The sequence below is a fragment of the Sphingomonas phyllosphaerae genome, from assembly GCF_036946485.1.
In the GTDB taxonomy this organism is placed as follows: Bacteria; Pseudomonadota; Alphaproteobacteria; order Sphingomonadales; family Sphingomonadaceae; genus Sphingomonas; species Sphingomonas phyllosphaerae_E.
The window spans coordinates 1,485,777-1,533,255 of the sequence record NZ_JAQIJA010000005.1; the positions used below are offsets into that span (position 1 = coordinate 1,485,777).

Sequence of the window (47,479 nt, forward strand, 5' to 3'; positions counted from 1 at the left end):
GATCGTGTCGGCCATCAGGTAACCGAACACCTCCGCATCGCCGAGCACGCGCGCGTCGATCCATACCGACGCCCCCGCACCATCGGTGATCCAGATCCGCGCGACCTCCGCCGACCGGTCGGTCAGCACGTCGCCATGCTCCAGCGAGATCGCGCCCTTGGGTTCGTCGGTCATGGCACGTCCTTCCAGCGTTTGTCGGCCGGGAAGGTCTCGTCCCAGCCGCTGCCGAGCCCGGTGCCGTAGACCGGGTTGGGCAGCACGAACCAGCCATTCCCCCAGCGCGCCTCGATCGGCGCGACCGCGGTCAGCATCCGCCGCCCGACCGCGGGGGCAGGGCCGGGCGGGTTGAACAGGTCCGCGAAGTCGCCGAGCTGGTCACCGGCCAGCGCGACGACGCAATATTTCGCCGCGATCGCCGCACGCCGCCCGTCCTTCCCCGACTTGCCGTCCGCGTCGCCCTTCAGGAACAGGGTCTCGCCATGCCGGAATTCGCCGAGCCCGGCGTTCGCCAGCGCCTGCGCGGTCGCCTCGGCATTGGTGATCGAGCGGTTGGTGTTGATGACCATCGTCACCCCCATCGCGCGCAGCGCGTGGAACGCCGCCACCGCGCCCGGCACCGCCGTCACGCGCGTCGCGCCGGCTTTCTCCCAACGCTCCCAGCGCTGCTGGTCGAAGCCGCGCGCGGTTTGCGCATCGTCATATTCATAGCCGAGGTTGAGCACCGCGGTCTCGTCCATGTCGAGCACCACCGCCGGCGGCAGCGTCCCGCACGGCACCGTCTCGGCACTCGCCGCGGTCGCGCCCGGCGCGAGCACCACCGACGCCGGCCAGCGCGGCAGCGTCCCCGCGGCGCGCTGCGACGGCAGCCGCCCGCGCCGGTCGCGCGCCGCGGTCAACACCTCGCGGACATAGCGGACCATGCCGTTATACGCCTGTTCCGACAGCGCCGCCGCCTCGCCCGAGCCGTAGAGCCACGCCATCGCCGGCGGCACCCCCGGCGGCGCGGGCGCGTCGACCGCCAGCGGCGACAGGGTCGGCCGCCCGAGCAGCACCTGCCGCTGCGCCGCGCATCCGCCGAGCGTCGCGGCGAGCGCCAGCAGGACGCCCGCGCGCTTCACGCCGCTTGCACGCGCGGGCGGGTGGTGCGGAACTCGATCTTCTTCTCGTAGGGCGCGCCGACGATCATCCGCTTCACATAGATGCCGGGCAGATGGATGTGATCGGGGTCGAGCGTGCCGACCGGCACCACTTCCTCGACCTCGGCGACGCAGATCTTGCCCGCGGTCGCCATCGGCTGGTTGAAGTTGCGCGCGGTCTTGCGGAAGATCAGGTTGCCGCTCTCGTCGGCCTTCCAGCCCTTGATGATCGACAGATCGGCGCGGATGCCGCGCTCGAGGATATATTCCTCGCCGTCGAAGACCTTCACTTCCTTGCCCTCGGCCACCTGCGTGCCGACGCCGGTCTTGGTGTAGAAGCCGGGGATGCCCGCGCCGCCCGCGCGGCACCGCTCCGCCAGCGTGCCCTGCGGGCAGAATTCCACCTCCAGCTCACCGGCGAGGAATTGGCGCTCGAACTCCTTGTTCTCGCCGACATAGGAAGAGATCATCTTCTTCACCTGCCGCGTGCGCAGCAGCTTGCCGAGCCCTTCGCCATCGACCCCGGCGTTGTTGCTCGCGATCGTCAGGTCCTTGGTGCCGGCGTCGCGGATCGCGTCGATCAGCCGCTCGGGGATGCCGCACAGCCCGAACCCGCCCGCGCAGATCGTCATCCCGTCGAACAGCAGCCCGTCCAGCGCGGCGGCGGCATCGTCATACACCTTGTTGACCACGGCTTGCCCACTCCCGTCCGGCCCTTAGATCGCGCGCGTCCACGGTGCCCCGTGTCGCACACCCTCGCTCCTTAGCGTCGCGCTTGGCGAAGGCAACGGCCGCGCGCGCCGCGTCCGTCATCCCGGACTTGATCCGGGATCCCGCTTCTTCCGCCCGGCCGCCGGCAAAAGAGCGGGGCCCCGGATCAAGTCCGGGGCGACGAGGTGAGGAGCGACAAGGTGAAGGGCGTCAGGTCGAGAGCCGCGGGGCGACGGCGTGGAAGGGCTAGACCACAACCCCCTTGCGAGTCATTCGCTACACGATAGGCTGCGCTTCCATGACAAGCCTCAGAACCGGCGGCCGCATCCTGGTCGACCAGCTCGTCGCACAAGGCTGCGACCGCGTGTTCACCGTGCCGGGGGAGAGCTTCCTCGCGGTGCTCGACGCGCTTCACGACACGCCCGCGATCGACGTGGTGACGTGCCGGCAGGAGGGCGGGGCGGCGTTCATGGCCTGTGCCGACGGCACGCTGACGCACCGCCCCGGTGTCGCCTTCGTCACGCGCGGGCCGGGCGCGACCAACGCCGCGATCGGCGTCCATGTCGCGCATCAGGATTCGCAGCCGCTGATCCTGTTCATCGGCGACGTCGACCGCGGCACCCGCGACCGCGAGGCGTTTCAGGAGATCGACTTCGCGGCGATGTTCGCGCCCATGTGCAAATGGGCGGCGCGGATCGACGATGCGCGCCGCATCCCGGAATATGTCGCGCGCGCCTATGCCACCGCGGTCAGCGGCCGGCCCGGGCCGGTGGTGCTGGCGCTCCCCGAGGACATGCTGCTCGATACGGTGGAGGCGACCGACCGCGCGCGCGTCGATCGCGTGTCGCAGGACGTCGACGCCGACACGCTCGACCGGCTGCGCGACCTGCTCGCAACCGCCGAGCGCCCGCTCGCGATCGTCGGCGGGGCGGGGTGGGACACCGCCGCGGCGGCCGCCTTCGCCGATTGGGCGACGCGCGCCGGCGTGCCGGTCGCCGCCGCCTTCCGCCGGCAGGACGCGATCGCCAACGACTGCCCGGCCTATGCCGGCAATCTCGGCTATGGCCCGAACCCGGCGCTGGTCGCACGCGTCCGCGACGCCGACCTGCTGCTGGTCGTCGGCGCGCGGCTCGGCGAGGCGACCACCGACGGCTATGCGCTCGTCACCCCCCGATCACCCCGGCCAGCGGCTGGTGCACGTCCACCCCGACCCGCAGGAGCTGCACCGCGTCTATGCCACCGATCTCGCGATCTGCGCCGGCATGGCGGAATTCGCCGAGGCGCTGGTCCCGCTCGACGGCGGCGCGCACCCGCACGCCGCCGAGGCGCGCCGCGATTACGAGGCCTGGACGGTGCCGCAGCCGCGCGACGGCGTCGCGCTCGATCTCGGCCCGTGCGTCGCGGCGATGCGCGACGCGCTGCCCGCCGATACGATCATCTGCAACGGCGCGGGCAATTTCTCGGGCTGGTGGCATCGCTACTGGCGCTATGCCGCGCCGGGGACGCAGCTCGCGCCGACCGCGGGCGCGATGGGCTATGGCCTGCCCGCGGCGGTCGCCGCAGCGCTGCGCCGGCCGGGGCGCAGCGTCGTCGCGGTCGCGGGCGACGGCGACTTCCTGATGAACGGGCAGGAACTGGCGACCGCGGTCCAGCATGACGCCGATTTGCTCGTGATCGTCGTCGACAACGGCACCTATGGCACGATCCGGATGCACCAGGAGCGCGAATATCCCGACCGCCCCGCCGCGACCCGGCTCCACAACCCCGATTTCGCCGCGCTCGCCCGTGCCTATGGCGCGACCGCCGAGACGGTCGAGCGCACCGCCGACTTCGCGCCCGCGCTCGACCGGCTGCGCGGCGCGTCGGGCGTGCGGCTGCTCCACTGCCGCACCGACATCGAACAGATCACCCCCGCGACCACGCTGACCGCGATCAAGCAGCGCAAGCTGTAAGAATAATCCCGCTCGCCAGCTATTGACTACAACCGTAATCGATATGATTACAGCTGTAGTCAATAGGCGTGACGAGGGAGCGAGTCGTGGTCGAACGGATCAGCGATGCCGAACATGCGGTCATGGAGGTGCTGTGGGACGAAAGCCCGCTCACCGCGCAGGACGTGGCCGAACGGGTGGACCCGGAGCGGGGCTGGAGCGCCGCCACCGTCAAGACGCTGCTCGGGCGGCTGCTCGGCAAGGAGGCGGTCCGCCACGAGGTCGATGGCCGGCGCTATCTCTACAGCCCGGCGGTGCGCCGCGAAGATTATGTCGCGCGTGAATCCGACCGGCTGATCGACCGGCTGTTCGGCGGCCGGCTGACCCCGCTGGTCGCGCACCTCGCGGAGCGCGACGCGCTCAGCGATCAGGACATCAACGAGATCGAAGCCTTGCTCAAGGCGCTCAAGCAATGATCGGCTGGGCAATCGAGGCGATGCTGGCATCGGCGCTGCTGATGCTGGCCGTCATGGTCCTGCGCCGACCGGTCCGCAATGCGTTCGGGGCGCGCGTCGCCTATGCGCTGTGGGCGCTGCCCGCGCTGCGGATGGTGATGCCGCCGCTGCCAGAGGGCTGGCGCGGCGAGGCGCTGCCGGTGCTGCCGACGCCCGAGCCGATCGTGATCATGCTCGGCGATCCGGTCGCGACGCTGCCGGTCGAGACGACCCACACCGCGCTTGGCTGGCCGCCGGTCGCGCTGGGGCTGTGGCTGGGCGGGGCGGCGGTGCTGCTCGCGTGGCAGGCGATAGGCTACCTCCGCTTCCGCTATAACGTGCTGCGGCTCGGGATCGCGGTCGACCGCGTCGGTTCGATCACCGTCGTGCAGAGCGCCGCCACCGACGGCCCGCTCGCCTTTGGCGTCTTCGACCGCGTCGTCGCCTTCCCGCGCGATTTCGCCGCGCGCTTCGACCCCGAGGAACGCGCGCTCGCGCTCGAACACGAGCTGGGCCACCACGCACGCGGCGATCTGGTCGCCAACTGGGTCGCGCTGGCGGTGCTCGCGCTGCACTGGTTCAACCCGCTGGCGTGGGTCGCTTTCCGCAAGTTCCGCGCCGATCAGGAAATGGCCAATGACGCGCGCGTACTGGCGCGCACCGGCGGCGCGGCGCGCCACGCTTATGGCTGCGCGATCGTCAAGGCCGCGCATGGCCGCGCGGTATCGCCGGCCTGCCACCTCAACACCGTGAAGGATCTGAAGGGGAGACTGAAGATGCTCGGCAAGAAGAAGGCCACGCGCACGCAGACCGCGGCCGGCAGCATGGCGATCGTGGCGCTGGCGCTCGGCGGCCTCGCCTTCACCGCCTCGGGCACGCAGGCCGCCGAGCGCGTCCGCGCCGGGATGGAGGATGCGACCGGCATCGAGATCCCGGAGATCCCCGAAATGCCGGAAACGCCCGAAATGCCGGACGTGCCTGCGATGCCGGATGCCCTTCCCGTGCCGGGAACCCGTCACATCGTCGTCCAGAAGCACAAGGACCGCGACACGACCGTCACCGTAACGGCCGACGGCCGCACTACCACCTACACCGGCGCGGCGGCCGAGCGGTATCTGGCCGCCCATCCGGCACCGGTGCCCCCGGCACCGCCCGCGCCGCCAGCTCCGCCCGTGCCTGCCACCGGGCCGGTCCCGCCGATGCCACCGGTCCCGCCGGTGCCCGGCGACGCCGACATCGCCGAGCTGAACGCGCACGCCGCCGAACTGGGCCGCAACGCCGCCCGGCTGGCCTCGATCGACGCCGCCCGCCTGCAACGGCAGGCCGCGCAGCTCCAGCGTCACGCCGCGCGCGACTCGGCCCGGCTCCAGCGTCAGGCCGCGGCGATGGCGCGCGAGGCGGCGCGGATCGACACCGCGCAACTGCGCCGCGACGCGCTGGAGACGCAGCGCCAGGCGCTCCGCGCCGCGCTGACCGGGCTGGAGCAGGCCCGCGCCGGGCTGACCGCCAACCGCAACCTGACCGACGCGCAACGCGCCGAGGCGATGGCGGCGATCGACGGCCAGCTCGCCAAATTGCGCCGCCGCGTCGCCGACCGCGACTGACCCTCTCCCCCCCAACGTCATCCCGGCCTTGAGCCGGGATCCCGCTTCTTTTTCCGGCTGCCAAGAAGAAGCGGGGCCCCGGCTGAACGCCGGGGCGACAATGAGTGGGGGAACCGCCCAACCCTTGCACCGGTCGCCTTCTGCCGCCATGTGAAGCACAGATGGCAGACGACCTCCCCACCGGCGTGGCGATGACGCTGGAACCGTTGGTGACGCGCGTTCTCGCCCCCAATGCCTCGGCCTACACCTATACCGGCACGCAGACGCACCTCGTCGGCACCACCGACCTCGCGATCATCGACCCCGGCCCCGCCGACGACGCGCACCACGCCGCGCTGCTCCGCGCGATCGCCGGCCGCCCGGTCCGCGCGATCCTCATCACGCACCACCACCGCGACCATTCTCCCGCCGCGCGCCGCCTCGCCACCGAAACCGGTGCGCCGATCGTCGGCTGCGCGCCGCTGGTGGTGCGCGACGCAGGCGAGCAGGCCGACGCCGCCTTCGACGCCGACTACGCCCCCGATCGCGTGCTGACCGACGGCGAGCAGGTCGCCGGCGATGGCTGGACGCTCAGCGCGCTCGCGACTCCCGGCCACACCGCCAACCATCTCGCCTTCGCCCTCGCCGAAACCAACGCGCTCTTTTCGGGTGATCATGTGATGGGCTGGGCGACCAGCGTCGTCTCGCCCCCGGATGGCGACATGGGCGACTATCTGGCCAGCCTCGAAAAGCTGCTGCTGCGCGACGACCGCATCTATTATCCCGGCCATGGCGAGGCGGTCGAGCGCCCGCAGCGGTTGGTGCGCGGGATGCTCGGCCACCGCAAGCAGCGCGAGGGGCAGATCCTCCGCCTGTTGCGGGAAGGGCCGCAGCCGATCGCGGCGATGGTCGCGCGCATGTATGTCGGGCTCGACGCGCGGTTAATGGGCGCGGCGTCGCGCTCGGTGCTCGCGCATCTGCTCGATCTCGCACGGCGCGGGCTGGTGACGGAGGAGGGGGATCTATGGCGGAGCATCTGACCGGGCTCGGCAAGCTGCTGGTATCGCTGGCGATCGCCACCGCGATCCTCGTCGCGACCTTCGTCGGCTATCGCTATGTCACCGAGAAATACACCGTCGCCACCGACGACAGCGGCGTTGCGGTCGCACGCGTCGTCGCCGGGCGGTTGTACGGCAGCAACGAGCTGCGCGTCAGCCATCTCTCCGGCACCGTCCAGTCGACCGCCTCGGCGTCAAGGATGTGGGGCTGGCTGAAATACGTCCGCGTCATCAAGGCGCCGTATGACGTCGACTATTTTGTCCCGCTCGGCAGCCTGCGCCCGCGCGACTTCCGCTATGACGAGCGCCGCCGCCGCCTGCTGGTCGAGGTGCCCGACGTGACGGTGGGCGCGCCCAACATCGACGAGAGCCGCGTGACGGTCGACACCACCACCGGCGTCCTGCCCCCGCGCGGCGCGATGGCCGAGCTGCAGAAGAAGGTGTCCGCGAAAGCGACCGACGTCGTCGCCGCCAAGGCGCGCGAGCCCGAGAACATGCGCAAGGCGCGCGAGAACGCCCGCGCCGCGCTGGAGCGCCTGTTCGAGGGGACGCTGGAGGCGGCCAATCTGCCGGTCAACGTCGAGGTGCGCTTCGCCGGCGAACCGCGCCCCGACAATCGCGACCAATGGGACCTGACGCGCTCGCTGGAGGAAGTGCTCGGCAACGCGCGGTAGGGCTGGGCGGCACGACCGGCCACTTGCCTCAACCCGTCATCCCGGACTTGATCCGGGATCCCGCTTCTTCTTCGGTGGACGACGGCCGAGAAGCGGGGCCCCGGATCAAGTCCCGGGCGACGAACGAGACGACATATATCCTGATCTGCGCGCTCGTGATCTGTGAGCGGTGTTCGACGTATCGCTCCGCTCCCCCATCGTTCCGCTTGATTGCGCCCCGCACACGGGCCATCTGCGCGCACATGGAACAGCCGACGAACCTGACGGGCCTCGACCTGCGCGCCGAGATCGACCGCCTCCGCAAGGAGCGCAACGCCGTGATCCTCGCGCATTATTACCAAAAGCCCGAGATCCAGGACCTCGCGGATTTCGTCGGCGACAGCCTCGACCTCAGCCGCAAGGCGCAGGCGACCGATGCCGACGTCATCGCCTTCTGCGGCGTGCGCTTCATGGCCGAGACGGCCAAAATCCTCTCTCCGCAGAAAACCGTGATCCTCCCCGACATGGACGCCGGGTGCAGTCTCGAAGACAGCTGCCCGCCCGAGCAGTTCGCGGCGTTCCGCGCGCAGCACCCCGATGCGATCGCGCTCACCTATATCAATTGCTCGGCGGCGGTGAAGGCGCTGAGCGACGTGATTGTCACCTCGTCCTCGGCCGAGACGATCCTCGCCAAGATCCCGCCCGAGCAGAAGATCATCTTCGGCCCCGACCGCAACCTCGGGGGCTATCTCGCGCGCAAGACCGGACGCGACCTGATCCTGTGGCCGGGCGTGTGCATCGTCCACGAGGCGTTCAGCGAAACCGAATTGCTCAAGCTGCGCGCGCAGCACCCGAATGCGCCGATCGCCGCGCACCCGGAATGTCCGGCGGTGATCCTCGACCACGCCGATTACGTCGGCTCGACGCGCGGCATTCTCGACTATGCGATGGCCATGCCGGGCGACACGCTGATCGTCGCCACCGAGCCGCACATCATCCACCAAATGGAAAAGGCGCTGCCGGGCAAGACCTTCATCGGCGCGCCGGGCGCGGACGGCAACTGCAACTGCAACATTTGCCCGTATATGGCGCTCAATACGATGGAGAAGCTCTACGTCGCGCTGCGTGACCTGACCCCGCGCATCGAAATGGACGAGGGGCTGCGCGTGCAGGCCAAGAAGAGCCTCGACGCGATGCTGGAAATGGCGAGCACCACGATCGGGCAAGGCGACCTCGGCCGCGCAAAGGTAACCGGCGACTGACCACGCGCCGTCGCCCCTGCGCAGGCAGGGGCCCATGTCTGTCTCGTGCCGCGCAACGCCGACCCGACAACCGGCGCGCCTGTGTCGACCCGCCCACCCGGACGACCCAGCCATAGGCCCCTGCCTCCGCAGGGGCGACGGCGTGAGGGCTAAGGTCTCCCGCCCCAACCCCGTCATCCCGGGCTCGACCCGGGATCCCGCTTTTTCCCTGCGCAACCGCGACAAACCGCATACCTCGCCGCAAACATCGACAAGGCTTTCCAAACCCCGGCAGCCAAGATTGACGCACCTTGTCAGTGCGTTTCGAACTGCACCCCGCCACCTCGGCTTCCGCTCTGCGCAACCATCGCCAACATCCGTGCCCCGCTTCCTATCCCCGACGCGCGCCGCTACGTTGGTCACCGATGAAACGTCTGATCCCGCTCGCGCTCGCCCCGATCGTCCTCGCCGCCGCCCCCGCCGCCGATCCGTACCTCTGGCTGGAGGACATCGAGGGCGCCCGCGCGCTCCAGCAGGTCAAGGCATGGAACGCCGAAACCGAGGCGCAACTCACCAAAAGCCTGCGCTACGAACAGGATCGCGCCCGTGCCAAGGCGATCCTCGACGACGAGGCGCAGATCGCCGACGCCGATGCGGTGCTCGGCAACCGCGTCACAAACCTCTGGCGCGACGCGAAAAATCCGCGCGGCCTGTGGCGCATCACGACGCTCGCCGACTATCAATCCGGCAAGCCGAAATGGCGCACGCTGATCGACGTCGACGCGCTCGGCAAGGCGGAGGGCAAGAGCTGGGTCTGGCACGGCGCGACCTGCCTCGAACCCGATTACGCACGTTGCCTCGTCCGGCTCAGCCCCGGCGGCACCGACGCGCAAGTCGTCCGTGAATTCGACCTGACCACCGGCCGCTTCGTCGACGACGGCTTCACGCTGCCCGAGGCAAAGAGCGACGTGGCCTGGGTGAACCGCGACACCTTGCTGGTCGCGACCGACTGGGGCGCAGGGTCGCTCACCACCTCCGGCTATCCGCGCATCGCAAAATTATGGAAGCGCGGCACGCCTTTAGCGGCAGCGACTACCGTCCACGAGTCTCCCGCGAGTGCGGTGCAGGTCGGCGCGGCGGCGTTCGTCGACGCCACGCGGCGCTGGCCGATGATCAGCGTCGGCCACACCTTCTTCGAGCGCGAGCTGCTGGTGCAGGGGGCCGATGGCGGGTTCATCCCGCTCGGGCTCCCGAAGGGCGCAGATGTCACCGACGTGATCGGCGGGCGCGTCATCGCGAAATTGAACAAGCCCGCGGAGGGCTTCCCGGCCGGTGCGCTGGTCGCCTGGTCGCTCCCCGACATCGTCGCCGGTCGCCGCCCCCAGGGCGAGCTGGTGATGGCGCCGGGCGCGACGCAGGCGATCGAGGAAGTTTCCGCCAGCGACAACGTCTTGTGGGTCAAATTGCTCGACGACGTGTCGGGCCGGCTGGTCGCGCTGCGCCGGCAGCCGGACGGGCGCTGGACGCCGACGCCGGTCGCGCTGCCCGGCAACAGCACGCTCCACCTCGGCGCGACCACCGGCAAGACCGACGAGGCGTTCGTAACGGTGGAGGGGATGCTCACCCCGCCGACGCTCTATGCTGTGCGGGTCGACGCGGCACCGCGCGCGGTGCAGGCGCTCCCGGCGCGGTTCGACGCGACGAAATACCAAGTGGTGCAGCGCTTTGCGACCTCGCGGGACGGGACGCGCGTGCCCTATTTCCTCGTCACCAAGAAGGGCGCGACCGCTCCGGCTCCGGCGCTGATCCATGCTTATGGCGGGTTCCGCAACGCGCAGACGCCCACGTACCTCACCGAACAGCCGTATCGCGCCGGGCCGCTTGCGCTGTTCTGGGTCGAGCAGGGCGGGGCCTATGTGCTCGCCAACCTGCGCGGCGGCGGCGAATACGGGCCGCGCTGGCATCAGGCCGGGCTGCGCGAGAAGCGCCAGAACGTGTTCGACGACCTCCATGCGGTCGGCGACGATCTGGTCCGCACCGGGGTGTCGACCAAAGGAAAGATCGCGATTTCAGGGCGTTCGAACGGCGGATTGCTGGTCGGGGTGGCGATGCAGCAGCGGCCGGACCTGTATGGCGCGGTGATCGCGGGGTCGCCGCTGGAGGATATGCAGCGTTATTCGCATCTATCCGCGGGGGCGTCGTGGATCGACGAATATGGCGATCCCGACAAGCCCGCCGACTGGGCGTTCATCCGCCGCTACTCACCCTATCAGAACGTCAGGGCCGGCGTCCGCTATCCGCCTGTGTTCTTTTATCTTTCGACCAAGGATGACCGGGTGCACCCCGGCCATGCGCGCAAGCTGGCGGCGTTGCTCAAGCAGAACGGGAACACCGTTTACTTCCATGAATATCTGGAGGGCGGCCATTCAGTCGGCGCCGACCACGCCGAGGATGCGCGGCGTGCGGCGCTGCTGGATGCGTTCCTGGGACGCGAGCTGATGCAGAAATAGCCTAGACGGTGCGCTCGTCGGCGAGCGTACAGGCGGTGCCGGTCTCGATCTGTACCGTCGTATGGCCGATCCCGAAGCGTTCGTGCAGCATCGCCTGCACGTCCGCGAGGAAAGGATCGCCCGGATGCCCGGTCGGGATCCGCAGATGCGCGGTCAGGCTCGGTTCGGTGGTCGACATCGGCCAGATGTGGAGGTCGTGCACCGCCTCGACGCCGGGCAGCGCGGCGAGCGCCTGCTTGACCCGGTCATAGTCGATCCCGCGCGGCACCGCCGACAGCGACATCTCCACCGTCTCGCGCAGCAGCCCCCACGTCTGCCAGAAGATCACCACCGCGATGACGAGGCTGACGAGCGGGTCGATCCACCCCGCGCCGGTCAGCCAGATCGCCACCCCCGCGGCGACCACGCCCGCCGAGACCAGCGCGTCGGCGAGCATGTGGAGATAGGCGCCGCGGACGTTGACGTCGCCCTTGCGCCCGCGCGCGAACAGCCAGGCGGTGACCGCGTTGACGACGATCCCGATCGCGGCGATCCCCGAGACGGTCAGGCCCGGCACGGCGGGTGCGGTGCCGAAGCGCTGCACCGCTTCGAGCGCGATCGCACCGATTGCGACCAGCAGCAGTAGTGCGTTGGCCAGCGCGGCGAGGATCGTCGATCCCTTCAGCCCGTAGGTGAAGCGCTTGGACGGGGCCGTCCGCGCCAAAGCCGCGCCGCCCCACGCCACCGCCAGCCCGAGCACGTCGGACAGGTTGTGCCCGGCATCGGCGAGCAGCGCGACCGAGTCGAACAGCCAGCCTGCGACGCCCTCCGCGACGACATAGACGAGGTTTAGCGCGATCCCGATCGCGAAGACATTGTCCCAGCGCTCGGGCGGGGTGGCATGTGCGTGGGAATGGCCGTGATCGTGGTCATGCCCGTGATCGTGGCCGTGGTGGTGATGGTGGTGCCCGTGACCCATGCGCGGCCTCTACCATCAGGTCGGGGCGGGTAACAGCACTAGAGCCGATCGACATGCACCGCGCTCCCCCCTCCTTCGTCATCCCGGACCCTTCGACAAGCTCAGGAGAGCCTTGATCCGGGATCCCGCTTTTGCTGCGGCTGCCGAGGAAGCGGGGCCCCGGATCAAGTCCGGGGCGACGAAGGAAGGAGGCTGACGATCAATCAATTGGCCGGTCAGCCATGAGATACTGAATGTCGATCGACCCTAGGTGACGTATGTCGGCGAAGGTCGGGGGACGGTCGCGAGGCGCAAGTGATATGCGTTGCGCCTCAACGGATAGGCTTTCCCAACTGGGCCCCGGCCTTCGCCGGGGTGACCGGTGTGCTTCGGGACACCTGCTGCCCCTCATCGTCATTGCGAGCGTAGCGAAGCAATCCAGGGCGTCCTGATCCGGCTCTGGATTGCTTCGCTGCGCTCGCAATGACGGATCTAGTTGACGCTGCCATCGCTAGAACAAGCGGGGCCTCGGGTCAGGTCGGGGGCGGCGACCGGAGCTAGCGCCGCGTGCCGAACCAGATGACGTGGGTCGCGCCCTTGCCGTTCTCGCGCGCACGGACCTTGACCTCGTCGACCGCGAAGCCGCTGTCGGCGAAGCGGCGCGCGAAGCGCGGGTCGGGCGCGGCCGACCAGACCGCCAGCACGCCGCCCGGCCGCAGGGCGGCACGCGCCACGGCCAGCCCGCGCGGGCCGTAAAGGCCATCGTTGGCGGGGCGGGTCAGTCCGTCGGGGCCGTTGTCGACGTCGAGCAGGATCGCGTCATAGCGCCCGCTGCCGGCTGCGATCGCCGCGCCGACATCGCCCATCTGAAGCGTGACGCGCGGATCGTCGAGGCAGCCGTCGGTCAGCGCCGCCATCGGCCCGCGCGCCCATTCGATGATGCCGGGGACCAGCTCGGCAACCGTGACCTGCGCCGCCGCACCCAGCCGGGCGAGCACTGCGCGGAGCGTGAAGCCCATGCCATAGCCGCCGATCAGCAGGTGCGGGGCGGGACGGTCGGCCAGCCGGTCGCACGTCATCGTGCCGAGCGCGACTTCCGAGCCGCTCATCCGCGTGCTCATCAGTTCGTTGCGCTCGAGCACGATCATGAAGTCGGCACCGCGACGGAACAGCCGCAACGGCGGCCCGTCCGGCACATCCGCCACCCCGAGCAGTTCGGGGCGGATCACTTCTTCTGGCGGGCCTTGCGCGCGGCGTAGCGGGCATCGCGCGCCGCTTTGAGTTCGGCGGCGGTCGGCAGCACCGGCGGGCGCTTGGCGGCAGCAGCAGCCTCTGCGGCGGCAGCGGCTTCGGCGGCGGCCTGCGCGCGCGCCTCTTCCTTGGCGGCCTTTTCGGCGGCGATCGCGGCCTTGCGCTGCTCGCGCTTCTCGGCCTCCGCCGCTTCCTTGGCCTCGCGCGCGGCGAGACGGGCGGCGACCTCTGCAGGATCGGGGGCGGCCTTGTTCTTCAACGCCTCGAGCGCGCGTGCCTTGGCGTCGCGGGCGGCGGCGGCGCGCTGGTTGAAGTCCGGGGCCTTGTAACCTGCCATGCTGCGAAATTCTCCTTGGGGACGATAACGCCGAAACCGGCGAAAAGCACAACGGCCCCGCATCGCTGCGGAGCCGTCGGGAAAGCCGATGAAGCGAAAGGCTACACCAGCCGCATCCGACTATACGAGCCGGGCGGCATGTGCGCAACCGCTTTATCCCGCGCTGTCCACCGCCCGCCGCCCGAGCGCGGGATCGTCGGTGAAGAACGAGTCGACGCCGAGCGCGATGTAGCGGCGCATTTCGGCCACGGATCCGGCGTCATGGCGCGCATCCGGCCCGGCGTTGCTGCGGAAGTCGGCGGCGAGGAAGCGGTTCTCGGGCCGGAAGGTCCAGGGGCAGACCTCCAGCCCGGCGGCGTGCGCGTCGGCGACCAGCGTCGTCGGCGTGCCGAGCCGTCCGTCGGCGGCGAGCGGGATCAGCATCCGCGTGTTCGGCGCGACGATGTCCGCATATCGGGCCATCTCGCGCAGCCCGGCGGGCGACACCATCGTGCGATAGTCGAGCGCACCGCCGGCCTTCATCACGTCGGCCGGCTTTTGCGCCGGATCGCCGATCAGCTGGACGAGCCGGAGGTTGCCGCCCTTCGGCCGCTTGCCGCGGACATACCGCAGGTTCGCGACCTCGAACGACTGCAACTGCACCGGCGCTCGGCGGGTATAGGCATGCGCGGCGAGCACTGCGAGGAAGCGGTCCTCGACGGGCAGGCCGATCCCGGCGAAATAGGTCGAGTGCTTCAACTCGGGCACCAGCCCGATCGTCCGCCCGCGCGCCGCCGCCTCGGCCGCGGCGAAGTCGATGACCTCGTCGAGGGAGACGATCTGGAACTGGCCGTCATAGCTGCGGCTTTCGGGGCGCACCGCGCCGAGCCGTTCCTTCGCGCGCAACGTCTTCAGTTCGGCGAGCGTGAAATCCTCGGTAAACCAGCCGGTCTGTTGCTCGCCGTCGATCGTCTTCGTCGTGCGGCGCGATGCGAATTCGGGATGATCGGCGACATCGGTCGTCTCGACGATGTTGTTCTCGTGCCGGGCGACCAGCACGCCGTCCTTCGTCGGGACCAGATCGGGCTCGATGAAGTCCGCGCCGTCCGCGATCGCCTTGGCATAGGCGCCGAGCGTATGTTCGGGGCGCGATGCCGAGGCGCCGCGGTGCGCGAACACCAGCGGCTTCTTGGCGGGCGACGCCGCGCCGGCGGTGGTGGCCACCCCCAGCGCGATCGCGGAGCCGAGCGCGGCGCGGCGCGTCATCACGCTCAGAAGCCTGCGCTGAGCGTGACGAACGCCTGACGCGGCGCGAGCGGGAAGAAATTGTACGTCCCCGATGCCGCGCCGACGCTGATCGTCGAATAGGCCTTCTTGTCGGTGATGTTGGTGACGTTGAGGCTGACGTTCAGCTTCTTCGCCAGCCCCTCGCCCGACAGCGGCATGTCGAAGCCGATCCGGCCCGACAGGGTGAAATAGCCCGGCACCTTCAGATCGTTCGTGAACGTGGCATAGCGACGACCGATATAGTCGCCGATCAATTGCAGCTCCACCCCGTCGCCGCTGAGCGTCGCCACGGTCTTGTTGAGCCAGTCGGGCGAGCCGGGGACCTTCTTGCCGGCGGTCGGCACGACGGTCTGCGCGGCGCCGACGGTGTAGTTATCGGCGTAGCGCGAGTTGTTGTACGACAGCGCATTGTAGAGCGAGAAACGGTCGCCGAAGCGCAAGGTCGCCGCCGCGTCGACGCCGTCGGTCTTCACGCTGCCGACGTTGGCGATGATCGGTGCGCCGCTGATGATCGCGGTGATCGTCGTGGTCGGGCTGATCGCGAGCAGCCGGTTCGAGAAGTCGACGTGATAGTAACTGATCTGGCCCTCGAACCCGGTCAGCGGCCCGAGATCGAGCGCGCGGCGGGTGCGGAGGCCGGCTTCGTAGGTCCAGCTCGTCTCCGGCTTGGTATTGTCCTTGAAGAATTCGAACAGCGTCTGGCTGCCGAGCGCGAACGGCGAGAGGCCGGCGGCGGCGCTGGTCTGGAACTGGCGAATGTTCTTCTGCGCGTTGACGAACAGCTGTTCGTGATCGGTCGCGTCCCACAGCACGCCGACCTGCGGCAGGAACCATTCGTCGGTGTTGATCCGCCCGACCGGCAGCTCGCGCGAGCCGGTGAACGAGCCGGGGATCGGCTGCACCGGCACGCGCTGGCGCGCATGCTGGAAGGTGCTCTTGAACCCGGCCTGAAGCGTCAGCGTGGGGAGGATCTTCCATGCGTCCTGGATGTGCGCCTGGATCTCGGTGACGCGGATCTCGCTGCCATATTGCGTGATGAGCGGGTTCGCGAGATCGAGCGGGCGCTCATAGGGCGAGGACGGATTGTTGACGTCGAGCGCATACCAGCGGCGATAGGCGGCCGAGCTTTGATGCTCGTACCAGCCGCCCAGCTCGATGGTGTGGTTGCCGAGTTCGGCGCGCAGCGTCGAGATGCCGCCGACGCGGTCGATGCGATATTCGGTGGTGCGCGTCGCGAGGCCGGAGCCGCCGAAGATCGTCGACAGCCGTGCGAGGTTCGCGGTCGAGGTTGGGCTGCTGCCCGCGACGCCGGGATAATAGAAGGAGAAGAGCTGCGGCAGCCCGGCGACGGTGATCGGGCCGGCGACGATCCCGACACCGTCATTGTGGTGGAAATACGCCTGGTTGGAGAAGGTCACGCGATCGGTGACGTTCCAGTCGTATTTGAGATAGCCGAGATAGTCGGTGCGGAGCGCGGCGCTGTAGTAATTGCTGTAGTTCGCGCCCGACGCCGCATAGCTGGCGGCGTTGTTGTACGGCAGCTGGTTGGCGAGATACGCCTGCATGCCCGCGAAGTTCGGGTAAAGGAACGGGCGGATGTACGGCTGGTACGTCTGCGTCGCGGAGACGACGGTCGCGTCCTCGTTGGGCTCGGCCTTGTCGGAATAGGCGAAATAGGCGGTCAGCTTGCCGATCGCGTCGTCGTGGACGAGCTTGGCATTGCCCTGCCAGCCCTTCTGATAGCCCTCGAAGTCCCAGGCGCGCGCGCGCTGGCGCACGCCCGAGATGTAGAAGCGGGTGTTCTGGCCGATGTCGCCGCTGTCGAGGCGGACGTAGCTGCGCGTCGCCTCGTAGCTGCCGACGGTCTGCGCCGCGGTGATGCCGAACGTCGGCTTGGGATCGCTGGTGAAGGTGTCGATCGTGCCGCCGAGGTTGCTGGTCGAGGCGGTGCCGAGATCGCCCGCGCCCGAGGCGAGGACGACGCGCCCGACATTCTCCGAGATCGTCGCGCGTTGCGGACTGAGGCCGTTGTAATTGCCGTATTGCTGGTCGCCGAGCGGGACGCCGTCGAGCGTATAGCCGAGCTGCTGCGCGTTGAAGCCGTGGACGAACAGCGAGATGTTCTGCTCGTTGTTGCCCCACGGATCGGCGGTCAGATAGGTGACGCCGGGCAATGTCTGGAGCGCCTTGAGCGGGCTGATGCCGGGCAGCACCTTCTGGATTTCGACGTTGGTGATCTGCGCCACCGCGCGCGTGGCGGTGCCGGTGACGATGATGTCGTCGCCCGTCTGCTCGGCCGTGGCGTCGTCGGTGGGGGCGGGGGTGGTTGCGCCGCTTTGCGCAGCGGCCGGCAGCGAGAGGACGAGCGCGAGCGGAGCGACGCCCGCCGTCAGGAGAGAACGCATCTGTTTATACTTTCGTGAAGGAAGGGGTCAGAGGCCGGTGCGCAGCGAGACGAAGAACTGGCGCGGTGCGCCCGCGAGCAGCGTCTGGTTGTCGCCGCTGCCGGTGAAGCCGTTCGAGCCGATCGTCGAGACGTAGCGCTTGTCGAGCAGGTTGGTGGCGCTGCCCTCGATGCGGACGCCGTGCAGCCCGCCGAGGTCGCCGATCGTGTAGCCGATCGTCGCATCGACCAGCACGCGGTCGCCGACCGACCGGTCGTTGGTGTAGGTGAAGTAGCGCTTGCTCATGTAATCGGCGCCGACGCGCACGAGGAAGCGGTCGTCGTCATAGACGATCTCGCCCTTGGCCATGTGGCGCGGGCTGTCGACGACGGTCTTGCCGCGCGTCGCGGTGATGAGCGCGCCGTTTGCGCCGAGCACATTGTCCTTATATTCGGAGTGATTGTACGAAAAGGAGGCGAAGATCGAGAGCGGGGGCGCGATCTTGTAGAGCGCGGTCGCCTCCGCGCCGTAATTCTCGACCCCGCCGACGTTCTGGAGCGTCACCGGATTGCCGACGATCCCGGCGCCGTTGGTATAGGCGAGCAGCCGGTTCGAGAAATCGACGTAATAGCCCGCGATCGAACCCTGGAACCCGCCGGCGCGGAAGCGAACGCCGGCCTCGGCGGTCTTCGATTTCTCCGGGCGCAACCGGCCGCGGATCGCGTCGAAGCCCTGCTGCGTGGTCGCGAACGGCGAGGCGCCGACCGCGGCGGAGACGAAGGCGCGCATGTTCTCGGTATAGGTGACGAACGCCTCGGCCGGGCCGAAGCCGTAGACCGCGCCGAGCTGCGGCAGGAACCAGTCGCGTGCCTCGATCTGGCCGCTGGCCAGCGCGCCCGTGGCGGTCAGCACGATCGGGGTCGCCTTGTTGGTGACCTCATAACCCTTCCACCCGCCGGTCAGCGTCAGCTGGCCGAGCGTCAGGCGGTCGCTGACATAATAGAGCTTGGTGTCGGTCTGGAAATCGACGTCGAATTGCGTCGCGAACGGGTTTTTCTGGAACGACAGCACGTTGCCGGAGAAGGTCGAGCCGGCCGCGACGCCGTAGAAGCGCCGCGCGTTGCGGAAGCTGTTCGATTCGTACCAGCCGCCGAGTTCGAGCGTGTTGGCACCGGTCTCCACCTTCAGCCGCACGATCGTGCCGCCACGGTTGATGTCATATTCGGTGGTGCGGATCGACAGCGGCGCGCCGCCGGGGGTGGCGAGGTACGGCGTCACCCACACGCCCTGTCCGTGGTTGTCGTGATAATAGCCGGTCACCGACAGCGTCACCGCCTCGGTGAGCGGGGCGTCGAGCGTGATCCCGGTCAGATAGTCGCGGCGCAGGCCGGCGGCGTCGTAATAAGCGTCGTCGACCGACGTGTAGGGCGACGGGAAGGTCAGCCCGGCATTCGGATAGGGCAGCGCCGCGGTCGCCGAGCCGGCGCGGGTCACCTGATTGTTGTAGATCTGCGCGAATTGCAGCGCCCGCGCATAATCTGGCGCGAGATTGTCGGCATCATAGCCCAGCCGCCGGATCATATCGAGGCTGAGGTCCTGATAGTCGTTTTCGCGTCGGTCCGAGAAATTGAAGAAGGCGCTGATCGACCCGCGCGCGCCGATGTCCTGCACCAGCTTGGCGTTCGCCTGATGCTGGCGCTGGACGCCGTCGCCCTTCCACTTGCCGGCCTCGAGATAGCCGTAGCTGAGATAGCCGCGCAGCCCGTTGCCGGTCAGGTCGCCGCTGTCGACGCGCACGAAGCCGCGGTACGTGTCGTTCGAGCCGTAGGTGCCCGACGCCGCGATCCCGAACGCGTCCGACGGGCGGCGCGAGGTGAATTGCAGCGTGCCGCCGAGGTTGGAGGTCGACGCCTCACCCAGCGCGCCCGCGCCCTGCGCGACGGTGGTGGTGCCGACGTTCTCCGAGATGATCGCGCGGCTGATGTGCAGGCCGTTGGCGTTGCCGTAGCTCATGTCACCGAGCGGGATGCCGTCGAGCGTGAAGCCGAGCTGGTTCTGGTTGAAGCCGCGCAGCGAGATGCGGCTCGACCATTCATAGGCCCCGAACGCGTCGGCGGACTGGAAATTGACGCCGGGCAGCTTGGCGAGCGCCTTGAGCGGAGTGGTGCCGGGGGTCTGGCGTTCGATGTCGACGGCGGTGATCGTCTGCACCTGCCGCGCCTGCCCGAAGCCGAGCACGACGACTTCGCTGCCCTGCGTGTCGGCGGGGGTGTCGATGGCAGGATCGGCGGCGGTCGCGGCGGGCGGCGTGTCGGCGGCGAGGGCCGGAGTGGCGGTCACGGCGAAGAGCGCACTGCCGGCAAGCAGCATCGAACGGAACATGGTCTTTCCCCTTGGTCGCCTGCGCCTTGGCGGCGCGGCGTTGAGGGTCCCTGCGCGCAAGTCGTTGCGAGCGCGTGACTATATGGTTGCCGATTCATTACCGTCGGCGGGCTTGCGACAATGCGGCCTGCCTCACCTCGTCATCCCGGACTTGATCCGGGATCCCGCTTCTTGCTTCCGTCGCGAAGAAGCGGGGCCCCGGATCAAGTCCGGGGCGACGAGCAATAGGCGCGGCGCTACGCCATGACGTTGCGGCCGCGCGCGACGGTGGCGGTGTGGCCGATCGTCCCGGCGGTGCTGCGCTTCGTGATCGTGTCGACCATGATCCAGTCGTTGCGGACGCGCTCGGCCTCGATCGTCAGCGCCATATAGCCGCGGCGCGACGTGTCGCACCATTTCAGCTCCGGGTTGGTGCGGACCAGATCGGCGGCGATGCGGCGCGGATCGTAGCCGGTGCCGCTCTCGAACCCCGGCGAGGTGACGCTGTGGCCGGCGAATTCGACCGCAGCGGCGTGGCCGTCCTGCGCGAGGTCATAGGCCCAGGCATTGTGGCTGTCGCCCGAGATCAACACCGTGTTGGCGCCGAGCTGCTGTGCCTTGCGCAGGAAGCGCGCGCGGGCGGCGGGGTAGCCGCCCCAATTGTCGAAGTTGAACGGCAGCCCCGCCTTCGCAGCGGCAATGCCCGCGGTAACGTAGCTGTTCTGCTTGCCGTTCATCCACGTCTCGGCATCGGCGGGCATCATCGTCTGCCCCATGATCGTGCCGAAGCCGACCACCTGCCAGCGCCGACCGCTGCGTACCGACGCGGCGAGCGCGTGGTCGAGCCAGCTTTCCTGCTGCCAGCCCATCATCGTCGCGCCGGGATCCTGCCACGCGCCGTCGCGGAACGCGCGCAGCGCGGCGGCGGGGTCGGCGGCCTTGAACAAGGCGTCGAGATCGGGCTGCTGCGTGCGCCCGAGCAGGCGAGTTTCGGTGCGGAACAAGGTGGCGAGCGCGCCGATGTCGTAGCTCTTCCACGGCTCGTCCGAGACCGGCATCCATTCGCGATACGCCTGGATCGAGGCGGCACGGCGCTGGTTCCAGTCGCCCTCGGTCGCAGGATCGTGGTTCTGCGCGCCGCCTTCCCAACTGTCGTTAACGCTTTCGTGATCGTCCCATTGCGCGATCATCGGCAGCCGAGCGTGGAGTGCCTGAAGATCGGCGTCGGCGCGATAGCTGGCGAAACGCTGGCGATAGTCGGCGAGGTGGACGGTTTCGCCGAGCGGCTGCGGCAGGCGGCCAGCGATCAACTCGGCGGTCTTTGGATAATGATCGGGCGCATATTCGTAGAAATAGTCGCCGAGGTGGATCGCGCAGTCGAGATCGTCGCGCGCGGCGGCATGGCCATAGGCGTTGAACCAGCCGTAGCCGAGGTTCGAGCAAGAGAAGATCGCCGCCCGCCATGGCCGCACGCCGTCGGCGGGCAGCGTGCGGGTGCGGCCGATCGCCGAGCGCGTGCCGTCGGGCGCGACGAAGCGGAACCAGTACCAGCGATCGGGGGCAAGGCCGTCGGCGGTGAGCTTGACGGTCCAGTCGCGCCACGGGCCGGTGATCTGCGCGCCGACGACGCGCGCGCCGGTCATGTCGGCCTGTTCGGCGATCTCGGCGGTGACCTCGCCCGCGCCCGCCATCACGCAGCGCGTCCAGAGCAGCACCGAGTCCGGCCCCGGTTCGCCGCTGGCCACCGAATGGGTGAAGCCGCGTGCGGCGTCGGCGTCGGCGGCGAACAGGGGTGCGGCGGTCAGCGCACCAACGCCGGCGAGCAGGGAGCGACGGGAGACGAGCACGGGCGAACCTCTTTTCTGTGCAGTCGGATCGCGGCGCGGATGGGCGCGGTTTGTGGAGGCTTGATGACAAACGGTGTCGCGCCGACCTTTTCGCGACCGGGCAGGGGCTTGGCGGCGATGCGGTGCGTTGCGCCACTTCCCGACATGACCCGAGGTGAACCGGCGTGCCCCGATTTCTGATCGCGCAGAGCGAAACTCCCGAGGAGCGTGAGGCGCGGCGCGCCCATACCGGGCAAAGCTCGGGCGAGAGTTATGCCGATACTCTGGCGCAGATGGTGCCCGATGCCGAGATCGCGATCTGCCAACCGGCCGACGACGACGCACCGGCGTTCGCGCCCGCGCAACTGGCGGCGTATGACGCAGTGTTCCTGACCGGATCGCCGCTCCACGTCTACGACGACACGCCCGAGGTACGCCGCCAACTCGCATTCATGCGCGCGGTGTTCGCGTCGGGCACGCCCTCGTTCGGATCGTGCGCCGGGCTACAGGTGGCGGTGGCGGCGGCGGGCGGCACCGTGCGCAAGATGCCCGAGCGGATGGAGGCCGGCTTCTCGCGCCGGATCGTCGCCACCGCGGAGGGACGAGACCACCCGCTGCTCGCCGGACGGCCTGCTACCTGGGATGCGCCCGCGGTGCATGGCGACGAGGTCGAGAGTTTGCCGCCGGGCGCGACGCGGCTGGCGGGCAATGCGGTGACGCACGTGCAGGCCGCCGAGATCCGCCACGACAAGGGCGTGTTCTGGGGCGTGCAATATCATCCCGAACTGTCGCTGGACGAGATCGCGATCGCGCTGCGGCGGCAGGCGGACGGGCTGGTCGAGGCGGGGCTGGCGGAGACCCAAGCCGAGGTCAAGGAGCGCGCCGACGTGATCGCGGCGCTGCACGAGACGCCGGAGCGGCGCTCGCTGCGGTGGCGGCTGGGGGTGGACGGCGAACTGGCGGACACCGACGCGCGGCGGCGGGAGATCGCGAACTTCCTTGCGGCACTGCCGACGATCGATCGGCGCGGCGCGCGGTGAAGGTTGCGAAGTTGGCGCCAAAGCGGGGTGGCGACGCAGGCGGACCGGCCGCTCGCTAGGCTGCGGGGCGCTCGCCGATGCCGCGGCAGCGGTCGGAGCAATATTTGACCTGTTCCCAGTCGCGCGCCCACTTCTTCCGCCACGCGAAGGGACGGTGACAGCTCGCGCAGACCTTCTCGGGCAGTTGCGGTTTCTTGTGCGCCATCGCCGCTGAACCCGTTTGGCGCCTACTGCGATCCGTGCCAGCGTGCTGGCCGAGTGGATTTGCGAGAGGATGCAGGATGATAGCCATGGATGCGATGCGGCCGGGGCGGCGCGCGGTGCTGGCGGGGATCGCGGGGGCGGGGCTGTGCGGCTTCGCCGATCCGGCGCCCGCGGTGACGCTGCGGCGGATGACGCCCGCCTTCGACCGGATCATCGCGCCGGGCACGCGCGTCGAGGTGATCGCGCGCGATATCCAATGGGCCGAGGGGCCGGTGTGGGTGCCGGATGGCGGCGGTTATCTGCTGTTCTCCGATCCGCCCGCCAACATCGTGCGGCGCTGGTCGCGCGGCGGCGGGGTGGCGACGTTCCTGTCGCCGTCGGGCGCGCCCGATCCCGACCGCACGGTCCTGCGCGAGCCGGGCGCGAACGGGCTGGCGCTCGATCGCGGCGGGCGGTTGCTGATCGCGAACAGCGGCGGGCGGTCGATCGATCGGGTCGACCTGAAATCCCGCCGTCGGACGGTGCTGGTCGATCGCTACAAGGGGAAGCGCTTCAACAGCCCCAACGACATGCACGTCGCGCGCGACGGCGCGATCTGGTTCACCGACCCGCCCTATGGCTTGGCGGGTGATGATCGCTCGCCGGCCAAGGAGCTGACGATCAACGGCGTCTATCGCTGGCGCGAGGGTGGGGAGGCGGTGTTGGTCGACGGTTCGCTGACCCGCCCGAACGGCATCGCGCTCTCGCCCGACGAGCGGCGGCTGTACGTCGCGGTCTCCGATCCCGACGATCCGCGCGTCATCGCCTACGACCTCGGACGCGATGGAATGCCGACCGCATCGCGCGTGCTGGTGTCGGCGAAGGCGGGACACGCGCAGGGCAAGCCGGGGCTGCCCGACGGGATGAAGGTCGCGCGCGACGGAACCCTGGTCTGTTCGATGCCGGGCGGGATCATGTTCCTGACCCCGGACGGCGAGCCGATCGGGCTGATCGAGACGACGACGCCGGCCGCCAATGCGGCGTTCGGAGAGGGCGGGGCAGCGCTGTACGTCACCAACAACCACGAGGTTCTGCGCATCGCGTTGCGGCCCGGATGGCAGCGTTGACAGACTGGGGTTGATCTCCCACTGAATCGGTGTACTTTGAGCGGGACGATGGCGCTCTGCCATCGACCATGAAGGGGATGTGCGTTGATGAAGAAGATCGTTGCGGGCATGTCCGCGGTGGCGCTGGCGCTCTCGCTGGCGGCGTGCGGATCGAAGACCGACACCGCCAATGACACCGCGCTGAATGCCGAGGTCGGCAACGACGTGGCGCTGAACGAGACGCTGCCGGCCGACGAGAACCTGTCGGATGCGGGCGCGCTGCCGCTCAACGCCACCGACGGCAACGTTGCGGGCGCCGCGACCACCAACGCGCTCTGATGAAATCGCGGGCGACCCGCCAAGGGGTCGCCCGCCACCTGTCACCGTCTGGAGTTGCTCCCTAGACGAAACTGGTCCGGTGTCCCCCAGCGGCGCCGGGCCTTTTGTCTGTCTTTGTCATCCCGGACGCTTCGACAGGCTCAGTAGAGCCTTGATCCGGGATCCCGCTTCTTTCTTTTTCCGAGCGTAGTGAAGAAGCGGGGCCCCGGATCAAGTCCGGGGCGACGGATCATGCATCTGGCGAGCGATCAGGCGGATGCGGATGCCGTGAGCAGCGCGTCTTCGCCGGGCGCGAGCGCCGGCTCGGTTTCCGCGATCCAGCCGCCGCCCAGCACCCGGTCGCCCGCGTACAGCACTGCCGCCTGCCCGGGGGCGACGCCATATTCCGGTGCGTCGAACACCAGCCGATCGCCCGCCATCCGTGCCGGTACCGGCCTGGCCATCGACCGCACCTTGGCGGTCAGTGGGCCGTCGAGCGGACCGAGGACGTTGAGGCGCTCGAGTCGGGCCGCCGCGACCGCCAGCGCGGCGCGCGGTCCGACCACCACGCGTCGCGCTTCCGCGTCCAGCCGGACGACATAGAGCGGTTCGGCGGTGCCGCCGATCTCCAGCCCGCGCCGCTGCCCGACCGTATAATGGACGAGTCCGCGATGCTCGCCGAGCTTGCGACCGGCGAGGTCGACGATGTCGCCGCCGGTCGCCGCCTCAGGGCGCAGCTTCTTGACCAACGACGCGTAATCGCCGTCGGGGACGAAGCAGATGTCCTGGCTGTCGGGCTTGTCGGCGACCAGCAGCGCGAGTTCGGCGGCGAGTTCGCGCACGCGCGGCTTCGGCAGGCCGCCGAGCGGGAAGCGCAGGAAATCGAGCTGTTCCTGCGTGGTGGCGAACAGGAAGTAGCTCTGATCGCGTGCCGGATCGGCGGCGCGGTGTAGCTCGGCCCCGGCCGCGCCCTCGACCCGGCGCACGTAATGGCCGGTGGCAAGGCAATCGGCGCCGAGATCGCGGGCCAGCGCGAGCAGATCGGTGAACTTCGGCCCCATGTTGCACTGGACGCACGGGATCGGAGTGCGGCCGGCGAGATATTCGTCGGCGAAGGCGTCGACCACGTTCGCGCGGAAGCTGCTCTCGTGATCGAAGACGTAGTGCGCGATCCCCAGCTTGTCGCAGACCGCGCGCGCGTCGCGAATGTCGCGCCCCGCGCAGCACGCGCCGGCGCGCTTCGTCGCCTCGCCATGATCGTAGAGCTGGAGCGTGACGCCGATCACCTCCGCGCCCGGTTGACGCGCGGCGAGCGCCGCCACCACCGAACTGTCGACCCCGCCCGACATCGCCACGACGATGCGGCGCGCACCGGGCGCGAGCTGGAATTCACCGCTGTCCATGATGGCGGGCATCATACAGCCACGGACCGTCCGGCGTAAACCGAAATGAACGAACCGTTTCTCTTGGCTTTACCGGGCTTTCAGACCGGTGCGGCTATGTCGGGGGTATGACAGCCGAAACTCCCCCCGCCGACGTGCCGCTGCTGTGCAGTCTGCGCGCGCGCCAGCTTTCCTCGCGGACCGCGCAGGTCGCGCGCGCTCTCGACGATCCGGCCCGCCCGACCGGGGGGGCCTTCAACGCCCATGCGGCGGCGGCGCTCAACAATTGGAAGCAGCCGTGAAGAGCTCGTTTACCGCACCGCTTTAGGGGCCGTTCAATCCATCGCCGTTACGCGAAAGTCACGACATGGAGATGGGGTCGCGGCCCCGAACCGAGGTTTGGAATGATCGAACAACAGAACACAAGTCGCCCTGCCAAGGTCATCGGTCCGCTGGGGGAACCGTTGACGCTCGACACGCTGCCGCCGTCGAACACCACCCGCTGGGTCGTGCGCCGGAAGGCCGAGGTGGTCGCAGCGGTCAACGGTGGATTGCTGAGCGTCGACGACGTCTGCACGCGCTACGGCCTGACGGTGGAGGAATTCGCCGGCTGGCAGCGGGCGATCGATCGTTCGGGGATGCCGGGGCTGCGGGTGACCCGCATCCAGCATTACAAGTCGCTGTACGAACGACAGCAGAAGTTCTGAGCCACGACGGCGCGTCCCGCCCCGGCACAGGCGAGCGGGACCCCGGAGAAAAACCTTGCGACAATATGGATTACGCGGCCGGAACAATGTGACGGTCTCGTGAGTAATTCCCGCCAGAGCAGCCACTCCGGGCGCATCTGAGGGGAGTTCTATCATGGGTATCATTCTCTGGCTTATCATCGGCGGTGTCATTGGCTGGCTGGCCAGCATGATCATGCGCACCGACGCACAGCAGGGTATCTTTCTGAACATCGTCGTCGGCGTGGTCGGCGCCTTCATCGGCGGCCTTATCTTCTCTGGCGGTTCGATCAACAACGCGCCGCTGACGATCTATTCCTTCCTCGTCTCGCTGCTGGGTGCGGTCGTCCTTCTGGCGATCGTCAATCTGGCCCGTCGCGGTCGCGTGCGTTAATCGCACGAACGACCCAGGTCTGACGACAAGGCGGCCGCCCGGTGATCCGGGCGGCCGCTTTTGTTTTGTGAGGTTCGAGGGAACGTGTGCGCGCATGCTTTCGTCGCCCCGGACCTGATCCGGGGCCCCGCTTCTTCTTGCCGGGAGAAGAAGGAAGCGGGATCCCGGATCAAGTCCGGGATGACGTAGTGGCGATTACTTCAGCAGGAAGCGGACGTTGACGCTGGCGGTGACGTCGGTTTCGCCGGGCAAGACGACGGTTTCCGCGTCGGACTGGACGGCCGCGCGCGCCATCATCGGCATCGGACGGGGGCGGTCGCCGCCGTTCTCGCCGGCTTCGTTGATCGCCACGATCCGGGCCACCGACATCCCCGCCGCCTTCGCATATAGTTCGGCGCGTGCGCGTGCCTTGGCGATCGCCTGCGTCCGCGCCTCGTCGAGCGCCGCCTCGGGATCGGAGAGCGACAGGTTCGGTCCGTCGATCTGGTTGGCCCCGGCGCGCACCAGCGCATCCAGCACCGCGCCGGCCCTGGCGATGTCGCGGAAGCGGATCGCGACCGAATTGCTCGCCTGATAACCGGTGATGACCGGCGGCTTGCCGTCCTGATAGCGATATTGCGGCGACAGCGCGACGTTGCTGGTCGACAGGTCGCGCGCCGCTAGCCCGGCGGCCTTCAGTGCCTTGACCACCGCGTCCATCCGCTGCGCATTCTCCGCCAGCGCGGCGGCGGCGACCGGCGCCTGGGTCACCACGCCGGCGGTGATCGTCGCGAGGTCCGGCGTGCGCGAGACGCGGCCCGTGGCGGTGACGTCGAGCACGGTACCGTCAGGGACGACCGTCGCCATCGGCAGCGCGACCTGCGCCGCGGCCGGTACCGCCACGACACCGGCGGCGGCCATCGCCAGCAAGGGCAACATTCGGTTCATGCAGAAAAAACTCCCTTGATCCAGGTGAGAACGCCTCTGCCCTGATGCGTCGGAATGCAAGATGAACGGGACAGGCCGTTGTATTCACGATAAGAGCCTGCCGCCGCGCGCCGCTTGTCACGGTGACGTAGGCGTGTAATACACGCCGGGGCGCGAAAGGGGAATCATGACGTACCAGGGCGGGGAGATGCAGGGCGAACAGCTGGTGCTGGAGGATCGTTCGCCACGCACGCGGCGTCGCTGGTTGCTGATCGGCGGGCTGGTGGCGCTGATCGCCGCCGGTATCGCCTGGTATGTGCTCCGTCCCAAGGGAGAGGAAGCACCGCCCGCCACCGCTTCCAGCCAGGCGCCGGCGGTGACGGTGATCGTGCCGGGCGCGCAGTCGGTCGCGCGGATCATCAGCGCGACGGGCACGCTGGCCGCGACGCGCGAAATGCCGGTCGGCGTCGCGGGCGAGGGCGGGATGGTCAGCCGCGTGCTGGTCGAGCCCGGCCAGTGGGTGCGCGCCGGGCAGGTGCTGGCGACGATCGACCGCTCGGTGCAGGCGCAGACCGCGCAGTCGCTGGCGGCGCAGATCAACGTCGCCAAATCCGACCTGACGCTGGCGCAGGCCGAGCTGGAGCGTGCACAGAGCCTCGTCGATCGCGGCTTCATCTCCAAGGCCGACGTCCAGCGCCGCATCGCGACCCGCGACGCGGCGCGTGCGCGCCTCCAGGTGGCGCAGGCGACCTTGTCCGAGCAGCGCGCGCGCAACGCACGGCTTGACATCCGCGCGCCGGCCGCCGGGCTGATCCTGACGCGCGGCGTCGAGCCGGGGCAGATCGTCAGCTCCGGCTCGGGGATGCTGTTCCGCATGGCCAAGGGCGGCGAGATGGAGATGCGCGCGCAGCTCGCCGAGGGCGATTTGCAGGTGGTGCGCGTCGGCTCGCCCGCGAAGGTGGTGCCGGTCGGCGACACGCGCGCCTTCCCCGGCAGCGTCTGGCAGGTCGCGCCGGTGATCGACCCGCAGACGCGGCAGGGGATCGCGCGCATCAAGCTGTCCTACGATCCCGCGCTGCGCCCCGGCGGCTTCGCGAGCGCGACGATCACCGCGGGCGGCGCGCGCCAGCCCGAGCTGCCGCAGTCGGCGTTGCTGAGTGACGAGAAGGGCAATTACGTCTATATCGTCGACGCGCAAAACAAGGTCGAGCGGCGCGCGGTGACGCTGGGTACCGTCGCCGACGATCGCGTCGCGATCGCCAGCGGCCTCAACGGCGACGAGCGGGTCGTGCAATCGGCCGGCGCGTTCCTGAACCCCGGCCAGACGGTGCGTCCGCAACGCGCCAAGCCGACCGCGACGCGGTAAGAGGACGCACGTCATGGGCTTTCGCAACATCTCCGCCTGGTCGATCCGCAACCCGGTGCCGTCGATCGTCCTGTTCCTGATGCTGACGGTCGCGGGGATCGTCAGCTTCGTGCGGATGGACATCAACGAACAGCCCGACATCGACTTTCCGATCGTCTCGATCGACATCACCCAGCCGGGCGCGGCGCCCAGCGAGCTGGAGACGCAGGTCACGCAGCGCGTCGAGGCGGCGGTGCGCTCGCTGGAAGGGATCGACGAAATTCAGTCGTTCGTGTCCGAGGGCACGTCGACGACGATCGTCCAGCTCGACATCGGCACGCCGATCGACCGTGCGGTAAACGAGGCGCGCGACGCGATCACGCAGATCCGCGGCAACCTGCCCGAGGGGATTCTCGAGCCGCAGGTCGCGCGGGTGAAGATCAACGACAACGACCTCGGCAGCTATACTGCGGTCGGTACCGACATGACGCTGGAACAGCTCAGCTGGTACATCGACAACACCGTCACCAAGGAGCTGATGTCGGTGCCCGGCATGGGCGGGGTGACGCGCAACGGCGGGGTTAGCCGCGAGATCCGCGTGATCCTCGACCCCGCGCGGCTCGCCGCGCAGGGGCTGACCGCCAGCCAGATCAACGCGCAATTGCGGCAGGTGAACCTCAACGCGCCGGGCGGCCGCGCCGAGATCGCAGGCGCCGAGCAATCGGTGCGCGTGCTGGGCAATGCGCATACCGCCTATGAGCTGGGCCAGTTGCAGATCAACGTCGGCAACGGCCGCACGGTGCGGCTGTCCGACGTCGCGACGGTGCGCGACCTGTATGCCGAGCAGCGGTCCGCCGCGTCGGTCGACGGGCGGCAGGCGCTGTCGTTCGATTTCACGCGCGCCAAGGGCTATTCGGACGTCACCGTCTTCCGCGAGGCGAAGGCCAAGCTGGAGGCGCTGGAGAAGCGCAACCCGCAGGTGCGCTTCAAGATGCGGCTCGACGGGTCGAAATATCCGCTGGAGCAGTTCAAGACCGCGATCCATGCGATGATCGAGGGCGCGATCCTGGCGGTGATCGTCGTGTTCCTGTTCCTGCGCGACTGGCGCGCGACGATCATCTCGGCGCTGGCGATCCCGCTGTCGGCGATCCCGGCATTCTGGTTCATGGACCTGATGGGCTTCACGCTCAACAACATGACGATGCTGGCGCTCAGCCTGGTGGCGGGCGTGCTGGTCGACGACGCGATCGTCGAGATCGAGAACATCGTCCGCCACATGCGGATGGGCAAGAGCGCGTATCAGGCGTCGATCGACGCCGCCGACGAAATCGGGCTGGCGGTGCTGGCGACGACGATGGCGATCGTCGCGGTGTTCCTGCCGGTCGGGCTGATGCCGGGGATCGCCGGGCAGTTCTTCAAGAATTTCGGGCTGACCGTCGTCGCGGCGGTGCTGATGAGTCTCGCGGTGGCGCGGCTTATCACCCCGATGGTCGCGGCGTACTTCCTGAAGGCCGGCGGGCATGTCGAACATGGCGGCGGCTGGCTGCTGAATACGTATCAGAAGCTGCTGATCTGGACGCTCGACGGCACCCGCGCGGCGCGCGCACGCGCCAAGGGCGGGGTGCACCGCGTCGTCGGTTACTGGCGCGATCATCGCGTGTGGATGATCGGCGCGGGCGTGCTGGCGTTCGTGGCGACGATCGCGATGTTCGCGACCTCGCCGCTGACCTTCCAGCCGGCCCGCGACATGCCGCGCTCGACGGTGACGATCACGATGCCGCCGGGCAGCACGCTCCAGACGACGCAGGGCGTGGTCGATCAGGTCTATGCCGTGCTCAGCAAGCAGCCCGAGGTGGAGAGCATCTACACCCGGACGCTGGTCGGATCGGGCCGCGTCACCGCGCAGCTGCGTGAGAAGCGCACCAAGACCTCGACCGAGTTCGAGCGCGCGCTGGCGCCGGAGCTGGCGAAGATCGCCGACGCGCGCGTCAACTTCCAGTCGCAATTCGGCTGGGGCGACAACAACCGCGACGTCTCGATCACGCTGGGTGGCGACGATCCGGTCGTGCTGCGGCAGGCCGCCGACCGGCTGGTCAAGGAGATGGGGACGGTGCCGGGGCTGCTCGCGCCGCGCATCGCGGGCGATCTCAACCGGCCGGAGATCATCATCAAGCCGCGGCTCGACCTCGCCGCCAGCCTGGGGGTGACGACCTCGGCGCTGTCGAACGCGATCCGCATCGCGACGATCGGCGACATCGACCAGAACAGCGCGCGCTTCTCGCTCAACGACCGGCAGATCCCGATCCGCGTCGCGCTGGAGCAGAGTTCGCGCTCGCGGCTGGCGACGATCCAGAACCTGCCGGTGCAGACGCTGACCGGCGGCTCGGTGCCGCTGAGCGTGGTCGCGGAGATCGGCTTCGGCTCGGGTCCGACGCGTATCCAGCGCATCAACCAGCAACGCCAGCTGACGATCGGCGCCGACCTGAGCCCGGGGCAGACGATCAGCGTGATGCTGCCCAAGGTGAAGCAGCTGCCGGCAATGAAGAACCTGCCGCTGGGCGTGGGCGAGCTGAACGTCGGTCAGGCCAAGTGGCAGATGGAGATGCTCCAGAACTTCGTCGTCGCGGTCGTCGCGGGCGTGTTCCTGGTCTTCTCGGTGCTGGTGCTGCTGTACCGTCGCCTGCTGCCGCCGCTGGTCAACATGGCGTCGCTGACGCTGGCGCCGCTCGGCGGACTGATCGCGCTGCGGCTGACCGGCAATCCGCTGTCGATGCCGGTGTTCATCGGCCTGCTGATGCTGCTGGGGATCGTTGCCAAGAACTCGATCCTGCTGATCGACTTCGCCTTGGAGGAGATGCAGGCGGGCGTGCCGTCCTATGATGCGATCGTCGATGCCGGGCACAAGCGCGCGCAGCCGATCGTGATGACCACCGTCGCGATGGTCGCGGGGATGGTGCCGACCGCCTTGTCGCTGTCGGGCGACGGGGCATCGCGCGCGCCGATGGGGATCGTGGTGATCGGCGGGCTGATCGTCTCGACCTTGCTGACGCTGCTGATCGTGCCCGCGGCGTTTTCGCTGGCGATCGGGGTCGAGCGGCGGGTCGGGCCGTGGCTGGGGCGGCGGTTGCTGACCTATCGTCCGGGGGACGAGGGTCCGGTGATCGAGCACTCGCCGCAGGATGCGATCGGCGCGCCGCACGGGCGGATCCCGTTCCGGGGTGAGGGGTCGCATCCGGCGGAGTGAGGGACGGCTGACCTGACACATGCAAGTTGTGGGTGTCGGCCGGCTGCCGACACATTCGACGGACATGGGCGCCTGCCTGCGCAGGGGCGACGGGCAGGGCGGGTTCGTCATTGTGGGCGTCGCTTGAACTTCGCGGGCGATCGGGGATTGTTACGGGGATGATCGTCCGCGCCGCCCCTCCGCCCGCCGCCCTCGTCAGGATGCGGCGCGTCGCGGGGCTGTTGCTGGTGGCGATGGCGGTGGCGTTCTTCGCGTCGCGCGCGCTGGAGCCGCGGCATCCGGGCTGGGGATTCGTCCGCGCCTTTGCCGAGGCGGCGATGGTCGGCGGGCTGGCGGACTGGTTCGCGGTGACCGCATTGTTCCGCCATCCGCTCGGGCTGCCGATCCCGCATACCGCGATCATCCCGCGCAACAAGGACCGGATCGGCGACCAGCTCGCGCAGTTCCTGCGCGAATATTTCCTGATTCCCGCGGTGGTCGCGCGGCGGATGCAGCGGATCGACGTCGCCGCGGCGGCGGGGCGGTGGCTCGCCAACCCGCGCGGGGCGGGGGGCAGCCGGCTGACGCGCGGCATCTCGCGGCTGGCGACCGAGGTGTTGCAGGCGCTCGATCAGGAACGGCTGGGCGGGATGGTGCGCGCGATGATGGTGACGCGCGTCCGCGAGACCGAATTGTCGCCGATGCTGGGCCGCGCGCTGGCGGCGGCGATGGCGGAGGAGCGGCATCGCCCGGTGATCGACGCGCTGGTGCGCTGGATGCGCGGGGCGCTGGGGTCGAACGAGCATCTGATCCGCGCGATGGTCCACGACCGCGCCGGCACGGTGCTGCGCTGGACCGGGCTGGACGAGACGCTGGCCAACAAGATCATCGACGGGCTCGACAAACTGGTCGCGGAGATGGCCGATAACCCCGAACATCCGCTGCGGCTAAAGGTCGAGGAAGCGATGGCGAGCGTCGCCGAGCGGCTCCAGCACGATCCCGAGATGCGCGCGCGCGTCGAGACGGTGAAGATCGAGCTGCTTGAAAATCCGGCGATGCAGGACTGGATCAACGGGCTGTGGGAGCAGGCGCGCGCCGCGATGCTGCGCGCCGCGCGCGATCCCGACGCGTTGATGGCCGGCAAGCTGGGCGAGGCGCTGCACCAATTGGGCGCGACCTTGCAGGACGATCCGCGGCTGGGACGGATCATCAACCGCTTCGTGCGGCGCGCGGCGGTGGGCGCGGCGGCCGATTATGGCGATGCGATCGTGCGGCTGGTCTCGGAGACGGTGCGCGGCTGGGATGCCCAGACCGTGACGCAGCGACTCGAAAATGCGGTCGGCAAGGATCTGCAGTTCATCCGCATCAACGGGACGCTGGTCGGCGGGCTGGTCGGGGTGGTAATACACAGTGTCGACGTACTTTTGTGAGTGAACGATCACAAAAGTGGTACGCGCGCGGAACGATTGCCGTGCTGGGCGCTTGTGACGTCATGAGCTTTGCCGCATGGATCGACCGATGAGTGCGGCTGCCGACTTCAGCATGGATCATGACGGTGCCTCGGGCGCCGGCGGGCAGGTGGTGCGCGTGACCGGCGACCTGTCGCTTGCGCGGCTGGGCGATCTGCCGAGCCGGCTCGAGAAGCAGGGCGGGCAGGTGGCGGTCGTCGACCTGTCCGCGGTCGAGCGGATCGACACGATCGGCGCATGGGTGATCCATCGCTTCGCGCGCGAACACGGTGCGCGGATCGAGGGGCTGAGCGGCGACGGGCAGAATCTGCTGGAGCAGGTGCAGGCCGCCGACCAGCCGGTGCAGATGCGGCCGCAGTCGCGCTCGCCGTTCCGCCGGGTGCTGGCGGAGATCGGCGAATCGACCGCCAATTCGGCGCGCACCGCGCTGGGCCTGCTCGGCTTCATGGGCGCGACGGTGATCGCGTTCGGCGGGATCATCCGTCACCCCAGCCGCTTCCGGTTCAACGCGACGGTGCAGCGCTTCGAGGTGGTCGGCGTCTCTGCACTGGCGATCATCGGGTTGATGAGCTTCCTGATCGGCGTGGTGATCGCGCAGCAGGGCGCGGTGCAGTTGCGCCAGTTCGGCGCCGAGGCGTTCACGATCAATCTCGTCGGCCGCATCTCGATGCGTGAGCTGGGCGTGCTGATGACCGCGATCATGGTCGCGGGGCGATCCGGATCGGCCTTTGCGGCGCAGCTCGGTACGATGAAGCTGACCGAGGAGATCGATGCGATGCGCACGATCGGCGTCTCGCCGATGGAGGCGCTGGTGCTGCCGCGCACGATCGCCGCGATCGTGCTGATGCCGCTGCTCGGTTTCTACGCCGCGATCCTGTCGGTGTTCGGCGGCTGCCTGTTGTGCTGGTTCGCGCTCGACATCCCGCCGATCGCGTTCGTTGCGCGAATCCGCGAAGTGGTGCCGATCACCGACGTGTTCGTCGGGTTGATCAAGGCGCCCGTCTTCGGCGCGATCATCGCCGTCGCCGGCTGCTTCCAGGGAATGCAGGTGAAGGGCGATGCCGAGCAGGTCGGTTTGAAGACCACCTCGGCGGTGGTGCAGGCGATCTTCATGGTGATCGTGGTCGACGCGTTCTTCGCGGTGTTCTTCGAACAGATCGGCTGGATTTGATGCCGCAGCATAACGCCAGCCGCCCCGACGACGCGCCGATCATCAAGGTGACCGGACTGCGCAACGAATTCGGCGACCAGCTCATCCACGACAACCTCGATCTCGAGGTGCGGCGTGGCGAAATCCTGGGCGTGGTCGGCGGGTCGGGGACCGGCAAGTCGGTGCTGATGCGCTCGATCATCGGGCTGCAATCGCCGAGCCGCGGCGAGGTCGAGGTGTTCGGCGAGCCGACGCTCGATCGCAGCGAGCTGGAGACGGTCGAGATCCGCAAGCGCTGGGGCGTGCTGTTCCAGGGCGGTGCGTTGTTCTCGACGCTGACCGTCGCCGAGAACGTGCAGGTGCCGCTGCGCGAGTTCTACCCGGACCTCGACCTCGCGCTGCTCGACGAAATCGCGTCGTACAAGGTGGTGATGACCGGGCTGCCGGCGGATGCCGGGCCGAAGTTTCCCGCCGAGCTGTCGGGCGGCATGAAGAAGCGGGCCGGGCTGGCGCGCGCGCTGGCGCTCGATCCGGAACTGCTGTTCCTCGACGAGCCGACTGCCGGGCTCGACCCGATCGGTGCGGCGGCATTCGACGATCTGACCAAGGCGCTCCAGAAGACGCTGGGGCTGACCGTCTTCCTGATCACCCACGATCTCGACACGCTCTACGCGATCTGCGACCGCGTCGCGGTGCTGGCCGACAAGCGCGTGATCGCCGTGGGGACGATCGAGGAGTTGCTGGCGCTGGACCATCCGTGGATCCAGGAATATTTCAACGGGCCGCGCGGCCGGGCGGCGGTCGCCTCGCAGGAGCGCAGTGCCGCGCACGACGCCGCCGCGCATCCGACCGAGGTGACGCAGCTGCAAAGCGGGCAGCGCTCGCAGGGCGGCATGGCGGACGATTATGCGCGCGGCGCGGAAACGGTCGAGCACGGCAGGTCGGCCGGCGCCACCGGGTCGAGCGAGAGGGGCTGAGAGATGGAAACGCGTTCGAACCATGTCCTCGTCGGCGCGGTGGTGCTGATCCTGCTGGCACTGGTGGCGGTGTTCACGGTGTGGATCGCGCGGATCGGCGGCGCGGAAGAGCGTGATTACGACATCTTCTTCCGCCAGGCGGTCGACGGGCTGGCCAAGGGGTCGTCGGTCACCTTTTCGGGCGTGCCGTCCGGGCAGGTGAAGAGCATTTCGCTGTGGAAGCCCGACCCGCAATATGTGCGCGTGCGGATCAGCGTGAACAACGACACACCGATCCTGCGCGGCACCACCGCGACGATCCAGGGCAGCTTCACCGGCACCAGCACCGTCAGCCTCGACGGCGCGATCAAGGGCGCGCAGCCGATCACCTGCCCCGAAGGCGACGCCGCCAAGAGCGTCTGCCCGCTGGGCGTGCCGGTGATCCCGACCAAGACCGGCGGGATCGGCGCGATCCTCAATTCCGCGCCGCAGCTGCTGGAGCGGCTGTCGACGCTGACCGAGCGGCTGACGGGGATGCTGAGCGACCGCAACCAGGCGTCGATCGCGGGCATCCTCGACAACACAAACCGGCTGACCGACGCGCTCGCCGATCGCGGGCCGGAGATCGCCGCGACGCTGGCGCAGACGCGGATCGCGATCCAGCAGGCGGGCAATGCCGCCGAGCAGATCGGCGCGCTGGCGCAGACCACCAACGGCGTGCTGGCGAACGACGTCCAGCCGGCGATGGCCAATCTCAACAAGGCGATCACCTCGGCGCAGGCGAGCGCGGACACGCTCAATGCCGCGATCGGCGACGCGCGGCCGGGGCTGACGACGTTCAGCAAGCAGACGATCCCGCAGGTCAACCAGCTGGTGCGCGACCTGCGCGTGACCGCCGCGTCGCTGAAGTCGATCAGCGAGCGGGTGGAGCAGGGTGGCGCCAGCTCGCTGGTGGGGCAGCCGGCGCTGCCGGACTATAAGGGGAAGTGACCGTGCGTGCTTTGGCGAACAAGCTCCTGATCGTCGCGGCGCTGGTGCCGCTGGCCGGCTGCATCCGCTTCGGCGCGACGCCGCCGCCCTCGCTGCTGACGATTGCCCCTCAGGCGCAGCCGGCGGCGGGCGCGGTGCAGAATTCGGCGACCGGGCGCGCGATCGTGATCGAGGTGCCCGCGGTACCGCAGTCGATCGCGGGGACGCGCGTGCCGGTGCAGGCCACCGATACATCGCTCGCCTATGTGAAGGACGCGCAATGGGCCGAGCCGCCGGCTCGGTTGTTCGCACGGCTGCTGTCGGACACGCTGACCGCGCGTGCCCAGATGGTGGTGCTGTCGCCGGCGCAGTCGTTCGACGCGCCGAGTGCGACGCTGGGTGGCGAACTGCGGACCTTCGGCGTCGATGCGGTGCAGCGGCAGGCGGTGGTGACCTATGATGCGTCGTTTACCCCTGCGGGCAAGCCGACCGTCGAGAAGCGCCGCTTCGAGGCGCGGGTGCCGGTTGCCACGATCGACGCGGCGCAGTCGGGGGCGGCGCTGAGTCAGGCGGCCAATCAGGTGGCGCAGCAGGTGTCGGATTGGGTCGGCGGACAGCGCTAGCTGGCGGCGGGGCGGTCGACGGCGAGGTCTTTGCAGGCGCCTGATTACCGACACGAGCGTCATTGCGAGCGCAGCGAAGCAATCCAGGGCCGGATCAGGACGCCCTGAATCGCTTCGCTGCGCTCGCAATGACGGGCTGGTGGCCTGCCGCTTCTCGGTTTGTGTAGGCGCTTCTTTGTAACCGTTGGCGCAGGCGGTTCAGCAGCGACTGGTTTGGACGAGTACGCTGTTCACCAGACGTGCCGTGAAGAAGCGGGATCCCGGGTCAAGCCCGGGATGACGTTGGGGGTGGCGGGACGCCTCCCGGACTGGTTCGCCCGTTGGCCCCATCTGCCGCGACTACGGCACGCGCCGTACCTCCAGCGGCACCTCGCACACCTCGATCCCGCCACCGCCGATCGTCGGTGCCGGTGGGTTCTCACGGCGGCGGATCATTTCCGCGAAGCGCGGATTGTCGGCGGCGCGATACTGGAAGCGCGGGCGCTCGGCGGCGGGGATGTCGCTCGCCAGCCGCATGGTTACGATCGGCGTGCGCTCGGCCGGGTCGGCGTAGAAGCCCATCGGCGCATTGCTGCGCGGAAGCGACGACAGATATTGCATGCCGGCGATGATCCGCCCGACCAGCGCATAATTGCGATCGAGCCGCCGCGCCGACTGGCCGATCGGCGTCGACATCTCCGCGCCCGAACCGGTCATCGGATCGGCGTCACGCGCGACATTGACCATGCCGTAGCAATGCGTCAGCCACGCATGGCCGCGTCCGTCGCTGGCGACCGGCCAGCCATCGGCGGTGATCCCCGATACGGCCGAATGCGGGTCCGGCCGCGCGAGCGTTTGAGCAGGGGCGAAGCGCGCGATCTCGAATTCGGGGGCCTGACGCGCGGGCACGCCGGGGGGCAGCGGCTTCTTCTCGCTGGGGTCGCCCCATTGCGCGACCCAATTTTCCTGCACGCGATAGACGCTGAGCCCGTCCCACCAATGCGCCGCGGCGAGCCGCCGGATACTCGCGACATGCAACGGGGCGTAGGCGGCCGCCAACCGGATCACGACCGTCCGGTTTCCGGCGAGTTGCATCACCAGCAGTTCGTCGTCCGGGATCATGCGCCAGTCTTCGGCGACCGGCTCATGCGGCGCAGGCGCGGCAGCGGCGGCGGGTGCCTGGGCGAGCAGAAGGAGAGCGGCGAGCGTCGACATGGCCGCAACGTGACGCATCGCTCGACCCGAGGCAATCGCCACGCTTGCGCAATATGGCGACACGCACTAGGGCCGCCGTTCCAAGGCATGCGGAGCGGTGGCCGAGTGGTCGAAGGCGCTCGCCTGGAAAGTGAGTATACGGCAAAACCGTATCGAGGGTTCGAATCCCTCCCGCTCCGCCACTTCGGTCCCCGGCTGGGCACGCCGATTGCCGCCGATTTCCCTCCCTGCGCTGCCACGAGCGTCCTGAGGAGGTCGCTTTTCGATCCCATGATGCGGACCTCGTCGTCGCCGACCTCGACGCGCTGGGCGAGCGCGCGCAGATGATCCCGCCGATAGCCGCCTCCGTCGAGGCGCATCCGTTCGCGCGCGGCCTGTGAGAGCCGGCTGACCATCTCCGGCGTGATCGCCCGCTCGCCGGTGCTCTCCAGCATCGCCTGCGCGCGGTCGGCATCGACGCGCGACTGGTCGCGGATGACCTTGAGGCCGGCGATGCGCTCCTTCAGCGCCGGGTCGTCGAGGTCAGCGACGCCCGCCTCGATCGCGTCGTAGAGGCGCTTGAGGCGCAGCTCCGATTCGGCGGCACGGCGGTTCAGCTCGGCGATGTGGACGCGGCGGCGCTCGGACTGTTCCTCGCGACGGCCGAGGATCGTCTCCAGCAGTTCCTCCAGCCGCTCGGGATCGAGCAGCCGGTCCTCGATGTGGCCGGCAACGAGGCCGTCGAGCTTGTCCATCGGGATCGCGCGGCCCTTGCAGCCGGTCTCGCCCTGCCGCGCCTTGATCGAGCAGGCATAGTAGCGGTAGCGCCCGCCCTTGCCGGTGCGGATGGTCATCGCGCCCCCGCAATTGCCGCAGAAGCAGATGCCGGTCAGCAGCGTCGGGCCGATGACGACGCGGTGCGGCAGCGCGGTCTTCTGGTTGCGCGCCTTCATCAGCGCCTGCACGGCGTCGAAGGTCGCGCGCTCGATCAGCGGAGGCACTTCCACCGTCACCACCTCGGCATCGGGCTTCTTCTCCTTGGTCTTGGAGCGACGGTTGAACTCGTGCTCGCCGATATAGGTGCGGCGCGTGAGGATGCGGTGGACCTGGCCGATGCCCCAGCGCCCGCCGTCGCGGGTGAAGATGCCGCGGGCGTTCAGGTGCTTGACGATCGCCTTGACGCCCATCTGGCTGTGATCGGCCTCGGCGCCGAGCGCGAGGCGGTAGATCAGGCGAATCGTGTCGGCGTGCAGCGGGTCGATCTCAAGCTTCTTCTTGGTCTTGGCACCCCGCTGCTCGGCCGCGACGGTGCGGTAGCCGATCGGCGGCAGCGAGCCGTTCCAGAAGCCCTGCCGGGCGTTCTCCTTCAAGGCGCGCAGGACGTGCTTGGCGTTCTCCTTCGACTGATACTCGTCGAACAGCGCCATGATCTGGCGCATCATGACGTGCATGGGGTCGTCACCCATCTCCTGCGTGATCGAGACGAGGCGCACGCCGTTCTTCGCCAGCTTCCTGACGTAGAACTCCAGCTCGAAGTGATCGCGAAAGAATCGGCTGAACGAGTGGACCACGACGACATCGAACGGCGCGGGCTTGGATGTGCCCGCCTCGATCATGCGCTGGAACTCGGGGCGGCGGTCGTTGGTGGCCGAGGCGCCCGCCTCGACGAAGGTGTCGACCAGTCGGTAACCGCGCGAGGTGCAGTACGCCTCGCCCTGCCGCTTCTGGTCCGGGATCGAGACGTCGTGTTCGGCCTGCCGGACGGTCGAGACGCGCAGGTAGAGCGCGGCGCGCTGGACGATGACGGGCGTCTCGGCGTTCACGGCCGGTCTCCTTGCTTGTCGGATGTCGAGGTCAGTTCCAGCGTCAGCACGACGCGGTCGGGGATGACCTTGGGGGCGAGCTTGCGCCCGCTGCGTTCCATGCGGACGATGCCGTGGGCGATCATGGCTTTCAGCGTCCGCGACAGGTTGGGCTTGGCGCGCCCGGTCAACGCGACGAGCGCGTCGAGCGACTCCGGCTCGCGTTCGGCGATGAGGCGGAGCATGTCGCGGTTGGCGGCGGAAAGGATGCGCGCGAAGGATTCGGTCGAGCCGAACCAGACCGCCGGCTCGCCCCGCGCCGGCTGCTCTTCGCCGCGCATGATGCGCTTGCCCCGCGCCTTCATCTCGTCGGTGTCGGCGATGCCGATCGTCAGCGTCGTCACGGTGCGCATATCTCCCGTCCTGGCAACCGCCGGGCCGGGCGCGAGCGTCAGGCGGGCCGGATGCTATCCACGATCATTATCACCAATAGACAACATCATCCAGGGAAATGATGGGGGCGGCTGGCGCGTGTCGCGCGATCCTATCGACCGGATGGTCCGAACAACTCGTCGAAGAGGTCGGCGAACCAGCGCTCGAACACCTCGATCTCCGCCTCGGTGATCGGCACCCGCTCGGGCCAGTCGTCGGTGACGCGCCACGTCTTCGCCTCGGCGGCGGGCGCTGGCCCCCGCCGTGGGTCCGGCTCGACGGCATAATAGTCGTAGAGATCGTCGGGCAGGATGCCGGCGGCATCGCCAGCGCGGCGAGTGGAGCGAGGGTGACGGTCGGACACGGACGTCGATGAAGTCTCCTGTGGTTCGTCGCGGCACTGTCCCGCCCCACGATCCTGCCGCCTCGTTCCCCGCGGTGAAGTGGGCGTGACGCGATACCTCGATCGCGTCAGCCGATCGCAGTGTCGGACGTGCCGTCGGCGCGCCGCGCCTTCGCGAAGGCGCGATCGGTCGCCATAAACCGTTCGAGCATGGGCGCGATCAGCCGTGTGGGATCGGCGGCGGGCTGGCCGCTCTCGCGAGCGAGCACATCGGCATAGGCGGTAAGGTCGCGGTGCAGGTGCGCCGGCAGTTCCAGCGTGACCTTCACGGGCTTATCGTCTGCGATGGGACCGAGCTTCAGCTTCGTCATGTGTCAGTTCCGATAAGGTTCGAGGACGAGGTCGCGGGTGACGATCACGCGGACCGGGAAGCCGGGGCGGATGGCCAACGTCGGTGCGATGTCGAGCTGGCGGCCGACCACCTGCCGGCCGGTCTGGCTGATCCCGTCCGACGCGCCCTGGCGCAGCGCGCGAACGAAGTCGCCCTGCTCGCCCGAGCTGCCGGCCTGCGCCCCGACCGACAGCAGCGTGGAGAGGCCGGCGGCCTTGGCGAGATCCCACCAGTGGTGGTCAACGCCGTCCTCCAGCCCGGCATAGCCCTGCGCGTCGGCACCGGGCTGGCGCTCCAGCACAATCGAGCGGCCGTTGGGGAAGATCAGCCGCGTCCATGCGAGCAGCACCCGGCGCTGGCCGAAGCCGACGCCGCTGTCGTACTGGCCGATCAGCCGCGTGCCCTGCGGGATCAGCAGCAGGCGTCCGGTCGGGCTGTCGTAGACGTTCTCGGTCACCTGCGCGACGATCTGGCCGGGCAGGTCCGAGCGGATGCCGGTGACGAGCGCGGCGGAGATCACCGCGCCGGCCTGCACGACGAAAGGTGATGGCGGTGCCGTCACGCGGTCGGGCGCGCCAGTGCGCCGGTCGGCGGGCTGGTTGAGGAAGGCGAGCTGCCGGTCTTGCGCGGTGGGCGTGGCCGTCCGGCCGGGTGCTCCCATGCCGGCGAGGTTCGGCATCCCGTCGCCGGGCACGCCGCTCGCCGCCGCAGTCTGTGCGCCCGCCTGGAAGAACACCCGGCTGGTGCGCGCCGCCTCCAGCTCCTGCCGACGCCGTTCCAGTTCCTGGCGGCGACGCTCAGCTTCGGGATCGGGCGCGGCGGGTCCAGCAGGCGCGTCGATCCCCGAAACGGGTACGGGCTGGCCGCGGGTCTGCGCGTCAAGGATCGGGCGGCCGAGATCGCCGGGCAGCGGTGGGCCGAGCACCCGGCCGGTGTAATCTTTCGGCAGCGCGTTGAGGCCGTCCGGCGTAGAGCGCCCATCGGTCGCGTAGACCTCTTCGGCCGGTTTACCGCCTTGCTGGACTTGGAGCGCGTAGATCAGCGCGCCGCCGAGACCGACGCCGGCGACGCTGCCGAGCACCGCCAGCGCCTTGCGCGACAGTCGGGTGACGCGCGGCGGCTCCGGCCGCAGCCGCATCGGCGCGACCGGCTCGCCGGTCAGCGGTCGGACATCGTCGTCGGCTTCCGGCAGGCTCGGCGCGCTCTTCTCGGGATCGACGCCGGTCATGACGACGGCCTCCCATCGGTGCGGAGGATGCGGACGGTCTGCTGGCGGTCGCCCTTGCCGAGGCGCAGCTCGGCGGCGCCGAACAGGCGGTCGACGATGAGCACATTGCGGTGGACGCGGCTGTTGACGATCTCCGGCTCGCCTTCGGAGCCGACGACGAACAGCGGCGGCATCTCGCCCTGGACGATGCCGCGCGGGAACTCGACGTAGACGCGCCGCCCGTCGTCGTAGACCGCGATCGGTCGCCACGGCGGAGCGTCGCCGGTCAGGGCGTAGCGATAGGTGCGCTCGGCGGCGGCCGGTATGATCGGCGTGGCTGGCACAGCGGCTTGTTGCGAAGGCGGCGGGACCGGATAGCTCCACGCGACCGAGGGCATGTAGGGCCGTTCGCCCGCGTGCAGCTCGATCAGATAAAGACGCCGGTCGGTGGTGATGACGAGGTTGGTGGAAAGGTCCGCCCGCGTCGGCTTGACGAGGACGTGGACGCGGCGGGTGTCACCCGCGCCGCTCTCGGTGTCGCCGATGATCCATCGCGCGGTGTCGCCCGCCGCGATCGGACCGGCGCCGGTGAGGCTCTCGCCCGGTTCGAGCGCGATGTCGGTGATCTGCCCGACTGCGGCGTAGACCTGGTAGAGCGCGCCCTCGCTCCACGGATAGACCTGGATAGCGTTGTAATAGCCTTCGCGGCGCGGCTGGACGCGGGCGGCGGCGTTGGCGTTCTCGACGCGCGCGGTCGAGGTTCCGGCAGCTTGTCCGCCCCGTGCCGGCGTCCACGGCGGCGGGACATGCAACGGCCGGGGCCGCGATGGTACGGCGAGCATCGGCACGGGCGGCAGCGGCGGCACCTCGGCATCGTAGCTGATCTCGGGCGGCTTCTGCGTCGTGGCGCAACCGGCGAGCATCGTCGCGGCGGACAGTGCCGCCGGAACGGACGTGAGGCGCAGGATCACTGGCCCAGCTCCTTCGACCAGTTGATCGCGTTGACGTAGATGCCAAGTGGGTTCTTGCGCAGCGCCTCGGCATCACGCGGCGGCTGGACGACGACGGTGAGGATCGCGGTCCAGCGGGAGGTCTCGGCGAGACTGCCGTCCTGGTAGCGCCGCTCGGTCCAAGCGACGCGGAAAGAGTCCGGCGAGGCGCGGATGACCGACGACACGTCGACGGCGATCTGCTGCTTGCCGACCTTCGCGAACGGGTCGTTGGCGCGGGCATAGTCGTTGAGCGCCTGCGCGCCGGTCGCGGTCGTGAAGTCGTAGGCGCGCAGCCAGTTCTGCCGCACGACGATCGCATCTGCCGGGATGCTGCGGACCTCCTCGACGAACCGCGCGAGGTGGAACGCGATCTGCGGATCGGTCGGGCGGTAGCCTTCGCTGGCGGGCGCCACGGCCTGCGCCTGACCGAGCTTGTCGACCTGCACCACCCACGGCACGATCGAGCCACTGGCACCCTGCCAGACCAGCGCGGTCGACAGACCGGCGGACAGCGCCAGCGAGCCGAACGCCATCAGCCGCCAGTTGCGCGCCTGGACGCGGGCCGAGCCGATGCGGTCGTCCCACACCTGGGCGGCGCGCTGGTAGGGGGTCTCGGGCTGCGGGGTCTTGCCGTAATGCGCGGCGGGTCGTTTGAAGATGCTCATCGGCGGTCGCCTTGGTCGAGGGAGATGGAAGAGCCGCCGCCATGCGCGTCGCCGGATCGCACGGCGTGCGCGGCGGCCTGGACACCGTGGGTGAGCTGCTGGGAGCGCTTCATGCGCTTCGCCCATGCGGGTTGGGTTCCCGCCGCTGGAGTTGCAGGAGCCGCGCCGTCATCGCCCGGCGCGGCGTCGCCGCTCACGGCACGGCTACCGGACTGGAAGCTGGACCGGAGGCTGTCGGCCGCACGGCCGGCGGCGCGCTTCAGCGGCGAGACGGCCGCCTTTCCGCCCGCGCTGGCCACGTTGCCGAGACCGGAAGCGACGCCGGCCATGCCGGACTGTCCAGCCGCACCGGCCTGATAGGCGGTGGATGCGCCACCGGCGAGCGCCGCTCCGCCACGGGCAGCAGCGGCGGCACCACCCGCCAGCGCAGCGCCGCCGGACGCGACCGCGCCAATCGCGGCGCCACCGGCGGCGACCATGCCGCCGGCCGCCAGCCCGGTGCCGATCGCAGCACCCGCGCCGAGCTGTGGACCGCCGGAGACGAGACCGTTGGCGATGCCGGGACCGAAGATGCCGAGGCCCAGCAGCGACAGCGCGGCGAGCACGATCGCCATCGCGTCGTCGATGGTCGGCGTCCGCCCGCCGAAGCCGGCGGTGAACTGCGAGAACAAGGTCGATCCGATCCCGACGATGACGGCGAGCACGAGCACCTTGATGCCGGACGAGATGACGTTGCCGAGGACGCGCTCGGCCATGAAGGCGGTCTTGCCGAACAGGCCGAACGGGATGAGCACGAAGCCGGCGAGCGTCGTCAGCTTGAACTCGATCAGCGTGACGAAAAGCTGGACGGCGAGAATGAAGAAGGCGAGCAGGATCAGCGCCCATGCGAAGAGCAGGCAGGCGATCTGGATGAAGTTCTCGAAGAACGACCAATAGCCCATCAGCCCGGAGATCGAGTCGAGCAGCGGCCGTCCGGCATCGAGGCCGGTCTGCGCCACCTTGCCGGGCCGCATGAGGTCGGCGGCGGAGAAGCCGGTGCCGGATGCCTTGAGCCCCAGCCCGGCGAAGCTGTCGAAGACGATCCGGGCGAGATTGTTCCAGTTGCCGATGATGTACGCGAACACGCCGACGAACAGCGTTTTCTTGATGAGGCGGCCGACGATGTCGTCCTCGCCGCCCATCGACCAGAACAGCGCGGCCAGTGTCACGTCGATGACGATCAGCGTGGTGGCGATGAAGGCGACCTCGCCGCCGAGCAGACCGAAGCCTGAGTCGATGTAGCGGGTGAAGACGCCGAGGAAGCTGTCGATGACGCCGGTGCTGCCCATCGTCAGCGCGCCCCGGACGCGGGCGACGTGCCGAGGAAACGGGCGCGGTTGTCGGCCCACGTCTTCAAGCACGTCGCATCGCTTGTCGCGGCCTCGCCCATGAACCGGCAACGTGCAAGCGCCTCGCGCATCGGGTCGGCGGGCGCGGTGGTGACCTCCACGGTCACCGGCACGACCGGTTTCTCCTCGCGCGTCATCTCGATCGCGGCGGCGGTGATGGCGATGCCGGCGAACGCGGCGGCACCGATGCGGGCAAGCGTCTTCGCCTCCATAAAGCGCCTCAGTTGCCGGGGTTGAACATGCGGGCGTTGCCGGGCTGGTAGCCTGCGCCCGGCGCGAGGAAGCGGCGGCGCTGTTCGCGGCCCTGCTCGGCCGCCGCCGCACGCTCGGCGTCGGACAGCGCCTGCGCGCGACCGTTCGCGGCCATCATCGCGGTGAGGTCTGCGAGCTGTTGCGCCTGGAGCGCAAGGAGCTGGTTGCCGGCCTGCGTTGCCTGAAGCGCGCCGGTCGCGCCTTGACTGCGGGTTACGAGGTTCGCCATCTCGGCGCGGTTGGTGTCGATATTGCCGACGACGCCGGCCTGCACGCGCATCGCGTCCTGCAAGCCACCGACCGTGTTCTGCCATCGGCTCCGCGCGTCGGTGACGAGCTGCCTGTCGGACACCGACATCGACGCGCTGCCGTATTGCCGCTGGAACGCCTGGTCGATCGACCGCACGTCGAAGGCAATATTCTGCGCCTGCTGGAGTAGCGCCTGTGTGCGGCGGACATTCTGCTGGAGCTGCTGGAGCGAGGAGTACGGCAGGCTGGCGAGGTTACGCGCCTGATTGACCAGCATCGTCGCCTCGTTCTGGAGGCTGGTGATCTGTTGGTTGACCTGCTGGAGCGTGCGCGCGGCCTGGAGGACGTTCTGCGCGTAGTTCGACGGGTCGAACACCGTCCACTGTGCCGCAGCGGGCGTCGCCAGCATCGGCGACAGCGGCACGGACAGGATGGTCGCGGCGACGAGTGCCGCGCGGCTACGGCGCAGGGTCATGATGATGTCTCCAGATTGGTGAGGTCGGGGATCAGGTCGGCCGCCCAGCCAACGCCGCGGTGGCGCAGCCAGGCGGCAAGGAAACCGGCGCGGCTGTGCTCGGCGACGATCGCGGCGATGGCCTGCTGGTCGATGCGCGAGGATGCGGCGCACAGCACCAGCGCCACGTCGGACAGGCCCAAGCTCGAACAGCCGGTTGCCGTGGCGCGACTGGCAGTAGTAGTCGCGCTTGGGCGTCGCCCGCGCGAGGATCTCGATCTGCCGGTCGTTGAGACCGAACCGCCGGTAGATGGCGGTGATCTGCGGCTCGATCGCGCGCTCGTTGGGCAGAAGCAGCCGGGTCTGGCAACTCTCGATGATGGCGGGCGCGATGGCGCTGCCGTCGATGTCGCTGAGCGATTGCGTGGCGAAGATGACGGAGGCGTTCTTCTTGCGCAGCGTCTTCAGCCATTCTCGGAGCTGGCCGGCGAAGCCCCTCGTCGTCGAGCGCGAGCCACCCCTCGTCGACGATGATAAGCGTCGGCGCACCGTCGAGCCTGTCCTCGATCCGGTGGAACAGGTAGGCGAGCACGGCGGGCGCGGCGTCGGTGCCGATCAGCCCCTCGGTCTCGAACGCCTGGACAGTCGCGCTGCCGAGATGTT

General features: G+C 69.1%; 42 protein-coding genes, 1 tRNA gene and 3 pseudogenes (1 of these 46 running past the window's edge). 21 read left to right on the forward strand and 25 right to left on the reverse strand.

The genetic code is table 11. From position 1 onward, the window contains the following. The 3 genes in view from PGN16_RS15665 to PGN16_RS15675 are tightly spaced (each overlapping or abutting the next) and all read right to left on the reverse strand, a layout consistent with a single transcriptional unit that may run on beyond the window. A protein-coding gene (locus tag PGN16_RS15665; RefSeq protein ID WP_335310281.1) for a DUF5076 domain-containing protein crosses the window boundary here: on the reverse strand, positions 1–174 show its 5' portion. The gene continues 141 nt to the left of window position 1, outside the view; only the first 174 of its 315 coding nucleotides appear in the window; it begins with the start codon at positions 172–174; its stop codon lies beyond the left edge, outside the window. Further along, the gene (locus PGN16_RS15670; protein ID WP_335310282.1) at positions 171–1,118 is read right to left on the reverse strand and encodes a 5'-nucleotidase, lipoprotein e(P4) family; all 948 of its coding nucleotides are present in this window, start codon (positions 1,116–1,118) and stop codon (positions 171–173) included. Before PGN16_RS15670 ends, PGN16_RS15665 begins: the two co-directional genes overlap by 4 nt. Beyond that, positions 1,115–1,828, reverse strand: coding sequence for a CoA transferase subunit A (locus PGN16_RS15675; RefSeq protein WP_335310283.1), 714 nt, complete (start codon positions 1,826–1,828; stop codon positions 1,115–1,117). Before PGN16_RS15675 ends, PGN16_RS15670 begins: the two co-directional genes overlap by 4 nt. A gap of 317 nt (positions 1,829–2,145) precedes the next feature. Here PGN16_RS15675 and PGN16_RS15680 point away from each other — a divergent pair. The 7 genes and pseudogenes from PGN16_RS15680 (at position 2,146) to PGN16_RS15710 (ending at position 11,317) form a co-directional block, all read left to right on the forward strand. Next, positions 2,146–3,799 (forward strand): annotated as a pseudogene (locus tag PGN16_RS15680) (thiamine pyrophosphate-binding protein). A gap of 86 nt (positions 3,800–3,885) precedes the next feature. Next, positions 3,886–4,254 carry a BlaI/MecI/CopY family transcriptional regulator gene (locus PGN16_RS15685; protein ID WP_028966870.1) on the forward strand — a complete coding sequence of 123 codons (369 nt, stop codon included), beginning with the start codon at positions 3,886–3,888 and terminating at the stop codon, positions 4,252–4,254. Next, on the forward strand, positions 4,251–5,876 hold the full coding sequence (locus PGN16_RS15690; RefSeq protein ID WP_335310284.1) for a M56 family metallopeptidase: 1,626 nt from the start codon (positions 4,251–4,253) through the stop codon (positions 5,874–5,876). The genes PGN16_RS15685 and PGN16_RS15690 overlap by 4 nt, the downstream gene beginning before the upstream one ends. A 161-nt stretch (positions 5,877–6,037) precedes the next feature. Beyond that, positions 6,038–6,895: an MBL fold metallo-hydrolase gene (locus tag PGN16_RS15695; protein ID WP_335310285.1), complete on the forward strand. Its 858-nt coding sequence runs from the start codon at positions 6,038–6,040 to the stop codon at positions 6,893–6,895. Beyond that, on the forward strand, positions 6,880–7,587 hold the full coding sequence (locus PGN16_RS15700; RefSeq protein WP_335310286.1) for a DUF4230 domain-containing protein: 708 nt from the start codon (positions 6,880–6,882) through the stop codon (positions 7,585–7,587). Before PGN16_RS15695 ends, PGN16_RS15700 begins: the two co-directional genes overlap by 16 nt. Positions 7,588–7,829: 242 nt before the next feature. After that, positions 7,830–8,828: a quinolinate synthase NadA gene (nadA, locus tag PGN16_RS15705; protein ID WP_335310287.1), complete on the forward strand. Its 999-nt coding sequence runs from the start codon at positions 7,830–7,832 to the stop codon at positions 8,826–8,828. Between the two features lie 404 nt (positions 8,829–9,232). Beyond that, on the forward strand, positions 9,233–11,317 hold the full coding sequence (locus tag PGN16_RS15710; protein ID WP_335310288.1) for a prolyl oligopeptidase family serine peptidase: 2,085 nt from the start codon (positions 9,233–9,235) through the stop codon (positions 11,315–11,317). Position 11,318: 1 nt separating this feature from the next. On the opposite strand, the gene PGN16_RS15715 is transcribed toward PGN16_RS15710, so the two are convergent. From PGN16_RS15715 to PGN16_RS15745, 7 genes are all read right to left on the reverse strand, one after another. Further along, positions 11,319–12,275 (reverse strand): cation diffusion facilitator family transporter, encoded by a 957-nt coding sequence (locus PGN16_RS15715; protein WP_335310289.1) that lies wholly within the window; start codon positions 12,273–12,275, stop codon positions 11,319–11,321. A 536-nt stretch (positions 12,276–12,811) separates the two neighbouring features. Further along, complete coding sequence (locus tag PGN16_RS15720; protein WP_335310290.1) at positions 12,812–13,483, reverse strand: spermidine synthase; 672 nt, start codon at positions 13,481–13,483, stop codon at positions 12,812–12,814. Next, on the reverse strand, positions 13,480–13,842 hold the full coding sequence (locus PGN16_RS15725; protein WP_335310291.1) for a DUF6481 family protein: 363 nt from the start codon (positions 13,840–13,842) through the stop codon (positions 13,480–13,482). Before PGN16_RS15725 ends, PGN16_RS15720 begins: the two co-directional genes overlap by 4 nt. A gap of 153 nt (positions 13,843–13,995) precedes the next feature. Further along, positions 13,996–15,087 (reverse strand): glycerophosphodiester phosphodiesterase, encoded by a 1,092-nt coding sequence (locus PGN16_RS15730; RefSeq protein ID WP_335310292.1) that lies wholly within the window; start codon positions 15,085–15,087, stop codon positions 13,996–13,998. A gap of 5 nt (positions 15,088–15,092) precedes the next feature. Next, on the reverse strand, positions 15,093–17,513 hold the full coding sequence (locus tag PGN16_RS15735; protein WP_335310293.1) for a TonB-dependent receptor: 2,421 nt from the start codon (positions 17,511–17,513) through the stop codon (positions 15,093–15,095). 27 nt (positions 17,514–17,540) lie between these two features. Further along, on the reverse strand, positions 17,541–19,874 hold the full coding sequence (locus tag PGN16_RS15740; protein ID WP_335310294.1) for a TonB-dependent receptor domain-containing protein: 2,334 nt from the start codon (positions 19,872–19,874) through the stop codon (positions 17,541–17,543). A gap of 236 nt (positions 19,875–20,110) precedes the next feature. Then, complete coding sequence (locus PGN16_RS15745; protein ID WP_443019655.1) at positions 20,111–21,700, reverse strand: alkaline phosphatase D family protein; 1,590 nt, start codon at positions 21,698–21,700, stop codon at positions 20,111–20,113. 164 nt (positions 21,701–21,864) lie between these two features. Between PGN16_RS15745 and PGN16_RS15750 the strand changes: the two genes are divergently transcribed. Further along, on the forward strand, positions 21,865–22,719 hold the full coding sequence (locus PGN16_RS15750; RefSeq protein WP_335310295.1) for a type 1 glutamine amidotransferase: 855 nt from the start codon (positions 21,865–21,867) through the stop codon (positions 22,717–22,719). A gap of 55 nt (positions 22,720–22,774) precedes the next feature. Here PGN16_RS15750 and PGN16_RS20275 read toward each other — a convergent pair whose 3' ends face one another. Further along, complete coding sequence (locus tag PGN16_RS20275) at positions 22,775–23,011, reverse strand: DUF2256 domain-containing protein (RefSeq protein ID WP_443019656.1); 237 nt, start codon at positions 23,009–23,011, stop codon at positions 22,775–22,777. On the opposite strand from PGN16_RS20275, the gene PGN16_RS15760 reads away from it, so the two are divergent. Together PGN16_RS15760 and PGN16_RS15765 are read left to right on the forward strand one after the other, a co-directional pair. Beyond that, positions 23,001–24,029, forward strand: a complete 1,029-nt coding sequence (locus PGN16_RS15760; RefSeq protein WP_335310297.1) for an SMP-30/gluconolactonase/LRE family protein — start codon at positions 23,001–23,003, stop codon at positions 24,027–24,029. The genes PGN16_RS20275 and PGN16_RS15760 overlap by 11 nt on opposite strands. A gap of 87 nt (positions 24,030–24,116) precedes the next feature. After that, positions 24,117–24,347: a hypothetical protein gene (locus PGN16_RS15765; RefSeq protein WP_335310298.1), complete on the forward strand. Its 231-nt coding sequence runs from the start codon at positions 24,117–24,119 to the stop codon at positions 24,345–24,347. 248 nt (positions 24,348–24,595) lie between these two features. Here the strand turns inward: PGN16_RS15765 and mnmA are convergent, their stop codons facing one another. After that, positions 24,596–25,729, reverse strand: a complete 1,134-nt coding sequence (gene mnmA / locus PGN16_RS15770) for a tRNA 2-thiouridine(34) synthase MnmA (RefSeq protein ID WP_335310365.1) — start codon at positions 25,727–25,729, stop codon at positions 24,596–24,598. A 107-nt stretch (positions 25,730–25,836) separates the two neighbouring features. Between mnmA and PGN16_RS15775 the strand changes: the two genes are divergently transcribed. From PGN16_RS15775 to PGN16_RS15785, 3 genes are all read left to right on the forward strand, one after another. Further along, positions 25,837–26,010: a hypothetical protein gene (locus tag PGN16_RS15775; protein ID WP_335310299.1), complete on the forward strand. Its 174-nt coding sequence runs from the start codon at positions 25,837–25,839 to the stop codon at positions 26,008–26,010. A 102-nt stretch (positions 26,011–26,112) separates the two neighbouring features. Beyond that, entirely contained in the window at positions 26,113–26,415 is a 303-nt protein-coding gene (gene sciP, locus PGN16_RS15780) for a CtrA inhibitor SciP (protein WP_335310300.1), read from the forward strand. A 154-nt stretch (positions 26,416–26,569) separates the two neighbouring features. Then, positions 26,570–26,827: a GlsB/YeaQ/YmgE family stress response membrane protein gene (locus PGN16_RS15785; protein ID WP_310102462.1), complete on the forward strand. Its 258-nt coding sequence runs from the start codon at positions 26,570–26,572 to the stop codon at positions 26,825–26,827. 195 nt (positions 26,828–27,022) lie between these two features. Here the strand turns inward: PGN16_RS15785 and PGN16_RS15790 are convergent, their stop codons facing one another. Next, a complete protein-coding gene (locus tag PGN16_RS15790) occupies positions 27,023–27,754 on the reverse strand; it encodes an SIMPL domain-containing protein (RefSeq protein WP_335310301.1) in 732 nt (243 codons plus the stop codon). 166 nt (positions 27,755–27,920) lie between these two features. Between PGN16_RS15790 and PGN16_RS15795 the strand changes: the two genes are divergently transcribed. From PGN16_RS15795 to PGN16_RS15825, 7 genes are all read left to right on the forward strand, one after another. Continuing rightward, the gene (locus PGN16_RS15795; protein ID WP_335310302.1) at positions 27,921–29,099 is read left to right on the forward strand and encodes an efflux RND transporter periplasmic adaptor subunit; all 1,179 of its coding nucleotides are present in this window, start codon (positions 27,921–27,923) and stop codon (positions 29,097–29,099) included. A gap of 13 nt (positions 29,100–29,112) precedes the next feature. Continuing rightward, a complete protein-coding gene (locus PGN16_RS15800) occupies positions 29,113–32,322 on the forward strand; it encodes an efflux RND transporter permease subunit (protein WP_335310303.1) in 3,210 nt (1,069 codons plus the stop codon). 158 nt (positions 32,323–32,480) lie between these two features. Continuing rightward, on the forward strand, positions 32,481–33,731 hold the full coding sequence (locus tag PGN16_RS15805) for a DUF445 domain-containing protein (RefSeq protein WP_335310304.1): 1,251 nt from the start codon (positions 32,481–32,483) through the stop codon (positions 33,729–33,731). Between the two features lie 88 nt (positions 33,732–33,819). Continuing rightward, positions 33,820–34,941, forward strand: coding sequence for an ABC transporter permease (locus PGN16_RS15810; protein ID WP_335310305.1), 1,122 nt, complete (start codon positions 33,820–33,822; stop codon positions 34,939–34,941). Continuing rightward, positions 34,941–35,897: an ABC transporter ATP-binding protein gene (locus tag PGN16_RS15815; RefSeq protein WP_335310306.1), complete on the forward strand. Its 957-nt coding sequence runs from the start codon at positions 34,941–34,943 to the stop codon at positions 35,895–35,897. Before PGN16_RS15810 ends, PGN16_RS15815 begins: the two co-directional genes overlap by 1 nt. A gap of 3 nt (positions 35,898–35,900) precedes the next feature. Further along, a complete protein-coding gene (locus PGN16_RS15820; RefSeq protein ID WP_335310307.1) occupies positions 35,901–36,866 on the forward strand; it encodes an MlaD family protein in 966 nt (321 codons plus the stop codon). Between the two features lie 11 nt (positions 36,867–36,877). Then, positions 36,878–37,468 carry an ABC-type transport auxiliary lipoprotein family protein gene (locus PGN16_RS15825; protein ID WP_335310367.1) on the forward strand — a complete coding sequence of 197 codons (591 nt, stop codon included), beginning with the start codon at positions 36,878–36,880 and terminating at the stop codon, positions 37,466–37,468. 339 nt (positions 37,469–37,807) lie between these two features. Here PGN16_RS15825 and PGN16_RS15830 read toward each other — a convergent pair whose 3' ends face one another. Next, on the reverse strand, positions 37,808–38,662 hold the full coding sequence (locus PGN16_RS15830) for a peptidylprolyl isomerase (protein ID WP_335310308.1): 855 nt from the start codon (positions 38,660–38,662) through the stop codon (positions 37,808–37,810). 91 nt (positions 38,663–38,753) lie between these two features. Between PGN16_RS15830 and PGN16_RS15835 the strand changes: the two genes are divergently transcribed. Beyond that, positions 38,754–38,844: transfer RNA gene (locus PGN16_RS15835), tRNA-Ser, on the forward strand. A 576-nt stretch (positions 38,845–39,420) separates the two neighbouring features. Here PGN16_RS15835 and PGN16_RS15840 read toward each other — a convergent pair. The 11 genes and pseudogenes from PGN16_RS15840 to PGN16_RS15890 all read right to left on the reverse strand — a co-directional run. Next, positions 39,421–40,464, reverse strand: a pseudogene (locus PGN16_RS15840) (recombinase family protein); the annotation flags it as partial. After that, positions 40,461–40,847: an HVO_A0114 family putative DNA-binding protein gene (locus PGN16_RS15845; RefSeq protein WP_327555342.1), complete on the reverse strand. Its 387-nt coding sequence runs from the start codon at positions 40,845–40,847 to the stop codon at positions 40,461–40,463. The gene PGN16_RS15845 and the pseudogene PGN16_RS15840, both read right to left, overlap by 4 nt. A gap of 140 nt (positions 40,848–40,987) precedes the next feature. Next, entirely contained in the window at positions 40,988–41,239 is a 252-nt protein-coding gene (locus tag PGN16_RS15850; protein ID WP_335301938.1) for a hypothetical protein, read from the reverse strand. Between the two features lie 107 nt (positions 41,240–41,346). Further along, positions 41,347–41,589, reverse strand: coding sequence for a DUF2274 domain-containing protein (locus tag PGN16_RS15855; RefSeq protein ID WP_335301939.1), 243 nt, complete (start codon positions 41,587–41,589; stop codon positions 41,347–41,349). A 3-nt stretch (positions 41,590–41,592) separates the two neighbouring features. After that, the gene (locus tag PGN16_RS15860) at positions 41,593–42,837 is read right to left on the reverse strand and encodes a TrbI/VirB10 family protein (protein ID WP_443019657.1); all 1,245 of its coding nucleotides are present in this window, start codon (positions 42,835–42,837) and stop codon (positions 41,593–41,595) included. Continuing rightward, on the reverse strand, positions 42,834–43,739 hold the full coding sequence (gene trbG, locus PGN16_RS15865; RefSeq protein ID WP_335305634.1) for a P-type conjugative transfer protein TrbG: 906 nt from the start codon (positions 43,737–43,739) through the stop codon (positions 42,834–42,836). The genes PGN16_RS15860 and trbG overlap by 4 nt, the downstream gene beginning before the upstream one ends. A 44-nt stretch (positions 43,740–43,783) precedes the next feature. Further along, positions 43,784–44,467: a conjugal transfer protein TrbF gene (trbF, locus tag PGN16_RS15870; protein WP_443019663.1), complete on the reverse strand. Its 684-nt coding sequence runs from the start codon at positions 44,465–44,467 to the stop codon at positions 43,784–43,786. Positions 44,468–44,469: 2 nt separating this feature from the next. After that, a complete protein-coding gene (gene trbL / locus PGN16_RS15875) occupies positions 44,470–45,801 on the reverse strand; it encodes a P-type conjugative transfer protein TrbL (RefSeq protein ID WP_335305628.1) in 1,332 nt (443 codons plus the stop codon). A 2-nt stretch (positions 45,802–45,803) separates the two neighbouring features. Then, positions 45,804–46,073: a putative entry exclusion protein TrbK-alt gene (gene trbK-alt, locus PGN16_RS15880; protein WP_335301942.1), complete on the reverse strand. Its 270-nt coding sequence runs from the start codon at positions 46,071–46,073 to the stop codon at positions 45,804–45,806. Between the two features lie 8 nt (positions 46,074–46,081). Further along, entirely contained in the window at positions 46,082–46,837 is a 756-nt protein-coding gene (gene trbJ / locus PGN16_RS15885) for a P-type conjugative transfer protein TrbJ (protein ID WP_335301943.1), read from the reverse strand. Next, positions 46,834–47,479 (reverse strand): annotated as a pseudogene (locus tag PGN16_RS15890) (TraG/VirB4 family ATPase); the annotation flags it as partial. The gene trbJ and the pseudogene PGN16_RS15890, both read right to left, overlap by 4 nt.

Excerpts from the sequence above, each read along its gene's own strand:
- PGN16_RS15690 (WP_335310284.1), top strand. The coding sequence starts at position 4,251 with ATGATCGGCTGGGCAATCGAGGCGATGCTGGCATCGGCGCTGCTGATG.
- PGN16_RS15695 (WP_335310285.1), top strand. The coding sequence starts at position 6,038 with ATGGCAGACGACCTCCCCACCGGCGTGGCGATGACGCTGGAACCGTTG.
- PGN16_RS15700 (WP_335310286.1), top strand. The coding sequence starts at position 6,880 with ATGGCGGAGCATCTGACCGGGCTCGGCAAGCTGCTGGTATCGCTGGCG.
- nadA (WP_335310287.1), top strand. The coding sequence starts at position 7,830 with ATGGAACAGCCGACGAACCTGACGGGCCTCGACCTGCGCGCCGAGATC.
- PGN16_RS15710 (WP_335310288.1), top strand. The coding sequence starts at position 9,233 with ATGAAACGTCTGATCCCGCTCGCGCTCGCCCCGATCGTCCTCGCCGCC.
- PGN16_RS15715 (WP_335310289.1), bottom strand. The coding sequence starts at position 12,275 with ATGGGTCACGGGCACCACCATCACCACCACGGCCACGATCACGGGCAT.
- PGN16_RS15725 (WP_335310291.1), bottom strand. The coding sequence starts at position 13,842 with ATGGCAGGTTACAAGGCCCCGGACTTCAACCAGCGCGCCGCCGCCGCC.
- PGN16_RS15730 (WP_335310292.1), bottom strand. The coding sequence starts at position 15,087 with ATGACGCGCCGCGCCGCGCTCGGCTCCGCGATCGCGCTGGGGGTGGCC.
- PGN16_RS15735 (WP_335310293.1), bottom strand. The coding sequence starts at position 17,513 with ATGCGTTCTCTCCTGACGGCGGGCGTCGCTCCGCTCGCGCTCGTCCTC.
- PGN16_RS15740 (WP_335310294.1), bottom strand. The coding sequence starts at position 19,874 with ATGTTCCGTTCGATGCTGCTTGCCGGCAGTGCGCTCTTCGCCGTGACC.
- PGN16_RS15760 (WP_335310297.1), top strand. The coding sequence starts at position 23,001 with ATGATAGCCATGGATGCGATGCGGCCGGGGCGGCGCGCGGTGCTGGCG.
- PGN16_RS20275 (WP_443019656.1), bottom strand. The coding sequence starts at position 23,011 with ATGGCTATCATCCTGCATCCTCTCGCAAATCCACTCGGCCAGCACGCT.
- PGN16_RS15765 (WP_335310298.1), top strand. The coding sequence starts at position 24,117 with ATGAAGAAGATCGTTGCGGGCATGTCCGCGGTGGCGCTGGCGCTCTCG.
- mnmA (WP_335310365.1), bottom strand. The coding sequence starts at position 25,729 with ATGGACAGCGGTGAATTCCAGCTCGCGCCCGGTGCGCGCCGCATCGTC.
- PGN16_RS15775 (WP_335310299.1), top strand. The coding sequence starts at position 25,837 with ATGACAGCCGAAACTCCCCCCGCCGACGTGCCGCTGCTGTGCAGTCTG.
- sciP (WP_335310300.1), top strand. The coding sequence starts at position 26,113 with ATGATCGAACAACAGAACACAAGTCGCCCTGCCAAGGTCATCGGTCCG.
- PGN16_RS15785 (WP_310102462.1), top strand. The coding sequence starts at position 26,570 with ATGGGTATCATTCTCTGGCTTATCATCGGCGGTGTCATTGGCTGGCTG.
- PGN16_RS15790 (WP_335310301.1), bottom strand. The coding sequence starts at position 27,754 with ATGAACCGAATGTTGCCCTTGCTGGCGATGGCCGCCGCCGGTGTCGTG.
- PGN16_RS15795 (WP_335310302.1), top strand. The coding sequence starts at position 27,921 with ATGACGTACCAGGGCGGGGAGATGCAGGGCGAACAGCTGGTGCTGGAG.
- PGN16_RS15800 (WP_335310303.1), top strand. The coding sequence starts at position 29,113 with ATGGGCTTTCGCAACATCTCCGCCTGGTCGATCCGCAACCCGGTGCCG.
- PGN16_RS15805 (WP_335310304.1), top strand. The coding sequence starts at position 32,481 with ATGATCGTCCGCGCCGCCCCTCCGCCCGCCGCCCTCGTCAGGATGCGG.
- PGN16_RS15810 (WP_335310305.1), top strand. The coding sequence starts at position 33,820 with ATGAGTGCGGCTGCCGACTTCAGCATGGATCATGACGGTGCCTCGGGC.
- PGN16_RS15815 (WP_335310306.1), top strand. The coding sequence starts at position 34,941 with ATGCCGCAGCATAACGCCAGCCGCCCCGACGACGCGCCGATCATCAAG.
- PGN16_RS15820 (WP_335310307.1), top strand. The coding sequence starts at position 35,901 with ATGGAAACGCGTTCGAACCATGTCCTCGTCGGCGCGGTGGTGCTGATC.
- PGN16_RS15830 (WP_335310308.1), bottom strand. The coding sequence starts at position 38,662 with ATGTCGACGCTCGCCGCTCTCCTTCTGCTCGCCCAGGCACCCGCCGCC.
- PGN16_RS15855 (WP_335301939.1), bottom strand. The coding sequence starts at position 41,589 with ATGACGAAGCTGAAGCTCGGTCCCATCGCAGACGATAAGCCCGTGAAG.
- PGN16_RS15860 (WP_443019657.1), bottom strand. The coding sequence starts at position 42,837 with ATGACCGGCGTCGATCCCGAGAAGAGCGCGCCGAGCCTGCCGGAAGCC.
- trbG (WP_335305634.1), bottom strand. The coding sequence starts at position 43,739 with ATGCTCGCCGGTTGCGCCACGACGCAGAAGCCGCCCGAGATCAGCTAC.
- trbL (WP_335305628.1), bottom strand. The coding sequence starts at position 45,801 with ATGGGCAGCACCGGCGTCATCGACAGCTTCCTCGGCGTCTTCACCCGC.
- trbK-alt (WP_335301942.1), bottom strand. The coding sequence starts at position 46,073 with ATGGAGGCGAAGACGCTTGCCCGCATCGGTGCCGCCGCGTTCGCCGGC.
- trbJ (WP_335301943.1), bottom strand. The coding sequence starts at position 46,837 with ATGACCCTGCGCCGTAGCCGCGCGGCACTCGTCGCCGCGACCATCCTG.